Below are 56,441 nucleotides of genomic sequence, written 5' to 3'. Positions count from 1 at the left end.
CCGGCGCGAGATCGGTTTTATCCCGCTGCCGCTCAAAATGCCCGCCGAGAAGCTGTTATTGGAAGAAGGCATTTCGGTGCACCGCCTGATGGCGCGGACCGAGGCGATCGACGCCGAGATTGGCCTGCCCTTCGCCTGGTTCTTCCTGATGACCCACGGCTACTGGGTCGATCCGGACGTCGGCGAGGCGATCGCTGAAGGCCTGCGCCAAGGACGGGTGCGTTTGCCCCATCGAGACGCCGCAGTGCTGCTCGCCTGGGCCGACCGGCGCTATCTGTTCTGAGCGGTCGCCATGGATGCACGCCTGCCAAAGCCCGTACCCGACCCAAGAATCCGGCGTGCGGAGGCGCTCGCCGCGCTGGATTCGGTGCTGCCCTTCGACCGCCGCGACCGCTTGGCCGAGCTACTCTCCGACGACGATGTCGAGACGCTGCGCCACCTGGCGAAGGAAGGTTATCGGCGACAACTCTCTGCGCGCGCTTGCCTCCGACCTCGCCTATCTCGAGGCCTGGTGCCAGGCCGCCGTGGATTCTTCTCTGCCCTGGCCGGCGCCGGAGCCGCTTTTGATAAAATTCGTCGCGCATCACCTGTGGGATTTTTCCAAGCGCGAGACCGATCCGAGCCACGGCATGCCCGAAGACGTGTCGCAAAGCCTGCGCGCGCAAGACCTGTTGCGGAAAATTGGCCCGCACGCGCCGAACACGGTGCGCCGATGGCTGGCCAGCTGGTCGACGCTGACGCAATGGCGCGGCCTCAAGGCAAGTTCAACGCACCGGGTTTGCGCAGCGCCCTAAAACTCGCTGTCCGCGCCAGTCCGCGGCCGCGCGGTCGCAAGAGTCAGAAATCAGTGACAGCCGACATTCTGGGCGCGGTGCTCAAAACTTGCGTCGGCGAGCGCCTGCCAGACTTGCGCGACCGCGCCCTGCTGCTCGTCGCCTTCGCCTCGGGCGGCCGCCGCCGCAGCGAGGTTTCGTCCCTGCGCGTCGAGCAGATCGTTGCGCAGGATCCGGTCCCGGCCGATCCGAAGGATCCTGAAAGCCCAACATTGCCTTGCCTGAAAATCCAGCTCGGCCGAACGGCATTCCGCTGTCCGAAGCCATGCAGCAGTCGCAGCACCGCTCCGTGCAACAGGCATCGCGCCATTACCACGACGTCGAGCGCCAATTGGGACGCGCCGCGCGGCTGATCGTCTGATCGGCCTCGGGCTCACTGGTCCCAGCCGCGCTGTTCGGCTCAAAACGATCCCACTGCGCTGCACATGGCCGCTGAGCCGCGAAATCGCGCTTCCCGGGTGCCGGGGAACTTGCTCAGCGGGGCCCTGACGTTGCAAGGATCAAACGTGTCGTAGCGCGAACGCAGTACCCATCGCGCACCTTGATCTTAGCCCAAATAGGCTAAACAAATCCTTAAACCCGGGAGTGCGCATTGATGGAAACCAGGATCATCGACAGCCGGGATGATTTCGCGCAATGGGCGATCGATCGGGCCAATGCGATCCTGACGGATCAGGGTTCGGAACTCGCCACCGCCGTCCGCAACGGAAGCGAAGCCCAAATCAATGAGACAGCACAGGCGTTCGGCCAGGCGATTGTCGATGCGCTGCTTGAGGCGTTCGACGGCCTCGCAGGCGACGAATGAGCCGCAGGCCACATGACTGCTGGCGATGGAAACGGCGGCCGGCACGCGGGCTCACAGATCCATCCAGCCTCGGCCGGCAGAGGAGTAAAGGCCCTTTGCGGGCCAACCGCTGCGCTGGCCTGGCCTCCTCGGCCGAGATCGACGAGCTATGTTCAGAAGCAGCTTGGCCATCCCTCCAAGATGATCCGCAAATACCAACTTCGACGCGACCGGTTCCGGGTCAACTTCGGCGGCAGGGCTCTGAAAAGCCCTCCCCCTCCCCCGTTTGAAGTCGTAAGGTGGAAACTGCCGTTCGAGAGTTTTACTAGCGCATCAATTAAAATCGGAAAGTAATACCCAGCATCAGCGGATAGCTGCAATCCCTGTGTGCGTGGCGGCTTATTCCTTGCAAAACCGGAACTTTACTCCATGATTGCAATGATGATCGAGCGGCGCATCACGACTGAACTCACGGAGCTATTGGACAGCATGCCCGCCGTGGCGCTGCTTGGACCACGCCAGGTTGGCAAGACCACGCGCGCTCGAAATAGCCGAACGGCGACCTTCTATCTATCTCGACCTCGAATCCGACGCCGACCGCGCCCGGCTCACGGAGCCGGAACTATATCTGGCCGACCATGAAGATAAGCTGGTCATCTTGGATGAGGTCCACCGGCTACCGAACCTGTTCCAAAACCTGCGAGGACTAATCGACCGCGGCCGCCGCGTTGGGCGAAAAGCCGGCCGCTTCTTGCTCCTGGGATCGGCATCGATCCACCCTAAGCAATTTCTACCGAACAGCTGCGGGTGCGGAGATCGACTTGCTACTAACGCTGCCGGGCCAGCGCCTCTGGGCCATCGAAATCAAGCGTAGCCTGACGCCAAAGGTCGAAAAAGGGTTCCATCAGGCCTGCGAGGACCTTGCTCCGGAGCAGCGCTTCGTCGTCTTTCCAGGATCGGAGCGATTTCCGCTCCAGCATGGCATCGAAGCAGTGCCCCTGCAGGATATGGGCAGGGCGTTGCTTGACGAAGCATGATGCAGAAGTTCTGGCATTCCGGTCAGGGCGAGGCTCAAGCTCCCACCTTCACTGCGAAAGCTGCAGAGCGAAAACCCAGATCGCGGCGTGCTTCGGTCTACACAGTGGCACCCGCTGGCGCCTATTCGGCGCTTCTCTGTAGGCTCTTCTGCAAAACGGACCCGCTCACTCGCGCCGTCGTATGACCTGCTCATCTCGACGTCCGCGACCGTCCGTGTTGCTGACGGATTTCGCGTCGGCGGGCCGCCGTCACAGCGAAATTGCTGCTCTCCGGGTCGAACAGCTGGTCGAGAAAGAGTCCCGCTAAGGCACCCGACGGCGAAAAACTGCCCTGCCTGTCGATGAGGCACCGCACCAAGACGACACAGGCCGACAGCGACGCTTTGGTGCTGCTTGCCGGCCGGCTGGTGACTGCGCTGTAGTCGTCGCTCGAGCGCGCCGGGCATTGCCCAGCACAGGCGGCGACAACGCACTGGACTAAACTTATGGTTCAAGCCCGGGAGGCTGGGTTCGTGCAGAGAGTGCGGCGGTGCCGGTACGGGCGCCAGCGGTTTTAGTCACCTTTTCGTTGAAAGAACGGAGAGTTGGCCGCGGCCAACTTTGCATTCGACCACGACAGAGGCACTATTGGGGCCAAACGATTCGCACGAAAGAAGCAGTTGGCCGCGGCCAACTTTGACCGTGGTTCGCGGGAAACCGTTGAATCATAAGGGTTCTTGGCATGGTTACCGAATCATGCCATTTTCGATACGGTTTTTTAGCAATTCCTGCCTAAAAAGCGCATCGAAAGGGGAAATCGATGTTGCATAATCAAAACGTATCGACGGCCATGTCTTCCGACGCGCGGATTTCTCATCATGCGCGCCAGCTGTCTATGCAGCTGCAGTTACTACGAGAGCGCCTGTTTCCGCCGTCTTCCCAGAAAATGTTGAAGACGTTCACCTCTGGCGAAGCCGCTCATCTCGTCGGGGTGTCAGACGGCTACCTACGGCAGCTTTCAATAGATGGCAAAGGCCCTTCACCCGAGGTGTCCCAGACTGGACGACGGTCGTACTCTCTCGCCCAAATTCATGAGTTGCGGCAGTACATGGCTTCTATCAAGCCGAAGGATGCACTCGCTTACCTTCCGTGGCGGCGGAGCGGCGAAAAGCTTCAGACGATTGCCGTCGCCAATTTTAAGGGCGGCAGTGCGAAGACAACGACATCCATCTACCTGGCACAATATCTTGCCCTGCATGGGTATCGTGTTCTCGCGGTTGATCTCGACCCGCAGGCTTCGTTGTCGTCGATGCTCGGTGTTCAGCCGGAGTTCGATCTAGAGGAAGGCGAAACCCTCTATGGTGCGATCCGCTACGACGAGAAACGGCGGCCGCTGAAGGAAATAATCAGAAAAACGTACTTCGCTGGCCTCGACCTCGTTCCCGGAAACTTGGAACTGATGGAGTTCGAGCACGAAACCCCCACTGCGCTGATGGCGCGGAAGACAAGCAACTACGAGATATTCTTCCGACGGGTCGGCATGGCGTTGGCCGAAGTCGAAGCCGATTACGACGTTGTGGTGATCGACTGTCCGCCGCAGCTCGGATACCTGACGCTTGGTGCGGTTTGCGCGGCGACATCGCTTCTGATCACCGTCCATCCTCAGATGGTCGACGTGGCGTCAATGTCGCAGTTTCTGCTGATGACTTCCGACCTTCTGTCGGTCGTCCGGAATGCAGGCGGCGATCTGAACCATGATTTCATCCGCTATGTCATAACGCGCCATGAGCCGCACGACGGTCCGCAGGCACAGATCGTTGCCCTGCTGAGAAGTCTGTTCGGGGACGAGGTTTTGGCCGCGACAGTCCTGAAATCGACGGCGATCGCCGATGCCGGGCTCACGAAACAGACACTCTATGAAATCGAACGAGGACAAGTCCGCCGCTCGACATTCGACCGGGCAATCGAATCCCTTGATGCAGTCAACGGAGAAATCCTCGATGGCATTGAAAAGGCATGGGGGCGGTCATGAGCAGACGAGACGTTCTGAGCGGAATATTCGCCGATACGACGCGAGAGTTGGCCGCGGCCAACTTGTCCAAAGCGACGGACGGCGGTCGTGTTCTGGCAGGTCCCGTAAGGACGATGGGGCTTGCCCTCGACCGCATGGATCAGGAAGCCAGAGAACTTCAGGAAGCCTTGAAGTCCGGCGAGAGGGTCGTCGAACTTGATCCCGAACTCATTGACGGCTCATTCGTGCGTGACCGCCTCGACGGCGAGATAACCGCAACAGACGATATTGTGAGGTCGATCGAGGAAAACGGCCAGGAAGTGCCCATCCTCGTCCGGCAGCACCCCGATATCGAAGGACGATATCAGGTTGCCTATGGCCATAGGAGGCTTCGTGCTATCCGACTCCTGAGGCGGAAGGTAAGGGCGGTTGTCAGGCCATTATCGGACAATGAACTCGTCGTCGCTCAAGGCATCGAAAACACTGCGAGAAAGGACCTTTCTTACATCGAGAGAGCGGTCTTTGCCTCAAGCCTCGAAGCACGCGGCTTCGGCCGCGATCTGATCATGCAGGCGTTGAGCACTGACAAGACGGAACTGTCGAAACTGTTGTCTGTCGCCAAGAGCATTCCGGACAGCCTAGTCAAAGCCATCGGTACCGCACCCTCTATGGGCCGCCGCAGGTGGATGGATATCGCCGAAAAGATCACTGATCCCAAAGCGCTGGAAGCCGCTAGAAATGCCATCGACAGGCCCGAATTCGAGGCCTTGGGATCGGACGAACGCTTCATGATGGTTCTTGCGGAGGTTTCGAAAAAGCCGCAGCGAGAACAGACAGTCAGCCAGTGGAAACCGAACGGCGGCAAGGTCGCGGCAAAGATCAAGGACACCGGGGCGGCCTATACGCTCTCCCTCAAGACCTCCGGAGCCGATGAGGGCTTCGGCGCATATCTGACAGGACGGCTGGATGATCTCTATGCCGACTGGCAGACAAACAGGAAACGGAAACAGGAGTAAACCGCAAAAGAAAAAGGCCCCCGAACGTCACCGTCGCGGAAGCCCTTCTCATCCTTTAGCAAGCTGAGAATCACATTTTCGCGAATCACTGTCAAGAGTCTAGGCGTCGATTCGGCGAGCAAATTTCTTTTGCCTAATTGAAGGCGAAGGAAGAAATGGAAACGGGTATTGCAACGACGCCCTTTGGGCGGCGCCGGATGTCGCTTGCCTTGTTGGCAGCGCAAAACGACTCACGTGAAATCCCCAAGAACAGGGTCGTTGAGAAATGGCAGATCTACCGCGACCTGTGCGAGGGCAAGAGCATCGTCGGCATCGGCGATCGCGCCCTGGCCGTCCTGAATGCGCTGCTATCATTCTATCCTGACAGCGAGCTGAGTGAGGAAAACGGCCTCATCGTCTTTCCCTCGAACGCACAGCTGTCCCTCAGGGCGCACGGCATGCCCGAGCCCACAGTCAGGCGGCACCTGGCGGCCCTTGTGGACTGCGGGCTGATCATCCGTCGGGACAGCCCGAACGGCAAGCGTTACGCCCGCAAGGGCCGGGGAGGGGAGATTGAGGAAGCATTTGGCTTCTCCCTGGCGCCGCTGCTGGCCCGTGCCGACGAGTTCGAAGCGGCGGCTGAGCGTGTTCGCGCCGGCAACAGGGCGCTTAGGCTTATGCGCGAGCGGATCACCTTACACCGCCGTGACATCCACAAGCTGATCGAGGCGGCCGTTGACGAAGACGTGCCGGGCGACTGGGCAGGCCTGTGGAAGCGTTTCCGCGGCATTGTGGAGGCAATTCCGCGCCGAGCCTCCATCGTCGAGCTTGAGCCGATCGTGGGCGATCTGGCTGCATTGCGTGACGATGTGGATAAGCTGCTGGAAATTCATATGAAATCCACGAATCCGAGCGGCAATGACTCTCAAAATGAGCGGCAGCAAACTGATTCAAATACCGACTCTATATTTGAATTTGAACCTGCTTTAGAGAAAAGCGGGGCGGCGGCCGAGCCAAGGACGAGGACCGCAGAGGCGCCGAAAACCTACCCGCTGGGGATGGTGCTGAAGGCCTGCCCCGAAATTGCGGATTATGCCGTCGACGGGATCGGCAATTGGCGCGATCTCATGATAACCGCCGCCCAGGTGCGGGGATATCTGGGTGTTTCGCCGTCAGCGTATGAGGAAGCCTGCCATGCGATGGGTCAGGAGACCGCGGCGATGGTGATCGCCTGCATTCTGCAAAGGGCACAGCACATCAATTCCGCCGGCGGCTATCTTCGGGCGCTGACTGATAAGGCCAAGGCGGGGGCGTTTTCGGTCGGGCCGATGCTGATGGCGGCGCTCAAGGCCAACGGCGCCACAGCAAGGATGACGGGATGATGATCGCCAAATCCCGCAGCTTATCGCTTTGCGCCCAGCTCAAGCGCGAATTACGATGGCCGGCTGACACATGTGGAAAGCCCGGAAAACCCGTATATTCCGGAAGAAATGAGTTCAGCCGATGACCACCACCGTCACCGCCGTCTCGAAAAACTTCGGCGCCTATCAGGATGCCGCGGTTCACGACCCTGTCATCATCACCAATAACGGCCGGCCTCGCACCGTGCTGCTGGCTTACGAGGATTTTGTCCGGCTGTCGAAGCGCGACCGGCGGGTCGATCTGACCGCGGAACTCAGCGCCGAAATCGCCGCTGTCGAAGCCGTCGAAATGGAGCCGGGGCCTTGACCATCTCAACGGCGAGCTTCCTCCGGCAAAGGTCTGACGGATGGAAGGACGCCCTCCGGCTCTTTCCAGCGCTTGGCTGGTCTTGCCAAACCTGACGCGGTCCGCGCAGCGACACGGTGGCCAGCAATCCGGCGCTGCGCCCAATCATCCTTGCAATTGTGGAGTGCGACTCCTATTTTGCGAGGAAGAATCGAAGCTCACGCCGCCTCGGCTGCTGCGGTCGAGCGTTCCAGCATGGCGATCAGATTATCCGGCAGCACCGCCTCTTCTGAGGGCGGGTGCGGTATGGTTGTTTGCGCCTGCCGGCCATGACGGTTGCGATATGTTTGTTCTTGCCCAACGCGCATTTCCGGGTTTTGATCGACGCGGGAGAGCATCTCCTCTAGAAAGATCAAAACGAAAGGCGGTTTATCGTTCGTTTTTAACTATCGACGGGCACGGCGGCTTTCGGCCATTTTCGTTGCCAGAAGCGCCGCGATGATTCATGCTGTCGACGATGATTCTGCGCCCGAAACTGCTTCGACATACACCTGTGGCCGTCACCGGCGCAGCCCCGGCTGCGCTGGCCACTCCCGTGCCGACCTGGCTGCGCGCCGCGGCGGCCGGTCCGGACTCGGTTGAAGATGCTGCGTTTGCCGCGGCCGCGGCGCTGACCGCCCTCGACGCGGTGGTGCGCCGGCAGGAGCGATGGGCCGGCGCCTGGCGGCAGCGCCTGGCACTCGGCGCAGCGGCGGCAACGGCCAAACGCGCCGGCCGGGTCGAGGACGAGGCGGCGCTCCGCGACGCGCTGCTGCTCACCCGTCCCGGCGACGACGTTGGACCCGCCGGCCGTATGCTGCTTGCCTGGCGAACGCTGGCATCGCGTCCCGTCGCGGCGTTGGTCAGCGAGGGGGTATTGGTCGATGTCGCCGCGGATCTAGGGAGCGCGCTTGACGTGGGGGCGGCCGGCCAAATCGGTAACGAAATCCAGGCGACGGCTGGCGCGGTCGGTAATGCAGTCGCTGGCGCGATCGACGCGATCGCCGTGCTCGAGCGTCATCACAGTCGCGCCGCGCGTGAGCTTGGACCGTGGCTTGCCGACGCTGTTCTGGCCGACCGGCTAGGGTGGGCGCATGCGGTGCCCCTGTTCGGCTTGCACCCGGTGGCGGGCGGTCGTCGGTCACCCCATGCCGAACGGCAATCCGGTCGGCCGTCCCGGCAACGCATTTGGGCGGCTTATGCGCAGGCGGCGCTGCAGGCGATGGATCTTGCGGCCGAGCTCGGCCGCCGCGCCGACCGCCTGCTGGCTGTCGCCCCAAAACTGCGGGCGAAAGGGGCGGACACTGTCGTCGAGAAGCTGCTGTCCGACGACGCGATCGTCGCATCCTCAAAGATCGCCGGCATGAGCGACCGCGGCCTGCGCCGCCTGTTCGACCGGCTGATCGAACTTGGCGCCGTGCGCGAGCTGTCCGGCCGTCCGACCTTCCGCATCTACGGGCTGTGAGACCATGGAGCAGGCGAGGGGGAGAAGGGCGAAGGAGCGATCAGATGGTCACCTGTTTGACCGCGAACTGGATCACCTGCCGCCAGAAGTACGTTGGCGCGAATGGATGAACCGCGTCGAAGCAACCATCTTCGCCGCCAGCGAACCGGTCAGCCGCGAGGTGCTTACCCGCATCGTCGGCAAGACCTGCAGCATCGACCTTTTGATCGACGACATCCGGGAGGAGCTGCGGGGCCGGCCTTACGATCTGGTCGCGGTCGCCAGCGGCTGGAAGCACCTGACGCGGCCGGCCTATGCCGACGCCATCCGTACGGCCGTAGGCTCTGGCGAACGCGCCGTCGACCTCACGCAATCCGAAGTGCTGGTCTTGATGTGCATTGCCTTCTTTCAGCCGATCACGCGCGCCGAACTCTCGTCATTCTTCGGCAAGGAGATCAGCCGCGACCTGATCGGCAATTTGCGCTCCTTCGGCCTGATCGCCTCCGGCCCGCGAAGCCCGACGCCCGGCGCCCCCTATACCTATGTGACGACGAAACAGTTCCTGCTGGAATTCGGGCTTGAAACCTTGCGCGACCTTCCCGACTTCGAGGCTCTCGAGGATGCGGGGCTGCTGTCGAAGGAAAAGCTTCTGGCGGGCGACATCATGCCGGGGTTTTCCGCCCCCGGCGAGAGTGATGCCGACGCCGACGAATAGAACACCTGTGCCTGGCCGGACGACCGCCATCGTCACCGCAACTTCTCGAGCGATATGACGGCAAGATCGATTTTTCCCACGAGGTCCCTCAACGGCGCACAATCCGGATAGTGTTGCATCAGGATGGACTGTGCGAGGCGGAGGTCCTCGATGTGTTGTTCACCCGCTTTTGACGTTCCTCCGGCGGAATTCTCTCCGTAGTAGAGGTCGAAAAACACCGCATCGGGCATGGCCGCCCGATCGTGTTCGCATTGAACCCAGTCATCAAGCTCGCTTCGGACTGCATCAACGCGCTTGTAGACGCCCGCGCTCGCTCGCATGTCGGTCAGCACACCCTTCAGCAGGGTGCCTGTCTTGGCATGCGCGTCCACAGGCATCGCCGCCTTCGGACGCCGGCGCCGTTTGCCGCTGAGCGGCAGCCGGTACTCGACAGTGGTATTGGGACCGCGTGGCGCGGTAGCTTTTCGTTGGACGTTTCTCGCGAGCTTCGCCTCGGCCTCAGCCTTCTCTCCCGGAGTCACAAAAGGAGCGTGACCGTCGATGGCGACCCGGTCACAATTCGCGGGCACGATCGGTGAAGGGCCTTTGGAAAGCGCCTTGAGAAGCCCATCAAGCGAATATCCTTTCGACGCATCGGCATACAGGTAAAGGTCACAGCCTCCCGGATAGTACATCCCCGCCCATTCCGGCCTTGCGAGCGACCAGTTGTGTCGCCGCGCCCAGGCGTCACGCTCTTTCGACGCGACACTCCCTGCGTAAGGTTCGTCGACCCCGACGTGATGTTTTGCGACGGGATCGTACCAGGCACTTCCATGATCACGTCCAGGCAGGCGGGCCGAATATACCGCGCCGGCTTCCACGTCTGCCTTGGATGGCTGCAGGCCCGTGATGTCCATGAACTGCAGTACCCTCGCAGCCCCGCAAGCGATATCCAGAGCCGCGCGCGCCGAGTCTGGTCGATACTTATCGACCACATGGTCTGAGGCACGACGCCGGAAACGACCGAGTTGGTGAGCATATCGATACTGAGACGGCTTGATCAGTTCATCAAGCGGCTTTGAAATGAATACCCCGATCGTCTCACGGCCGGATGTTCTTGTTTGGCCATCTTCCCAGAAGGTGGAGATATAGACCACATTCCGCGCCAGGCTGGCTTCAGCTGAACGATCGCCCAACGATCGGCGTGCATGCTGAAAATTGCCAAAGCCCGATACTTGAGATGCCGTGTCGAGGGCTTTGCTGTGCGGGATTGAATCTCGCTTTGAGATCGCCTTGGCAAGGCGCTTTATGCCCTCAATCGAGGACGGCTGAATATCTGTCTTGGACATGCCAGTTCTCCTGGCTCGTTGGGAAGTGTCGCCCGTCAACCACCTCGCGAGCCCGAACATGACATGAACGGGAGCGTCAGTATCGGCAGGGCTGTCAACAGCTTCGCAACGACGGGCGGCGCGCTCCTGCCAGAAGCGCCGAATCGTAGAATACGATTGATTTCTTTTCGTGAGAAGTCTCTGGCCCACACCCCAATCGAGCAAAGTGCATGCGCCAGTTGTCGCCGACATTCGCTCGCCAAGGAGCCTGACAAGCCTATCGGCTTCGGCGCGCATCCGCTGCTTCAACAGGCTGGCGACGGGGCCTCTGGACTGGCTCGCCGGCAACGAGGACGATGCCGTCGCGCATTTCTTTCGAGCCGAAGCGGCCCCCTGCGAAATAGCCGGAAGTCTTCCGGGGCGCTGCATGGTGATGAACAGGCGGGCAGCTCGCCTGCGAACAGGAAAACGCCAAACGAATTCGATACAAAATGCCCGTTTAGATTGCGATCAATCCGCACCGCCATTAGAATCCGTGAAGATTGGGGAGGATCAAATGGCGCTGGCGCCCATCATCGTCGGATGCCTGACGATCGATGATGCGCTCACCGTCGTTCGGTCTTCATCTATAGTTCGGCCCGCATCGAAAGGAGCCGCTTCGCAGCTTCCCCTTCCTGGCTCGAACCGCTCGTCGCCGCTGTCATCGCCGCCGCCTATCTCGGCTATGAAGTCTGGCTCATGGGGTACTAATCGAAAGAATCCAATGCGCATCGTCGTCCGCAACAGCCCCGGCCATCCACTTGCCCCCATCACTGAGCGGGAAGCGATGGCGCTGCGCGCTTGGTACGGCAATTCCAGCAACAAAGACGATGATCGCATCGCCCTTACCGCCATCAAACGCGCCAAGACTATGGACGGCTGGATCGAATGCGACTGTGTTTCCAGCCAATTCAAGCCGCTGCTCGCGCCGATTCAGCAGGAAAAAACCTTCACGCTGCGCCGCCTCACACCAAAGGACGGAGATCCGCATCAACATGGAGATCGGCCAAACCATGCCGACACGTGTCCCTTCCATGTCGATCAGGATGATACCCCTGCCCTCTTCGACCAGGGATACAACATCAGACCACTGCCCAAAACCGAGCGCACCTATGTTGATGCTCTGCCTGCTATCCCCGACCGGCTTGCCGATCGCGACGCGTCGGCGCCGGGGCGGTCCGTTGAACGCAACGACAGGCCCTCTAAGCTCGGCGTCATCCTCTGGAGGCTGATTGGCAAAGCCGGCGTGAACGTGATCCCGCCTCTGCAGGATCGGCCGGAATTCGCTCTCAGCCCTCAGCTCTCCAAACTTCGCCATGCCGCACGCGAGCTCAAGGTCTTGCGCACCTGGACGCTCGGCGCGCTCATGTCCACTTGGGCGGCAGACTACTTTGACCCATACAGCCGCTGGCAGGCGCTGCTCGACAAATCACGCCCCGACTGGCCCGAAGCCTTGCGCCGCACCGGCTTCATGCTGCTCTTTTCGCCGACCGTCTCAGCCAAGGCCGTCTCGCCTGCCTCGAACGCGCGCAAGATCGAGATCCACTCCAAAGTGCGCCAGCCGCTGCGAGGCGATCCCGCAAGCCGCGGTCCGTTCCTCACCATCCTCAATGCCGATTTTCAGGAGAATGACCAAGGCCCGATCAGGGCAATTCAGGGCTATGCGCAGCCAGTCTACAACGGCGATACACTGTTTCCCGTCGAATCTGGCTTCGAACGCGACGTTTCACACATGCTGTTCTGGTTGCAGCGCTCCCTCTTTGAAGCCGCGCCGCAACTGCGCATCAGGATCACCAAACCGCTGTTTGCATGGGAAACGCCTTCGGGACTATGCCGCCCCGACTTCGTGCTGGAGACAGCCTATGGCAACTATGACCCAGTGAACCTTATCGTCGAGGCCTTCGGCATGGACACCGAAGAATACAAGGCCGCGAAGGAAAAAACGCTCCCTCGGATGCGCGAGATCGGGCCTGTCTTCGAAATCCGGCCGGCTGATATTTCGCAAGCGAACGCCGAAGAGACCGGCAAGAGGCTGCTATATTGGGTGCTCGAGCATTCCCGGCATTCGACGCGGGCGCCGCGTCAAATATCGACGGAACGAAATGCGACTACACACGGCTCTTGAATTCGCGAGGGCATCCCGCCGCTTAAGACGGAATACGTGGTGAAGGTGTAACGGCTACGTCATCCTCGCCATTTTTTGCCATAAAGCATCTTTGCGCGCATGAGCACCATAAACATATCCTTGCCCGATAACCTCAAAACCTTCGTCGACCAACAGGTCTCCGAACGAGGATACGGCACAAGCAGCGAGTACGTTCGAGAATTGATCCGGCGTGATCGGGATCGCGAACAGTTGCGCGACCTGCTCATGGACGGTGCATCATCGCCGCCGACCGAGCCAATCGACGACCGCTACTTCGAAAACCTGCGGGATCGCCGCTCCAAAGCGTGACGGCGAAGCTGGTTATTCCGCGCGAGCAAGCGCGCAAGGACGTTGCAGCGCCTTAGAGTACCGACACCTCGTGCCCGGTCAAATTGCGTACTTCACCCTCGAGCGACATAAGACAAAGCCTGAACCCCCCAACTCCGGGTCCGCACAAGAATGGATCCGCCTGCACGCCGACATTCTGTTCGTCTCAACAAACCCGAAATGTGGCAAAAAAATCCAGTTCGCGGGCGTAATTTGGAATCATCTTCGTCGCAACCGAGCGAAAACAGGGCCAAAACAGGTCTGTTCAGCGATCTCCTCCCAAGCCGCTGGACAGAGTTCCCTCCAAGGCTTTGACGCTTCCTTCGCCGGGCCGTATTCGAGTCCGGCTTTTTCTTCCCTGCCGCAGGCGGTGCACTCAAGCGTCGACGCTGGCGGCCATTACTAATGATACACGGCGGCCGTGCTGGAGGAAGCAGTTCGAGACGCGACGGGCCAGACGGCGTCGCCATCGAAGCCTTGATACGAAGACCATGCAAGAAAAAGACATTCCGGTGTTTGTACGATCAATTGTCGATCTCGGCTGCAACATCTGTGCAATCGGCCACTTCGGATATGTCTTCGGCGATGTTGATTTACCGCCAGCCCAACGCGAGGCCATCCAGCCACAGCTGCGACGGATTGCCGAAATCTGCGGCGAACGCGATTATCTCGTGGCAGAAGTAATCGCATACCTGTGGTCGATCGGACGCTATGTCGAGATTGGGCCGCAGACAGGGGCTAATGATGGCAGTCGATCGTCGTCGAACTGCTCCGGCTTCAGGTAACGATGCAGACGTTCGACGCGAACGCAGATCCCAGCGAGCCGTTCGCGCGCATCGAGCGGCGCGCAAAGCGCCGATACCCGGTTCCAGCGGAGAAGGTGCGCAGTTCGCCAGTTTCCCGGGATTGCGGCCGGGCCTTCGTTGTTGGAAGATCCCAGGTTTCCGCCAACTACCAAGCTGGCGCGAGTCGATCCCGGCACCCAAAATTGCACTGCGCTACAATTCGCCGTTCGACAATCGACGGTTCAGTGGCTATCCTGACAACGTCTTATTCGTTCAAGCTAAACAGGTGATGCAGTGTCAGACTGCTTCGATCCCAGGCGCCTGATGTTCGGTATTCCACTCGGCCTGTTCTACTTCATCTTCACCGCATCGTTCATCCCCTTCATCCTACACCCCACCGCCGCGATCGGCGTGTGGACCGTGACATTCCTGTTCCTCTACGCCTGCGTTCGCCACGCCATGGATAAGCATCCCAAAGAGGTCGCTCGCTTCGACGAAGACATCGCCAACGGCACGCCGCCTCTCTGAACGGACCTCGACACAGTCGACAACGCCCACACCGCAGTCATCTGAAGGGGAACGAGGTGCAGTTCCAATCCGATTTTCAAACCCTGCCGTCTCACAAGGCCGCAGCGCGGGAGATCATCGCCACAACGACAAAACAGGACGCCCTCTTTCCGGTCGGTCGTATGTTCTGCGGCAGCAATGAAGAGCGGCATCTGCAATTGGAAAGGCAGCTTTTCTCGATAACGGACGACTTTCTATACGCCTGCATTACGTATGGCGACGGCCTCGAGAACAAGCCATTCAGCGGTTTTACCCGGGTCAAGGGCTTGGGCTATGCGTTCCTGGCCTTTTTTGCTCAACGGGCTTTTGGTATCCATCGCTTCCCATTTTTTTCTGACCGGAATCTGTGCGACTATCTGACTGACAAACAAAAGAAAACGGTCATTGATGTCATCCAAATGCTCTCCCCCGAGCGGGTGAACGCAATTTGTGACGAGCTTCTCGACATCCATCAGCACGCGCAAAACCTGCTCAAAGAGAAAGGGATTGGCGAAGTTCATCTGACCCGGAAGATTATTGACCGCGGTGATTGCGCCACCTCCCGCGAAAACTATGCCCAGACAATCATGACCCTCAAAAAGGCAGCGCAGGCCGTGGGCGTTGACAAAGTCCAATTCGAGATGGATGTGCTGAATTCCTGGGGAGACGATAGCGGGTATTCCTTTTACCCGATCCTTCTGCGCCAACGCCTGCCGGCCCAGGACATCTTGTACTTCAGCAATATGATCGCCAGCCGCGACGCGTCAGCAGGGGATCATCGCATCGCCGTGGAAGAGGCAGAGTGGGTCGTTGTCAATCGCTCTCCCACCGGCGTCGTTGACTTTCACGTGGATGATATTGTTTTCGATGAGAGCGTGTACGAGGACTCGAGAAACTGGAGCCGAGAAAGGTATGCCAAGTTTCTCGAAAATTATTCGCCATTTCCCTTCCGATACGCCCACCGAATTGATGAGCGTCACGCTTCCCCTGGCTTCGGCTGGCGCCTCACAAGGAAGGGGCGCCTGGGATACCTTCTAAAAGCGCTTTCTCCATTGAATTAGTCGCCCTCTGGTGATCCAGGCCGGAAAGGGGCAAGCCGCTGCGCGGCCGCGCTCAGCTCCGCTAAGGCTCGGCATCCGCTTCGCGGATGCGCTTGCCCAGCTTCGTCGAGCCCCGAAACGGGTCTCGCCCCGTCCGGGCTACGATCGCTCTCGCGACGCCCAGGTTGCGCCCGGTCACAAACCTTATGCGCCAAGCATCGCCCCCGCCTGGCCGGCAGAAGGTGGCCGGGCGAGCTCCTCCTTTCAAGAGTAAGAGAAAGCACCGGCCCGGTCGAACGGGCCTGAGTGGGAGAGAGAGGCTTTCCCCGGTCCCGTGACCGGAGAAAGCGTCATGACCAGCAAATCCCGCAAGCGTCCCACCACCGTGCGCCGTCCGGACAAGGACGTCTATCAGCGCATCACCGACAAGATCGTCGAGCAGCTCGAGGCCGGCGTTCGGCCCTGGCACCAGCCATGGGGCGCCAACGGTACGCCGACACGGCCGCTGCGCCACAATGGCGTGCCCTATCGCGGCATCAACACCGTTCTGCTCTGGATGGAGGCGACGGCTAATGGGTACACCTCCCCCTACTGGATGACCTATCGCCAGGCCCAGGCAATGGGTGGACAGGTCAGAAAGGGAGAAACCTCAACACTCGTCGTCTATGCCGGTGCAATCGAAAAGACCGAGGAAGGCGAAAACGGCGAGGAAATCGAGCAACGCATCCCCTTCCTGAAAGGCTATTGCGTCTTCAACTGCGACCAGATCGACAACCTGCCGGCGCAGTTCACCCCCGCGCCAATCGAGCCGCTCTCGCCGATGGAGCGCTATATCAGCGCCGACGCCTTCTTCGCCAATACCGGCGCCAAGATCCGTCACGGCGGCAACAAGGCCTACTACAATCTTACTGACGACCTCATCGGAATGCCCGTCTTCGAGGCGTTCGAGTCGCCGGACTCTTACGTTTCGTGCGTCGCCCACGAGATCGCACATTGGACGCGCCACCCGACACGCCTCGACCGTGATTTCGGCCGCAAGACATGGGGTGACGAAGGCTACGCGATCGAAGAATGCGTCGCCGAAATTTCGAGTGCGATGATTTGCGCGGATCTCGGCGTCGAGGATGAACCGCGCGAGGATCACGCCGCCTACATTGGCGGCTGGATCAAAGTTTTAAAGAACGAGAAGCGGGTCATTTTCCAGGCCGCCGCTCACGCCGAACGCGCCGTCGCCTACCTGCACAGCCTGCAGCCCGACGCCGCCACCAAGGACGATGCGCCGCGCGCCGCGGCCGGCTGATCTCCACCCCCGCTTCACCTGCCGACACCGCGAAAGGTTATGATCATGGCCGAGACCATGCCGAGGAAATTCACCGTCTGCGCGGCCTTTTATGAGAGCGACTGCCGCGCCACAATCACCATCGCGGCCGAGGATTTCACGGAGGCCTGCGAAAAGGCGATCTCCGCGATCGACAACGGTGATATCGACACCGACCGCAAGACGTGGGAACCCACGCCGACCTTCGTCTATGGCGTAGTCGAGGGCGACGGTGACCCTTGGGACGGAATGCAAAACGTCCCCTTGCGCTTCACTGAGGACAACATCCACCTCCCTCAGCACCATGGCGATGCGATTGCCTTTGCGGAACAGATCGCTCGCCTCGAGACCTGGGGCGATTGGAGAGCCGCCAAGTGCTTTGGCAGCTGCTGACAGGGCAGGTGGCGGTCCGCGATCCCGCAGGTACCTTGAGTGCATGGGGCGAAGCGGGAATTCATGCCGTGCTCGCCTCGGATGGAGAGGCTCGAGCATTTCTCGTCGCCCTGGCCGTCCGTTTGCAAAAGGGTATGGAAGACGGGGACGACTGGGCGTTGGATTGGGAAGCAGGGGCACACAAGTTCCTCGACCTGGTAACGCGTTGGGAATGCCACATCGATCCGAGTACTGCCACAGGCATCCTGCCGGTTATCACTTCATGGGCCAAAGTCGATGACACCTCTGCCTACATGGTCCGCACGGCGGAAATTCTGATGCGTAAGGATGCTGACGCATGGAACGGGCTGTTGAAACAGATCACCAGCATGTCCTTTGCCGACCTACCATGGACCTCCCTGGAATATGTAGCTTCACACCTTGGCGAGGTGACTGAGGAGCATAAAGCGGCGCTGACAAGCCAAATGAACGCGATCATCAATGCCGATGCCGTCGATGCGGAGGCTGCGGAAAAATACTCAAGATTCATCGCCACCGCGAAAAGCTCTGAATGGGCAACCGCTCCTCTCCAGGGGCATGTAAAGGCGACGAGAACCCGCGTATTGGCGATGCACACCCGCCCTGATTACCTGTCGGCGATATACCCTGCCGCTCGAATGCTGCTGGAATATGCCCCCAAGGCCCAAGCTGGAGCGTTTCTTAAGCAGCTCTTTGAGCAGGCTGCAGGAGCCCCTGAAGCCTATCCAATTCTGCACCGCGAGATGGTGGGGTATTGGCCTGAGGAGAACGACCGTACTGGGGCGTATGAACCGGGGAATCTCGCCAGCCGTGCTATTCAATTTATCAGAGAGAACCCTGCAGTTTCTGGCTCCGGTGACGTACTCAGATCTATTGTGGACATGGAAGGGCGTGGCCTGCTTCCTGAAAGTTCGCGCGGGGATATATCCGGAGCGGTCGCAATTCTCTGGCGCCATTCACCCTCCTCCGTGGTGGCCTGCATCAAAGACATAGGAACGTTCATGACACCTGGGGACGTGCAGAAGCTGCTGATCGGGAAGCAGCCGGCCGATCCTAATGCCGACGGCCTTCAGGCGATCGTCGATGTTCTTGCTGAGGGCGCAGACGAACAACGATGTCTGTCTATCGGGAGGGAGATTCTTTCGGTTCCGGCGAAACAGATTGATGATAGACCAGACGGTGCTCTCACCTTCTGGCTGTCGTCGCTGGGCGGCAAGGAGGTGGGGGTTCTTAGGACCTTACTGGAGGATCAAGGCCTCAATGAAGACCAGAGGGAGCGGGTCCTAAACTTCTCGCTGACGGAGCGGGCACGGGTGGGCCTGGACTTCTTCATCGAGATCGTTCCGCTTGTCCTGGCGAAAGCGACGGAAGCAAAGCCGCTAGCCCTCATGGTCAAAGGGATCGATAATGTCGTCTCGCTAGCTCGTACCAGCGACCAGCGAAGCTCGCTCGGGTCGGCGCTTATCCCAACTTTGCCTAATCTTCCCAAAGAAACCCTGATCGTGGTCGCTCGGTCCATCAACCGTCTCGGAGGCAAGGGCTTGCTGGAACGAAATACAGATGTTCTGGGAAAGATGGATGCCGAGCAGTTGGAGATGCTGTCCAACGAATTCAAAGATTCGAAGCTTCTGACCCAATATGCACGTGATAGAGGAAATGAAGCGGCCGAATAGCCACTTCGCCGACATCGACTCGACAGAATCTACGCTGACCACCTTTCCGGACCGGATAATTGAGTTGTCGGCCAGCCGAGCCGAAGCGCCCGACGGATACTCCAGATAGGAAAGCATGCCTCGGGCCGTATTTTGGAACAGTCTACGGGGGTGTCATAGTTGATGCGTCCCGATGCCGTCCTTTTTATGAATGGCTCGCCAACTACCAGAGCTAACGGCCATTCGCCGGGAGCCCGAGGGCGTCGGCTAGCGGCAGCCGGCGATCGTGTCGTGCAGTTTTCCGTCAGACAGGTTCATCTCGAATCCGAAGAAGACTGGCGCATCGGGAATCTTCATTCGAGCGCCTACTCTTCGGGCCGAGGCGAAGCGGGCGAGTTGGGCAGCATCGAGGGAGAATTCGGCTTTAGCAAAACGCGCTGTTGGTGTCGGGACCGCGTGCCAGGCGGGCGTGAATTCCTGCCCGTCCGCGAGCACGGTGAGCTGGTGCTCGAGCCCTGCTACCAGCTTTAAGTCCGGTGGCTGCAGGAAGGCTACAAATACCATTCGCCCGTTATTGCAGGCGGCGACAATTTTGTTTTCCCCCCAATAGCTTTGCTGCCAGAGCAGGAGGTAATACACACCGTCTGCATTCTTGTACTCGGCACTCTGGTCATAGACGTTCTCATTCACCACCCGCAGCGCGTTTAGCTCGCTGTGGTCGATCCAGTGAATGTCTTCCGGAAAGGTCTGGGACATGACCGAGAACAGCGAGGGGTCGACCCGGACCTCACGGAGATATTCTGTTACGTCGGCAGCAAGTAGTTGCGCGACCGAGGCTGTCTCAGCCGAGTTCAGGTTGCTGTCGTCCCGGAAGGAAAACTGGTGGACGCCAATGTGGCTCGCTGGATCAAGGAAGCGATAGGTCGCGCCCAGGTAGATTAGAACGCAGGCGCTGGCGCAGTCTCCTGGCCCCGACAAAGGCTCACCCTCGATTCCGACTTGTGAGGTTATCGTGACTGGGAGGATCGTCGGCAACTTGTTGAGCAAGCGGCCAATCTTTAGAGCTTCGGCAACTGAGCCGCCCGGAGAACTGATGGTCACGTGGAGCGCAGCACTCGGGCTTTTGAGGTCGAGGACGCGGATCGCGTTCCAAAGCTTCTCTGCGTCGCCGGTCTCGACAGGCCCAGACAAATAGACGCTGCTACTTGCGCCAAACGGGCCCATGTCGCGGGTCTTGACCGAGACATCGAGAGCGTACGCCGGCGCCGCGGCAGTGATCCCGAAGGCCGCGAGCGCGGCCGCTATCAAACCCCTAACCATCCGACCCCGTCATTCGACACCCACGTACAGTCTCCTCTATACGGATTCCGATCGTGTAGGGAATGGGGCTTGGGCATCATTGGCATCTGGAAACGAGCGCGGCGCCGCAGGCGCAGCTTTCCCAGTTCGGCTTACGTGATTCCGGTTCAATGATCCATGTGGCAATGGAACCAGCGCGACCACCGCATATACCTTGAGTTGTGTTCTGACGGGGCTGCGGGACCTTGGTGAAGTCTCATGTGGCGATGGCTGCCCAGAATGGAACTTTATGTGGCGACGGTTGGAATGCCGTTGGCGACCGCTTGAAAATCACCAACGATTTCAATACAGGTGGGTGGAGGCTTACCAGGCAACGAAGAACCGGCGGCGAAAAGCCCGAAACGCTCGACCGCATGATGCTGTGCTCAGCGACTGGTCCTGGCCGGCAATCGTGGTGTGCCGCAAGATTCCTCTCGCCAGCACTGGCTATGCAGACTCTACGGCAACTGCATCGTCAACGAGACGCTGCCCTCCCTCGCCTGGGTGCTCAAAGGCGCGAAATCCGGTCCCAATGCGTCTCCACCGCACCCGGTCTGGATCGAGGCGCAGCACACCGGCCGGCGCATTGTCAAGCTGATCGGCTACGATTGCGGCCGCGCCGACCTACGGCGCTCCCGCAATCTTCCCGATTCCGACGCCGATTTCGACTATGTCTATCCGCTCCAGCTCCTCGGATGGGAACGCCACGACTGCGTTCGCGCGATCACCGAGATCCTCGGCGCCGACATGGTTCCCATCAAGTCGGCGTGCTTCTTCTGCCCGGCATCGAAGCAATGGGAACTCTATTGGCTCGCGCGTTGCTCCTCGAACGAAACGCACTCACCGGCCGACATAGCCGCTTTGACGCCGTGGAATTCGGTGCATCCTGGGACCAGCTCGTGCAAAGCGCCGAGCGCTTTCCAAGCTCATCCACAACTGTCGGTCTCGGCCGCAATTTCGCATGGAGCCAGTGGGCACGGGTCAATGGCGTCGTCGATGACGCTTTCCGGGTCAGACGCGACAATGCCGATCGAACGCGCTTCATCGCCCAGGCAGACCAGTTGCGCAACGCGGACAATGCCCTCGATGCTCGCTCCGCCGCCCGATCCGTGGCGTTTCGTCTTGCCCATCTTAGCTAACATCCCTAATATACAGAAAATCATTGTCAGGAGCATGTCACCATGCGCAGCTTTTCCCTCACCGATCTCAGCAACAAATCCGGCGAGGTGGTTGAAGCCGCCTACACCGGGCCTGTCGACATCACCCGCCGAGGCAAAAGGAAGTTTGTCCTCATGACCGCAGACCAATATGACCGTCTCCGCAAGGCCGAGGATCCTCGCAAGGTTTACGCCGCTGGCGAAACTCCTCCGGAAATAGCCGCTCTCTTCGAAGCCGAGGCAGGTCGCCTTTCGAGGGGGGAAGGATATGACGACTAAAGGGAACAAACTGCTCAAAGCCGGCAACGTTGTCGATTTCCCCTATCTCTGGAAATGGCAAGCTGAACTTGGCGAAGTTGACGGTCGCAAGGATCGGCCCATCTGTGTCCTGTTCGCAGCCCTCAACCTCAGGGACGGTTTGACCCACCTGGCCCTGATCGCCATTTCGAGCGAACCTCCCCGCCACGGACAGCAAGCCATCGAAATTCCAGAGACGGAATGCCGGCGAGCCAGGCTCGCCGATTGGAAGCAGGGTTGGGTGACCATCAGCGAGTACAACTACGATATTGCCGAGAAATCCTGCTGTTTCGACACGAACCAGGAGCCGATCGGCCGCTTCGGCAAGCGTTTTATGCAACGTCTCGCCACTGCCGCCGCACCGCTATTCCGACAGGGCGGCGCCAAAGTGGATCGCAGATAGCCCGCGATGAAACTCGCCGGCGAGCATCAGCCCGTATTCACAGGAGATGTCCTTCATGGCCTCGGTAAACGGGACAAGCTCGGGATGCTGGGGCCGACCACGTCCATGCCAAGCGCCTCCTCGACCCGAACTACCCCGCCCGAACCTTGAAGTGTGCATCAAGCGCAAGCCGCGGCGGCCCGTGCTGGCGAAGCAGCGGACCGCGTTCGTCTTCGACACCTACTGAAGCGTTCCTCTGCTCCAGCGCGAGGAGCATCGCTGATCAATCGCCGCAAGAAGTTGACTTCCTTCTTGCCGAATTACGTATGTTCTGTATAATGCGGATTTTACAGACTTGGAGGTCGAGATGAAGGAATTTTCGTTTTCGGATCTGAGCCGTCGGTCCGGCGACGTCCTGGACGCCGCCATGGCCGAGACAGTGTCCCTGGTGAAGCGCGGCAAGGCGAAGGTGGTGATGATGCCAACGGCGGAGTACGAGCGCCTGACGGCGGTGCGTAGGCGGGGCCAGAACGCGTTCACGCTCGCCACCGCCCCCAACGAAGACATCGATGACCTGATGACAGGGTTTCAGCAGATTCTCGACGACGCCAGAAAGCCCGGCGAATGAAGCGGGGAGAAGTCTACCGCTTCCACTACCTCTGGGGGCACGAGGCTGCCCGCGGCGAAGAGAGCGGCCGGAAAATACGGCGCGTCTGCCTGATGATGGAGGTCAACGGGTGGCTCTACCTGTTCCCGATCTCCGGGCAGGCGCCGCAGCCGCGGGAGCCGGGCGAGGAACGGCTCTACGAGATCATTCCGGAAACCGAGCGCCACAGGGTCGGCCTCGGGGCCGAAGCCGAGAAGGTGAGCCACCTGATCCTGGATGATTACAACAAGGTCAAGCTGGACGAGCTCTACGACTTCGAAAGCGTCACGCCTGTCGGTTCCTTTAGCCCGCGCTTTCTCGAAAAAGTCGCCCGGCGCTTCATCAACGCCATGCGCGATAGGCGGCCGATCGCCGGCCTCACGCGGCGCTGATCCATCCGGACACAGCAAAGGCGGGTCCAGGGATGACCCGCCTTTGCTGCAAGCGTCCCAACGGAAAATTAGATTGCTTTTATGCTTAGAACCATACGGCAGCCTGCCTCAAGCGGCAATCGCCCCGCCCGGTGTGGCCCGATAGAGTAAGAGGCAGGGGAGCCCGGGTGACCGGGCTCCGAAAGAGGAGAGAGTTTCTCCCGCCCGGCTCATCAGGACCCATGCCATGACCAATCCCACCATCGCCATGATCCCCCTCAACAAGCTATCCCTCAGCCCGCTCAATGTCCGCAAGACGGCTGCGAGCCAAGAGGAAGACAACGAGCTTTATGCCAGCATCAAAGCCAACGGCATCAAGCAGAACCTCCTCATTCACAAATCCGGTAACGCCTATCACGTCCATGCCGGCGGCCGCCGGCTCACCATGCTCGAGCGCTTGCTCGCCGAAGGGGAGATCAGCGCCGACAAGGAAATCCCCTGCATCATCGAGACCAAGAAGCAGGCCGAGGAAACCTCCCTCATCGAAAATTTCGTTCGGGCCGGCATGCACCCGGCCGACGAGGCCGAGGCGTTCAACGCCCTTGAGAAGAAGGGCTGGTCTCGCGAAGAAATCGCCAACCGCTTCGGCGTCACCCTCAACTTCATCGATCGCCGCATGAAGCTCGCTCGCGTCTCTCCCGTCATCATCGAGGCGTTTCGCGCCAACAAAATGACACTCGAATGCGTGCAGGCCTTCTCCATCACCGACGATCACGGCCGACAGAACGAAGTGTGGGAAGAATACACGAACAGCCCCTACGCGGCCTATCCGAGCAACATCAAGTCGGCCCTGACGCAGCGCACCTATCACGGCAATTCCAAACTTGCCCGCTTCGTCGGCGTCGAGGCCTACCAGGCCGCCGGCGGCACGGTGCTTCGTGACCTCTTCTCAGACAACAACAGCGTCCATCTCGCCGATAGCGATCTGCTCGAAAAACTTGCCGGCGAAAAGCTGCAGGCGACAGCCGACGAACTCGCCAAGGAATGGAAATGGGTCGCAGTTGAACTCGAAGTCACCTATGACGCCTTCCGCGCCTTCGGTCGCGTCTATCCGGAGCCGGTCGAACCGGATCCGGCACTTGTCAAGGAATTCGAGGACCTCGAAACTCGTCTCGAGGCGTTTTCGAACGAGTATAACGAGGGGACCTGGACGGACGAACTGCAGGCTGAGGAAGACGCCGCTTCCGAGCGCCTTGAAGAAATCCGGACGATCATTGCCAACAGCGCCACCTTCACGGCCGAACAGAAGGCGATCGCCGGTGTTGTCGTCACCGTTGATCATGGTGGTGATCTGCGCACCGAGGCCGGTCTTGTCCGCCCCGAAGACCTCCCAAAAAAGAAGTCTGTCTCGGATGAAGACGAAGGCGACAGCACCGGTCCGGACATTCAGCTGCCGGTCTCGACCCGCACGACCGATGCGAACAATGATCCGGCAACTGACGCCCGCAAGCAGCAAGGCGTCTCGCTGTCGCTTGCTGAGGAGCTGCGCGCCACGCGTCATCAGATTTTGCAGGCACATCTCGCCGCTGACTTCGCCACCGCCTTTGACGTTATGCTCTATTCGATGTGCTTCCGCACGCTGCGCAACTCGTCCTCCCGCTCGACGCCAGTCAATGTGTCGATCACGCACGCCGAAACTTGGCGCAACCGCGATGCCATCAAGGATACCGTCGCCGCCCGCATGCTTCAGGCGACCCGCGACGGGCTCAACGTCGAATGGCTATCACTCGCAAGCCCGCACGACTTCGAAGCCATGTGCGCCCTGCCCGACGCCGACAAACAGGCTCTTTTCGCCTGGTGCTCGGCACATGGCGTCATCCAGCAGCTCGCAACCGACACCGACGCCAATCCGGTCATCGAGGTTATCGGTCACCGCATGGCAATTGATGCCGCCGCTTGCTGGAGGCCCACGGCTGCAAACTATTGGGGCAAGACCAAGAAGGACCACGCCATCAAGGTCGCACGCGAGCTCATTGATGACCGGTGGGCAGACGACAAGGCCAAGGACAAGAAGCCGGTGATCGCCGCCAGCATGGAGCAGGCTTTCAGCGAGGATCCGCGCGCCGCAGCCGGCCTCACCCCTGACACGGCCGCGAAAACCTCCACCTGGCTGCCCGACGGCATGGCCTTCACCGGCTCCTTCACCGAGCGGGCTCCGGCTCCGGATTATTCGTCGCACGATTACGATGACGATGATCTCGACACGAAAGACAACGAAGACCGGGCAACCGACGTCGATAAAGCTGGCGACGCCGATCCCGAGGACGAGCTTCAGGAACACGAGCAGGATTTCGACGAAGACGGCGATATTCCCGCTTTCCTGAAAGAAAACGCGGCCTGACCGCTTGCCTCCGACCCAATCGACACCACGGCCCGGCTCACACCGGGCCGTTTTCGCATCAACATCAACGGAGCAATATCATGCGACTGACTTTCCCCGCGGACAAATTGCGCGACCTGCTCGCGGCAGCCGAATCCCGCTGGCCTTTGGGCCTGCGTCCTCGATGGGGCGTCGAGGATCCCGCCGGCTTCTGGCTGGTCGGCGATCAGGGCGTCTACCTCATGCATAACGGTAAGGCGACCGATGGCAAGCAGATCATCGTCTACGCCCGGGAGTGCAATCCCGACTCCATGCCCTTCGATCAGTGGTGGGCTGCCAAACAGGCCTCCTTCGGCGGTGATGACGGTTGCGAATTCATCGACGCCGCTGTCGTGCGCGATGCCATTGCCGCCAATAGTCCGCTTGTCTTCGAGTTCACCGAAACCACGATTTCAGTTTTCACCGAACAACCCCGGCATTGACCGGCTTCCTCGTTGGAGCATGACCATGAACGCAAATTCACTGTCGTCGAGAACGCCGGATATATCGGCGAGACAGACATAACATCCTTCCCGACATTGCGCGAAGCCATCGGTTGGCGGGATCGGCACTATGAGCCCGACGAGTTGGAAACGCTTCACGTCCAGATCGCTTGCGATCTGCCCGACGGGTCCCGAACCTACGAATACTAGAGATTGGAGAGAGAGCATCAGCCGACATAATGCTACTGTCACCAAGGGCGGAAAGTCCGATCCCGAAGCCGTCATCGGCTACGATCCGCCCTTGCGGACCTTTTTCCTGCAGGCGTTTCCCGACGAGGAAACGGACATGTGCGAACTATGGCTTGGAACACTCCTCGAAGAGTTTCCATCGCTAGAAGACATTGTCACCGCTGCGCGCGCACAAGGCTATGACCTTTCCGGTCTCTCGCGCGAAGCCATCGTTTCCATGATCAAGGAATCAAGCAAACCGACACCGCCGAGCATCGGCGAACAACTCGGCATAGTCCGATAAACCTCATGGGTTCCTGCCGTCGGTTCCACAGGGCCGCCCTTCTGGTCAAAGGGCGGCCCTTTTGTCCGTGACGGGTTCTTTAGACCGCGTGACAGGCACGCGGCCGCTCGTCGCGGAGCACGCACCCATGACCGACTATACCCCTTACATTGAAAAAGCCCTTGCCACCGAAGGCGGACACTTGTCGATCGGCCGCGGCGGCTTCTCCCTGCACTACGGCCACGGCTGGCTCAGCGGCTATGATTGCGAAACCGTCAAGGCGGAAGCCATCGCCGCAGGGTTGCCCGTCTACGACAGCCGCAAACTCGATTTCGGCGTCGTTGCGAAACTTGCCTGCAGCGGGCCAATGATCGCCGTCGGTCGCGCGCCCGATTCCCCGCCCTGGAACAGCCTCTCTTTCGTTCCGCTCTATCACGTTATGGATGCCTACCGGCGCGAAGGCGCTGAAATCCATCACATGCCGCCCACACCGCTCGATTCCGGCCCAGATGGCTGATGGAGCGCTGCGATGAGAGCCATCCGGACGCCAAGAGCGAACCTCCTGCGCACGGAGGAGGCTGCCGTATCAACTGCCGGCATCTGAAGATCATCGATCGCCAGATTCTCCGCGCCGCCGAACGCATGACAATCAGGGACCGGAAAAAGGTCCGTCAGTGCGGTCGCCATGCTTCCACCTGGACCCCGGCCGATGAGCGCCACTATCGCGACTGCATCGACACGATGTTCGAAAGCAGACGTACCGAAGTCCTCGATCGCTCGATTGGCCGGAGGCGGGTGGCGGGGCGTGTATTTAGCCTGCTATTCCTCCTCGTCCCGCAAGGCCGCCTCGTAGTCCTGGCCGCCATAATAAACGCCGAGGATATTCAGGTCGTCCGCTACCTCAAACAGAACCGTCACACGCCGGCGAAACCCAAACGTTCGCATGCCCGGCCGAAGATCGTCGCGTCGCGTGCCTCGGTGCGGAAAGGTTTGCAGGTTTTCGCAATAGTCCACGATGGAATCGACACATCGCGCCGCCACAGTGGGCGACCCTACCTCAGCGATTTGGTTTCCATCTCGTCAAGCTGTTGCAGGGCTTCTGGGGTGAAATGAATCTTATGGGTCACGCGGAGGCGGGCCGCTTGCGCTTGTCGGCGAGGTGCTGGCGCACCTGGCTCACGCTGAGCGCCCGGCTCGGATCGGCCTTCAGCTTGTCGTAGGCGGCAACGCCTTCCGTGCGCATCCAGTTCTCGAGGGCCTTGTCGCGCGCCTGCAAGGCGCGCAGACCGTCGCGGATAACCTCGCTCTCGCTGGCATACTCGCCCGACGAAACCATTGTTTTGACCATCTGCGCCATTTCGTTCGGCAACGTGACGCTGAACTGTTGTGTGCTGCGCATGGGAAATCTCCCATCATCAATCGCGCTCAATAGGATTGAACACTATCCTACAAGGAGGCGATCGGAAACCGCGCTACCCCTCGTCATCGATAAGTGCGCTCATCGCCCGCTCGATCTCTCCGGCAAGCGTGATCTCGTGGCGGTCGGCATAGACGTATTAGCGTATCAACGTGAATACGGCTCGATCGGCGGCAAGCCATGCTCGCCAAGCAGGCCTAATCGGCCCGAAGCTGCGAAAAGGGCCAACTCTGCGAGCCCACTAAACTTTACCTTGGCCCGCCTTCTGTCGGAGCGATCACGCAGGCGGCCATCATGGTCGCTTCGCTTGAAGCCACCTATTCCAGACCAGGCGTTACGCCCGACGAAACGGGCGCCTGACGGCGCCCTCCTCCCCACGCGATATCGAGAGCAAGAGGCAGGCCGGAAAGAGGTCGGACCGGCGCGGTCGAAAAGAGAGCGCCCGCCGGTTCCCCTTCATCCCGCTCTCCGGAGGCCTGCCCCATGTCAGCGATAGCCCTGCTACCGCGCGCGCCGGCGCGTGACGCCGCGTTGGACGAAGCGCTTGCCAGATACGATGCAAATTTGGCCGCGTATCGTGTCCTCTCCGCCAAGATGCGTTCCCCAAACCGCGCCGCGCTATTCGAAGCGCTCGCCGCAGCGCGCATCTCTCTCATTATCGTCGCCGTCGACCCAGACGACGATGACGGCCGCATCGAGCAATTAGCGCTCATTTCCGACGATCGATCAACGCGGCTCCCCCAGGGACCCATCACCCTCTCAATTCCGCAATGGGGATTGCCGGACCCTATCCCCCTCGAGCTGTCAATCCCTCATGCGATCGAGCGCATGGCCTATGACTGCCTGGAGCAGGCTTACGGCACTTGCGAGGTCGATCCCTCCAGCCCGGACAAACTCGTTTTCAACGTTGCGGCCCGTTCGATCGTGCTCGTGCCCCGCCATGGAGGAAAAGCCAATGCCTGATGTCATCGAGACCACAGTGTATCGCCTCGACGAACTGTCCGACGCGGCCAAGGAAATCGCGCGCGCCTGGTACAGGGAGAACGGCTTCGATTATGACTGGTTCGAATTCGTCTATGATGATTTCGAGACCATCTGCGCCATCCTCGGCATTCGCCTCAAGACCCGTCCCGTTCAACTGATGAGCGGACAATCGCGATCGGATCCCCGTATCTGGTTCTCTGGCTTCTGGAGCCAGGGCGACGGCGCCTGTTTCGAGGCGTACTACGCCTATGCCAAGGACTGCGTCCACAAAATCCGCGCTCACGCGCCGCTCGACGAAAGACTGCACCGCATCGCCGACACCCTGCAACGCGTGCAGCGTCGAAATTTCTATCAGCTCAAAGCGGAAACTGTGCATCGTGGCCACTATTACCACGAATATTGCATGTCCGTTTCGGTCGAGCGCGACAGCCCGACCTATCAGGACGTCGCCGGCGATGCAGAGGATGTGATTATCGAAGCGTTGCGGGACCTGGCGCGCTGGCTCTACCGCCAGCTCGAGCAGGAATACGACAACATCTCGTCTGATGAAGCCGTGGACGAGACCATCATCGCCAACGGCTACACCTTCACTGCGACAGGCCGACGCTTCGGCTGAGAGTTAGAGGCAGGCCGGGAAGGGCAAGCCTTCCCGCGGCCAAAGAGAGCCGCCGGGAGCTTTCCCTGAAACCCGGAGGCCTTCATGAACGTCCCCTTCAGCCATATCGGCTCCATTCCCCTCAACGCTCAGCTCGCTGCCGCCCCGCTCCTCGCGGCGGCGCGCGCCCTTCTTCCCTTTCTCGAAACCGGCAAGGCCATCACGACGGACATGCTGCGCAATGCCGTCGAATCCGCCTATGGCGACACAGACGCCAATGGTGCATGGGTCTGGAAGGACGCCTACGAAGCGCTCGAATGCGCGCAGATCCTCTTCATGCTCAAATACGGCTCGCGCATTCGCCGTCAGGCAGCCGATCCGGCCGCCGAACTGGCGATGGTTGAGCGGATCTCCGCGCTTGTTCCCACTCAAACCCGCCGTTCCGAGGAATCGCAGCGCCTGCAGCAATTCTCGACGCCGCTGCCCCTTGCCTTCGTCGCTGCCCATGCCGCCGGTCTCTCGGCCGATGATCTCGTCCTCGAGCCGTCCGCCGGCACGGGCACGCTCGCCTGCTTCGCACGCATCGCAGGCTCCGATCTTGCTCTCAACGAACTTGCTGACGATCGCGCGCAGCTCCTCGGCGACATTTTCGAGGCAGATGTCACCCGTCACGACGCCGCCACCATCCATGACCGGCTCGATGCCTCGCTTTCCCCCACAATCGTGCTGATGAACCCGCCGTTTTCGGCCGCGCCGAACGTCGAAGGCCGATTCCGTGCCGCGACCATGCAGCACGTCCGCTCCGCGCTCGCTCGCCTTTCCGTTGGCGGGCGCCTTGTCATGATCTCAGGTTCGAACTTCGCCCCTGGCTCCAGCCAATGGGGTGATTTCTTCCGGTCGATCGAGGACCGCGCCACCATTCACTTCAGCTCTGCGATCTCAGGCCGGGTCTACGCCAGTCACGGCACCACCTTCGAAACCCGTCTCACCGTGATCGACAAGGGGGCCAACTCCGGAGCGGCTGCCGCGCTGCATACGCAGCCAGCCGTTTCGTGCGCTGAGCTGCTGACGCGCGTCGCCAACGGCGTTCCCGCCCGCAGCCTCGCCATCACCCCATCCGCTGTATCGCTCCGGACGACAAAGCCGGCTGTGACCATCATGGCCTTGCGCGACAAGGCACGCGCCCAGGCCCGTGCGGCGGCAGCAGAAGCAGCTCGACACCCTCTCGACAAGGCCGAAGTCGGAGACGTCGTCTATGAGCCTCGCGCCGACAGTTCCGACACACCGACGCAGCCGGCCGGCCTCTACGAGCCCTATCGCGTTCAGGCTATAAATATTGTCGGCGCCGTCGCACATCCGACCGCTCTCGTTCAATCGGCCGCAATGGCGTCGATTGCGCCTCCTCTCCCCTATTATCGGCCGACCTTGCCGAAATCCCTCATTGCAACCGGGGCTCTTTCCGATGCCCAGATCGAGAGCGTGGTCTATGCCGGCGAGGCGCACAGCGCGCACCTGTCGGGCACCTACACAGTCAATGACACATATGACCAGCTGAAGGCCGCGCCCGAAGACGCCGACAACGCCTTCAGGGTCCGCCGTGGCTGGTATCTCGGGGACGGAACCGGGTGCGGCAAGGGTCGCCAGGTCGCCGGCGTGATCATGGACAACTTTCTCAAGGGTCGCCGGCGTGCCGTGTGGATCTCCAAATCCGACAAGCTGATCGAGGATGCCGTCCGCGACTGGACCGCTATTGGCGGCGCTGCATCCGACATCGTGCCGCTCGCCCGCTTTCGCCAGGGCGCGCCCATCAAGCTCGAGCAGGGCATTCTCTTTGTCACCTACGCCACAATGCGGACTGCCGAACGTCAGGACGGCGACGGCAACTTGAAGGCAAGCCGCCTCCAGCAGCTGATCGACTGGCTTGGCCAGGATTTCGACGGCGTGATCGCATTCGATGAAGCCCATGCAATGGCCAATGCCGCCGGCGACAAGGGCGAACGCGGCGAAAAGAAACCCTCCGAGCAGGGCCTTGCCGGCCTTCGCCTACAGAACGCCGTCCCCGACGCTCGCGTCTTTTACGTCTCAGCCACCGGAGCGACAACCGTTTCCAACCTGGCCTATGCCAGCCGCCTCGGCCTTTGGGCCACTGGCGACTTTCCCTTCGCATCCCGTGCCGATTTCGTCGGCGCCATGGAATCTGGCGGTATCGCCGCCATGGAGGTGATCTCGCGCGATCTCAAGGCCCTTGGCCTCTACATCGCCCGCTCAATCTCCTTCGAAGGCGTCGAATATGAAATGCTCGTCCACGAGCTCACGGATGCGCAGCGTGCGATCTATGACGACTATGCCGGTGTATTCCAGGTCATCCACCAGAATCTGGAACAGGCGCTTCTTGCCTCCGGCATCACATCGGATGAAGGCACCCTTAACAGGCAGGCGAAATCAGCGGCTCGCAGCGCCTTCGAAAGCAACAAGCAGCGCTTCTTCAATCATCTTATCACGGCCATGAAGTGCCCGTCACTGATCAAGGCTATCGAAGAGGACCTTGCCTCCGGTCACTCGGCTGTGATCCAGATCGTCTCGACAAGCGAAGCCCTGCTCGATCGTCGGCTTGCAGAAATCCCGGCCTCGGAATGGAACGATTTGTCGCTCGACATCACGCCCCGCGAGTATGTCATCGACTACCTCGCCCATTCCTTCCCGACGCAGCTTTTCGAGCCTTACACTGACGAGGACGGAAATCTCCGCTCAAAGCCTGCTCTCGATGCAGACGGCAACCCCATCCAGTGCCGCGAAGCTCTCGAACGACGCGACCGCCTGATTGAACATCTTTGCGCTCTCCCCCCAGTACACGGCGCGCTCGACCAGGTTCTCTGGCATTTCGGAAAAGACCGCGTCGCCGAGGTAACCGGCCGCACGCGCCGCATCGTCCGGACATCTGATGGTCGTCTCGCCGTCGAACGCCGCCCAGGGTCCGCAAATCTCAGCGAGGCGCGGGTCTTCATGGATGATGCCAAGCGTATCCTCGTCTTCTCCGACGCCGGCGGTACCGGCCGCTCCTATCATGCGGACCTCACCGTAAAAAATCAGCGGTTGCGCGTACACTACCTTCTCGAACCCGGCTGGCGCGCTGACAACGCCATCCAGGGCCTCGGGCGCACTCACCGGACCAATCAGGCGCAACCGCCGCTCTTCCGGCCCTGCGCCACCAACGTCAAGGGTGAGAAGCGCTTCCTTTCCACCATTGCCCGTCGGCTCGATACCCTCGGTGCGATCACCAAGGGTCAGCGCCAGACTGGGGGGCAAGGCATGTTCCGGCCCGAAGACAATCTGGAAAGCCCCTATGCGCGCGCAGCGCTGCGGCAGTTCTTCTCCAATCTCGTTCGCGGCAAGGTCGATGCCTGCTCATTGACCTACTTCATCGACATGACCGCCCTGAACATCGTCGATTCTGCAGGTTGCCTGCTCGACGAGTTGCCGCCGATCTCGCAATTCCTCAATCGTTGCCTCGCGCTCACGATCGACATGCAGAATGCCATCTTTGAGACATTCGAAATGCTGCTCGACAAGATCATCGATGACGCGCTGCGCGCTGGCACTCTCGATGTCGGCCTCGAAACACTCACCGCGGAGCGCTTCGATGTCATCGAACGCCGAGTCATCCATCAGCATGTGGCCAGCGGCGCGACCACACTGGCGCTGAGCATCAACGAGACGACCCGGAACAAGCCGTTCTTGCTCGACACGGTTCGTCAGATCGCCGCTTCGGATCGTTCGGCCAGTTTGCTGGTCAATGCGAAGTCCGGTCGCGCCGCATTGATGCAATCGGCCCCGAGCGTCATGGATGAAGATGGAACGCCAATCCGTCGCGTGCAGCTCACTCGGCCCATGCATCGCGAAAAGCTTTTCGAGGCGGAACTAGAGCTTTCACACTGGAATCCGGCGACCGACGCCGAATTCGAGCACGCCTGGTCGGACGAGGTGTCGCAGATACCTCAGTTTTCGACGCGTCGCCTCACGCTGATCTCCGGCCTTCTGTTGCCAATCTGGAACAGGATTCCCGACGAAAACTGCCGTGTCTATCGCCTCGAAACCAATGAAGGCGAACGCATCCTCGGCCGACTGGTGACGACGGACCAGCTTTCATCGGTCTACCGCTCACTTGGCATCGACGCCACCGTGGATATGACGCCGGCCGAAATGCTCGAAGCCGTCATGGAACGCGGTGCTACGGTCGATATTTCCGGCGGTCTCACCCTGAAACGCTCCCGCGTCATGGGTGAGCTTCGCCTTGAAATCACCGGCCATTCCGCTTCGGCGCTGCCCGCGCTCAAGGCTCTCGGTTGCTTCACTGAGATCATTTCATGGTCAACCCGGCTGTTCATACCCGCCAACAATCCGGGCGTGCTCGACAGACTGCTTGAGCGCTACCGGATGGTCGACCATTCGGAGGTAGCATGATGAACAATGCCTCCGAAATCTCACGCGCCCTCGCCGAGCACGCCGAAGAATTCTGCCGGTCCTGGCTCCCTGCCGGTCGAAAGATCGGCAATTACTGGATCGTCGGCAACAAGCATGGCGATCCCGGGCAAAGCCTTGCCGTGCGACTGAATCAATCGGCCGGCCGCCGCCCCGGCCTTTGGACGGACCACGCCACCGGCGAGTATGGCGATCTTCTCGATATCATCGGGGAGCAACTGCCCTTGCCTACATGGGGAGCCGTCTTTTGCGAAGCCCGGCGCTTTCTCGGACGGCCCGATATCGGTTCAGTGCAGCGCGCCGTTGCGCACAACGGCAACACATCGGACTCGGATCGTTCCCTCGCAGCACGCAAGCTGTTTGCCATCGGGCGCCCGGTGCAAGACACGCTTGCGGAGCGTTATTTGCGCTACCGTGGTATCGCCCGCTTCGGACCGGCACTGCGGTATCATCACGCCGTCTACTTCCGCGACGAAACCGGACAAAGCCGTCAGCTTCCTGCCCTGCTTGCCGCGATCACCGACAATGCAGGCCTGGTCACTGGTTGCTCTCGAACATGGCTGGACCCATTGCAGCCGCGCCTCGCATCGATCGCAGCGCCCAAGCGCGTGATCGGCAACCTTGCAGGCCATGCCGTGCGGTTTCAGCACGGCTCCGGGTCCGTCGATCTCATTGCCGGCGAAGGCATGGAGACGGTGCTTTCCATAGGCACGGCCTTTCCACTCCTTCCCCTCGCTTCCTGCCTGACGGCAACGCATCTCGGCCAGTTCATGCCACCAGCGCACATCAAACGTCTCTGGATCGCCCGCGATAATGATAACGCCGGCGTGCAGGCCGCGCAGCTGCTTCGTCAGCGTTCCGAAGATCTCGGGATCGCTGTTTTCGACCTATTGCCGGTGCGCAACGACTTCAACGACGATCTTCGCGAAGACGGTCTCATCGCACTTCGAGCCCGGCTGCAAGCCGCCTTCGACAATGCCCGTATCCTCGATCTGGCGAAGGTCTGAAAGGAAACAGGCGCGGCGGGAACCGGCCCGGTAAAGCAGTGGGCCGCACGGCCTGGATGAGTTCGCGACATAACCCTCCGGGTCGGGCGCAGAGGCGCCCTCGACCGCCCCGCAACGCCGCCACCTGCAAAAAATTCCCCGCCGGGCAAGCCCGGCTCCTCGCGCAACAATTTTTTGCGTGACGGCGTCCTTCGCTGCGCTGCGGCCCTTCGGGTGCGCGGCGGTCTCCTGAGGGTTGATATCGCCTCATCCCAGGCCGAGCTGGCCACAACAAAAGGACCGAACCATGTCGCAGCACCTTGCTCCCACGTCCAGCCCAACCGCCGCCCTCCTCGACGAACTCGCGCTCTACGGCGTCCGCCCCCACTCCGACGAACCCGACTTCCGTCCCCTCCCCGATGCAGACGCCGTTGAAGGAGGCGTCGCGACCATGGTCGACGCGATCCAGTCGATCTTCTCCGGAACCCGCCTCGAGGACGAAGCCGAAGAAGTGCTCTGGTCCGTCGTCAACCTCTTTCATCGCCGCCTCTCCCACACGCAGAAGCGCCTTGACGACAACGAAGGCCGTCAACGCACCGCGCTTGCCGAACAGGACGGCTCCGAGGTGAAGAGCGTCGAACTGGAAAGGCTGGTCGCGGAAGGCTTCTCGCTCACCGAATGCCGCAACGCCTTCGAGGCGATGCGCGATGTCGCCGCCGAACACTACCGCGTTGAAACCGGTTCCGCTTGGCTGCCTCGCACTGGTTCCAAGGTCTCGCACCGCGCCCTGACCGCCGCCGTCATCGATAGCCGCAACTTCATTTCCGCCAAGCGCCGTTCCGAGATCGAAACCCATTGCCCGGCCGGAACGCGCATTGCCTTCACTGGCGGCGACTATCAGGACTATGACGCCATCTGGCAGGTGCTCGACCAGACCCGCGAAAAGTACCCGGACATGATCCTGCTGCACGGCGGCACACCGTCCGGCGCTGAACTCATCGCCGCCAAATGGGCCGACGCCCGTAGCGTCACTCAGGTGGCCTTCAAGCCCGATTGGAAGGCGAATCGCAAGGCTGCCCCCTTCAAGCGCAACGATGCCCTGCTCGACACGATGCCGATCGGCGTCATCGCCTGCCCGGGCACTGGCATCACCGAGAACCTGGTCGACAAGGCTCGCGCCCTCGGTATCCCGGTTAAGCGCATCGGCAACAGGAAGGCGTCGTGATCGACGCCCTCCTACAATCGCCGGGGCTATCAATGCCCCGGCTAAGCCACAGCCAAGCCGTCGATCTCCTGGCCGATGGCCATATCGCCCTCCGGCTCCTCTTTGTCATCGGCGTCTTCATCGGGCGGTGGAGGTTCAAGGTCAAGAACGCATTCCGCACACATCAGCCGGACATTGGGCTTCGCCCACGCATTCAGACCGCATGACGGACAGGTATAGCATGTCTTGCTCGCCGCCTTCTTGCGACGCGCCGCCTGCTTTTTCGCGTCGTCCCACAACTCGACATAGAGCGCGTCGAAGCCTTCCTTCTCCAGCTTGGCAAAAACGGTCCGGAAAGGTCCTCCCTGTGCAATGTAGTGCGTGACACGCTGCCAGGTCTTTTTGCCGCCAGGCTCTCCGGTCGATGACGGAGCGAGCCCCACGGAATGCATTTTCTCCGCCCATTCGCGGTTGTGATAGCCGCCGCGCGACGGCTTGCCGAAATGGTGCTGCCACAGATGCACCATCTCATGCGCGAGTCGAAAGGCTCTGTTCTGTCGTGCGAACGCTGAACTGCGAGGGGTTCAGCGCGATTCAGTCGGTCACGAGCGCGCCGTCCTTCGAGCCGAAACGACCGCCGGCGAAATAGCCGTAGGCCTTTTTCACCCGCGGCATGGTTATGAGGCACGACGGCACGTCCCCGAAATTCCGCATTGAACACCGCATAGGCATGCTCGAGCCCGTTATAGGTTTTCTTCGTCGGATTGATCTTCATCATGAGGCCAAATTGTTTCGTACGATACAATTCGGGCGTTTGAGGTCCCAGCAAGCCCCGCGCTTTCGGCCATATGGTTCAAGCGGACTCCAGTCGCAAGGATCCCAGATCGGGGAGACATCGCCATGCTTCAGGCCATGGCCGTCGCAACGATGCTGGCGAGGCTGATTCACGGGAAACACGGAATGAGCAGGATTCTGCGAACCGGCGCAGGGGCGGAAGGCAGACACAGTCGCGCAGATCGATCGCCAGCGAAATGCGACCCCCTTTGAACCGTGACCTGTGCCCGGACAGCATGGTGCTTCGGCCACACACCGGCCGCTAGCTGAGATCGGCGAAAGCCGGGCCCGTCCTACGGCCCTTCCGTTGAGAGGCAAACACGAGGAGCGGAGACAACGTTCTCCGTGTCTAATCCGAATTCATCCCCAGTGACGCCCCTTATTCGAACCGCCGCCGTCGGCCGGGTCAACCCACGCCTGACCCTAAAGGGCAAGCCAGCGGGGGGTTCCCCATAATCGCTGCGCGATCACGGCGCGCAGGCGCGCCGCCCTTCGGGTGGGTGATCCCCCTCCCCCGCTGGCACAGGCATGGGTCAAGCTCCGGGATAAATCCCGTCGTGACCAGTCCGCCGTCTGGCGCTTTGTCATGGGGCGTTCACGGGAATGATCCCGATCAGCTAAGGAGAACCGCAATGTCCGCCACCATCGCTCGCCTCACCGCCAACGAAAAAGGCTTCACCGGCACCCTCGCCACCCTCGCGATCCGCTGCCCGATTTCGATCGTCGAAAACGCCAAGCGCAGCGACGAAAGCCAGGAACCCGACTACCGCGTGGTCGCATCCCGCAACGGCTTCGAACTCGGCGCAGCCTGGGTCCGCACCTCGCAGCGCACCGGAGCCGAATACATCTCCGTCTCGCTTCGCGCCCCCGAGTTCGGCACCCTCTACGCCAACATCGCACCGGCCCCCGGTGGCAAGGAAGGCGAATACGTCATGATCTGGAACCCGCCGGCGAACTAATCGGCCCGCTCTGTAAAAACCCCCGCCCGCAAGGGCGGGGGTTTCTGCGTCGGTGCCCCTCAAACAACCGAAAGGAGTGCTCGCAATGCCCGTCAACAGGCTGCAAAACGTTGAAAATCATGGCAGAAATGTCTATATTGAGCGCCGAAAGAGAGGCGCCATGCTCGACAATGTTCCCGACATCATCACCACGCGCGAACAAGCCGACGCGGTGATCAATGCCTTCTTCCAGACCGGCGACCTCGACGTGTTTTCGCGTCATCGTCAGGCAATGCTCGATGACGACGATCGCGGCAGCCTCGCCATCATGCGCGGCTCTGGCAACGAACTCGGCCCGTTCGAGGAATTCCTCTCCGCGCTCGAGGAGCACGGCGTCCTGACCTTGGACGACGCCTTCGCCGTCGGCGATCGCTACCTCGCCTACAAACGCTCAAAAGCGGCCTGATCGGCCGCTTTTTCTTTCACGACCAGAATTTCGAGGACGATCCCCACGGCAATATTGACCGCGGGACGTGAAGCGATTCAGATCGCATCTGATTGTTCTAGTTCGATTATTCGGTGACCATGTCCTCTCAAGACCCCTATTGCTATCCCGGCACATCGGTACTGATCAACAAATTCGGCGCGCGCGATCAGGATTCGCTTGATCTGCGTGAGCAGATCACCACGAAGAAAGCTCTCCGCGATCTTGCGAGGAACCCGGTGAAGGGCAATTTCGATACCGAACACCTCATGGAAATTCATCGCCGAATCTTCGCTGATGTCTATCCCTGGGCCGGCCAACAGCGCATTTACAACATGTCAAAGCCAGAAGCGGTACTCGGCGGCCATTCGGTCTCCTATGGTGATCACAAGGACATGAAGCAGCTGCTCGATCGCGATACAAAGGATCTCGGCAGGTTCCGCTGGGACGACAACAACAAGGCTCAATCCGCGGCTCACTTTACCAAGCTGATCAGCAACGTCTGGCAGGCTCACGCCTTTCGAGAAGGCAATACCCGCACGATCGGCGTATTCATGCACCAGTTCGCCAAGGAGCGCGGTTTCGAGCTCGACCGCGAAACGATGTGGCCGGCTGCAAGCGAAACGCGTGATTTCTTGGCCAAGGCGACCGTTGGCGATGGCAAGGACTTCGCGAAACGTCTGCTGCAGGCTCACCAGATCAACAAAGATCGCAATCACCCCGCACTCGGCCGTATCACCAGCATGACCGCGCAGGCGCTCCGGATGCTGGGCAAGCCGGAAATCCAGTTCCCCAAGCAAGGCGACGAAATCAAGGGGCAAGTCCTGACCGTCAGCTACAACACCGCGCTTGTCGCCAATGCTCGCGGTATTCACGCCGTTGACGCGAAAAACTTTCCGAAGACGCCGCAATCCAATGATCGCGTGAACGTGTGGATCGAACATGCGATCCCCGCCAAAAGCAAATCAGACTGTGGCAAAAATCCTAGCGATGACAAAACGCAACGCGTTCAGGAGGACGCACCTGCCAAGACTTTCAAACTCGCTCCTCCGAAATCTTCCGACCGCGACCGCTCGCGCTGATCGATATAGATAAGCCCGGTATTGACGGGGCTACCGGTCATTGCGGCTTGTTGTCGTTGTCGGCCGTCAAAACGATCATAGCTTCATTCACGTCCGCTACAGCAACAGGTCGACGGAGATCGGCCTGGCGGCCAATGGCGATTTGCCGATTGATGTAGCGGCAGGCCACCTCGGGCTACGAAGCCCGCGTTTCCCCGGCATCTCCAAAGTGGCTGTTCGCAATCCTAACGCTGCGCACGATACCCTTGGCCCGTCCAAGCGCAACCCTTCGGGTTCTCCTCTCCGCCGCGCTTCGTTCCGACCGCTGCGCGGTGCTGCTTGGCCGTTCCATCGGTCTTCGAGCTACGCGATTGCGCACAACCACTTTGGAGGATCTACCTCATAAAAACGCTCGTAAGCTTCTGCCAGAAAACCGGTCGCCGTCTTCGCCGCTACATCAATCGGCAAATCGCCAAACTGTCCCGTAAGGGCCAGCTGAAGATTTCCGCCGCACTGTCGCTTCCGTTCATCGCCAAGCTGGAGATCAGCTACCAGCTGGGGTTTGATCGCAAGGCCGACAACGACAACAAGCCGCAATGACCGGCGATGCCTCGCCCTGCACAGGGCGAGGCTTCTTCCTTTCCACCCGCATCAACTGGCTGATCGCTCGCTATGACCGGCCTGCCGGCCGGATATGCACACGCCCGCTTGTCGCGGGCGTGCTTCCCCTCTCTCCATGATGTTCCAGTGTACTTCCCTCTCCTTGCGCCTCAAGGATGAGCGGTTCCCCCGATTTTCCGCCGCCTGCCCTCGCCTCGGCTCGGGCCGCTTCGCGAAGGCGCCAGAAAATCGGCTCCCTCGCTCCCCGCACAGCGGGAACCGCAGATACATTCGCAGGGAGCCGCACATCTGCTGGGCGCCGACGCGCGACACGGATTTCAGCTTCTCAAGCATCACCCGGTTGATCAGCGCCGCATCGTAGCCTGCGGGATCGTTGCCGAGTTGCTGCCGCAGTCGGGTGACTGCCCGGACATGGTCAAGGATAGTGCTTTCTCCGATGCCACGGTGCCGACGCAGCCAACCACGAAAGTCCCGCAGATCATCGGCTCCGGCGGCATTCTTGGATGCCACGCTCGAGAGCACGCCATTCGTGATGAGGAAGCGCACGAAGCGCTCGATCCGGAACTGGTAGTCGCGATTGCGTTCCGCTTTGTGCACGAACGTGCCGGGACAGATGCACTCGTGCGTGGCGAACCGCCGAAGGACCGTTTCGTCGATGGCGGCGAGCGGTATTCGATGCTGATGAAGCCAGATCACGAAGTGGCGGCAGCCATATTCATATGTCCTGAGGGTTGTCGATCCGGCCGCTTACTTCCAGAAACTGCACGAAGTGGAAGATGCGGCCGTTGAACGCCGGCTTGTGCAAATGGCGCGTTTGATAATGCTCGCCGGCCGGTCGCGGACCTTCGCAGCTATGTGTCAGGAACCGGCGCACCACGTCGCCGTCGATCGCTTCGAGACCTATATCGTTATTGTCGAGCCAGATCAGCAAGTGCTTTACCGGCCCGGGGAACTCCTGAAGGTAGCCTTCAGCAACGCCCGTCTTGCGCAAATGGTCCAAGAACTCCGTGACCAGCGGCCAGGATCGCCTGTTGCCGCTGTCTTCCGTAGAATCCGTAGAACATGTGTATGAGCCCGCTCAACCATTGTCATGCTCCTTTTGTGGTGAGGCGGTAGGAGCATTGTGGATTTGGGCCATGAAGGGAAACGGAGGCGCTGCTTTGCGCTGTTGAGATCAGCAATCAGACGGAACGATTTTCAACAGACATCTCTGCGGTCAGGAATCAACCAAGTTGACCGCAAGCCGGTTCCCAGCTAGCAATATCGCCATGAACATTCAGACGGTTGTTGTCGTGGTAGGAAGGCGCATGGGCAGGGCGGCATAGCTGCCCGGCGAAAGCACCCATGCGCGGTAAGCAGGCTCCTGACGGGGCCTTTTTTTATGCCCGCGTTGCGGCGTCCCCCGTCAGTCTCCCAAATTCTTACCGACCAAGGACCGACGATGACCCGCGACGAGCGCTCCCTGTCTTCAAAGCCACAAACAACCCAAGAAGACCCAGCCTGCAGGACTACCTCATCGCGCTTTGCCATTCTGGTCGCGCTGTCGGCGCTCTCAGTGCTTCCTGTGAACGTCATCTCGCCCTCGCTGCCGAACATCGCAGGCGAATTCAAAGCCGATCCCGCGCTGATCAATCTCGCTGTCGCTGGCTATGCTATCGTCACCGCTCTGGTCGAACTTATCTCCGGCGCCATTTCGGATCGCTTTCGGCGCAGGCCTGTTGCGCTGGTCTCGATCGTCCTGTTCATCGTCGCTTCGGTCGGATGCGCGCTTGCGCCCAATATCACGGTCTTTCTTGTCTTCCGCGCAGCGCAAGCTGGAATCGCCGCCTGCTTTTCGGTTGCGCTCGTGGCGATCAAGGAAACATCCGCCGACCATGAAGGCGCAAGCAGAATGGGGTATGCAGCGATGGCATGGGCACTCGCGCCGATGCTCGGCCCGACCTTTGGCGGAGTTGTGGATGAGCTACTCGGCTGGCGAATGATCTTCGTCGTTCTCGCGCTCCTTGGCGTAGCCGTCCTGTTTCATTCGATGCGGGAGCTGAAAGAAACTGGGTCGCTATCGTCCAAGCCGACCGGGACATATCTCAGTGCGTACCGACAACTTCTAGGGTCGATCCGCTTTTGGGCCTACGTCCTTTGCATGGGGTTCTCGACCGGAACACTGTACATATTGGCTGGCGCGCCTATCGCCATTGGCGGGCCAAACGCAATACTTGGTCTCTATATGGGTATGGTTCCCGCAGGCTTCATTTGCGGAAGCTACCTTACCGGCCGCATCGGGTCCAAAATACCACGCGGCGCGCTCTTGATATCGGCTCGCCTCCTGACTTGCGCCGGATTGTCGGTTGGCCTCATTCTGGCGACAACGGGCGTCACGCATGCGCTCGCATTCTTTGGTCCCTGCATGTTCATCGGCATCGGCAACGGCTTGACCATGCCTGCCGCAAACATGGGCGCGATGTCGGTGCGCGAGCGTCTTGCCGGCACTGCCGCCGGACTCGCCGCCGCCATGTCCATTGGCGGCGGCGCGGTGATTGTGTCGGTTGCAGGCCTGTTTCTGGACGGGGCGGACGCGGTCGAAACGCTCTTAAGCGTGATGCTCGGGGCCGCGCTGCTTGCATTGTTGACCGCGATACTTGCCGCCGTCACCGAGCGGCGCTCCAAGTCAGGTATATAGCAACGCTTGAAGGCCATCGATATCGAAGTGGAGACGACGATGACCCGCAAAAATGCCATCTTGGCGGCGAGCGCCGTGGTCCTTGATGAAGACACGCGCTTCCTGCTGGTCCAGCGCGCTCATCCACCCGACCAGGGGTGCTGGACACTCCCCGGCGGCCGCGTGGAGCCCGGGGAGACCCTGGACAAGCCGTCATACGCGAAGTCCCTGAAGAGACAGGACTGGCTGTCCGCGTTGTGAGGGAGTTGGAGCAACTTGATGTGCCGGACGGCGACGGTGGCGTCTATGAGATCCATGATTTCCTTGCCGAGAGGATCGGCGGCGAGGCGATCGCTGGCGACGATGCCGCAGACATTGGCTGGTTCGCTCAGGAGCAGCTTGGGAACCTTGTTCTTACACCGGACTTGCTGCTCTATCTGAGGCGGTATGGCGTTTATCCTTAGCGCTCGCCTCGCTACAGCCCGTCAGTGACGATCATCGACGGGGCTAACTATACCGTCGGCTTTCCACACCCCTCGTCGATTTTGCCGCAGGCTCTCTGCACATTTGAAAAATGCATGCGACCAGGCCGGATTGGCAGGACGAATGCATTGCCGATCCAATCGCCGTCCTGGCGCGACTCGGCCTGACCCCGGAGGATTATCTTGCGGCGTCATTATTACAGGGCTTCTGCTCGCCCCGAGCAGAGGCCCTTTTTCTTATGTCGCCTCCTCGAGACGGGTCTTCCCTCGTCATTGCCGGCCTGCCGGCCATTTCTTTCCTTTCGCTTCGCTCAAGTAAAAGGGGGGCGGGCTCGCGGACCCCGCGCCTCCGGCGCGGCCTCCCCTCAGCCACGCAGCCCGCCCCCCTGACCGGCCTACCGGCCGGATACGGACACGCCCGCTTGGCGCGGGCGTGGTTCTCTCTCTATGACGGCCTATTCTACTGGCCCTCCTCCCGCCTCAAGGACATCGCGGTTCCCCCGATTTTCAGCCGCCTGCCCTCGCTTTGCTCGGGCCGCTTCGCGCCGGCGTCAGAAAATCGGCTCCCCCGCTCGCCGGCTCCGCCGGTCGCTGCGCGATCCTTGACCCGCTCGTCGGTTCTGCGTCGACGACTTGCGTCATAGACAAAGAAGGAGATCATCATGACTAGAGTGTACGGCGGCTGCATCGAGCCTGGTGGCATCGACCTCGACGATGACGTGGAGGTCATCGAATGCCCGCATTGCGGTGGAGATGCCTTCGAGCGCTACTGGGAGACTTGCGAGGCAGGCTCCATCGATCGCAACCACACAATCATCTGCACTGCTTGCGATCACGCCGAGGGCGATCTTCCCGACAGCTACTTCGAGCCTCACGAGGCTGAACGGTCGCCCGAAATCGAAGCGCTTCTTGATGAGTTGGGTCTGTAAGGAGTCATCAGGTGAGAGGGCAATGTCCTCTCACCATCTTTTGCGTCCCTTCTATCGCCCCTTGCCATCGAGGCTGCGGGACGATTTGAGAGGAGAGACTAGCCGCCTCTCCCCTCAAACTCCCCTCTCCTATCGGGTGCGGGTAAACACCCGCCCGGCCTTTCGGGCCGTTAGATTGACGCTGCCGCGACTTCCCAAAACAATACGGAGAGCGAGCCTGAGCCTCCGCTTCGCCCTCATTTTTCGGGCTACGCTTCGTCGGCTCTTGCTCTCCTGCGGTGTGCTCGCCGTCTCATCCTTCGTGCGCTCCATCGGTGTCCTTTCCCTCCGGTTCAGGTCCACCTCAACGCACTCACGAGGACGGCTCGCTTCAGCATTATAGGCCGTGCGGAACGATCCGACGTGCTGTTCCTGCGCCCCGGATCACAGGCTGCGCCGTGTGATCGCTATTGCTATGTCCGAGGACTCGCAACAGCATTGGGGGCTTGGGCACGACGGATCGTTCCGCACGGCCTATAATGGCAGGATAGGCTGGCGGTATACCGCCAGCCGTTTCGCCCGAGGGGCGAGTGCGCTTCGCTGTTTTGAGTTAGCTGGAAATCGGAATGGCCTCTCATTCGGGCCAGACCGCTGAGGCACGTCGCGCGGCCTGCTCCTTCCGCGCTGTACGGGCGTTTATTGGCCGGTAAGGGAAAGGTGGAGTGCGGTGCTAAAACTAGCCGAAGTCGGAGCCAAAACAGCCGGCACTACTGGCAGACGTAGCGTCGTCCATAATGCACATCGCTACGTCGCTACGACTGCCATTCTGCCTCCTTGTCATACTGTCATAATGCCACTCTGACATATTGCCACAATGCCACTCTGACATATTGGCACAATGGACAACGCTACGACGCGATAACTGCCAGAATGGCAGTCGCCACAACGCTACAACGCCGCGATTGCACAACTGGCATACGTGCATTATGGACGACGCTACGCCTTTACGACTGCCATCCTGCCACAATGGCAGTCGCTACGACGCGACATCTGGCAATCGTCGCGACTGCCACTTTGCCACTTGTTAATCGTTGAGGGGTAGGGTGAAGCTAGGCTCATTATCCATGAGCGGGATCAAACCAGAGCGTGAACACAAGGATCAGCGATGCAACCTCTTTCACTCGCCATATCGACTTTCAAGGGTGGAGCCGGCAAGACAACGTTGTGCATCAACCTGGCCGCTGAATTTGCCCAGCAGGGACACCGCACTCAACTGGTTGATTGCGACGACCAGCAGACGGCGACCCGTTGGTACGAAGTGTCAAAAAAGCGGAAGATGCTTCCTGATGATGGACGGATCTCACATGTGCAGATTTCGTCCGAGGATGACTTCCATGTGAAAATGAAATCGGCCCCGACCGCCGACATTCGTGTGTTTGACGTTGGTGGCTACGTGCACGGCCGCGCCGTCGACGTCTATGAAGAATGCGACGCCGTCATCATCCCGATCATTCTGGAGCCCACCTCAGCGACCCAGGCGATCAACGTGGCAAATATCCTTGAAGAGATATCAAAGAAACGAGGCGGTCGCCGCATCCCGTATGCGGCAATGTGGAACAACGTCGACATGATCGCCCTAAAATCGAATCGGTCGTTAGGGGAGGTGATCAAAATCCTGAACTACGGCAAGATTCCGATAGTCAAGTCAATGGTCAAGAAGAGCAACCATTATAGTGACGTCGTGGCTGGGTATGGTTCGCTCTATACCAAGCTGGAAACTATCCAGAACAATCCTAAACTCACACCTTCGGCACGTATCCGCGCGTCGGAAAGCGTTCTGGACTCAATCGACTCGATCAAAATGGTCAACAACGAATTCATCAACCTTCTTGCTTCCGAGGAACCGGACCAGAAGAAAGCGAGTAACGCCTGATGTCCAAAGCACCCAAGGAACGCGAACCCGTTGTAGGCAACATCGTTAGCATGGCTTCATCAAGGTTTCAGGCGGCAGAACCCGTTGCCGACGATGACGCCGCTGTCGCTTTCATGCCGACCGATGTCACGATCGAAAAGGCGAGGCGCGCTACGCCGGCGCCTGCGCCCGCCGAAAAAGCTGAGCCCACCGATCAGGCTATGAGTTCGCCAGATGGGTCATCGAAAACGACGCCGAAACCAAAAGCCGCAAGCACGCCGCCGCCACGAAAGACGCAGTCGCCGACGCCCAAGTCCAAAGCCGTAACGCGCCGCGTTTCATTATTCTTTGATGATGAAATGATGCTCCGCGTTTTCAAATACGCTGTCGATGCGGGGAAGGATCCCAATAAGGCACTCCACCGCCTGATCGATGAAGCCTTGTCGGAGAGGGGGTTCTGACTTCATGCGGCAGCCAGCCGTTATGTTTCGGCTGCCAGAGCATGTGTTGGCAAATGTCGACGCATTGGCGAGCCGACTGAATTTGTCCATCAACTTGGTCGCAAAGTTGATCGTGATCAGAGAGATCATGAATGTACCAGCCATGCTTGACGAACACGACAAGCAATTGGCGAACATGCATCAGTTTCTGCGTGAGTTGGCATTTCACAATGAAGACTTTTTAGCCGAGAATGAAGATAGGCAGGATGAAGCGGCGAAAGCCATAATGGCGAAACTCAATGAAGTGATGAGCGCACTCGACTCTATTCGTGACACCGCTTTTGTGAGACCATCGACGTATATCGAGGAACTAATTCGACAGCACGATGAACGACCTGTTCAAGAGTCGCCAGGGGTCTAGACCGGAAGAGCGACGGCTACCGACATATTTCGAGCTGATAGACGACGAGCTCCGCCGCCGCGGTGGCGGGGGAGGGGGCGGAGCGCGCCGCGCTCCCAAGGCACCGAACGCGCACAGCGCCGCCGCTACCGCCCTCAGCCGAGCAACTGGCAACAATGCCGTCGTCGTCAAGGTTCTGTCCTACGGTGCTGGCTCTGGATCGGCCCGGAACGTTCTTGCCTATCAAAGCAAAGAAGAACGTGCCCACGACCAGGACGGCCGTGAAGTTTCGGATCTGAACCGAGCTGTCAGGGAGTGGGAGCGAGAATTCGGCAACCGAAAAGGCAGCAAGGATATCGTCCGCTTCAGCTATGAGCTTGAAAACACGGATTGCGAAAGTGTCGCTCGAGCCCTGGACTCATTGGCAGGGGAGGGGTTCCGTCACGCCGGCGACACCGATCGAACATACGCATTCAGTGTGAGCGCCGGCGTCAACGGACAGACCCGGCTCCACCTGGCCCTTGTCATCGCTCATGAAAAGAAAAGCCGAGCCGACCGGACCAGCGACAATCGGATCCCGGCCGAGCTCAACGACATTCACGCCATCGATGCCCGTCTAGACAGTGCCTTGCGCAAGAAGGGCATCAATCCGATTTCCCGTTATCCCGTCGACTTTGCATCAGGTCCCAAAGGACTGACGGCAACCTTGCATGCCATGCAGCGCGACGGCGCAGAAGTCACCCTGTCGACCAAAACCCATATCCAGCGGCGCGTGGGAAAAAGCGGGACCTATGAGCGATCAAACGAGCGTCGCCAAATCACGACCAAGGATCACAAGGAAATCACGACCGAAGGGAAAACTGTTGCCGCGCTCATGCAAACGCGCCAGCCTCGTGATTTCATGCACTTGTTGCTGTCCGGCCCCGCCAATGTCGATCGGGATCAATTCATCCTGGCCGGCCGGGATTTCTTGAAAGAGCAATTCGCAGGGCACCGATACGCCTATGCCGTTCACAACCGGCACGACATGCAAAAGCACCCGCACCTCCATGTCATCGTCTCATTGCGCAACGCCGGCGGGAAGATGCTCAACCCTAACATCCGAGATTTTACCGAATGGCGGCTCCGTTTTGCTGACAAGGCCCGCGATCGGGGAATTGCGATCGACAGACAAAAGCGCATCGAGAGGGCAGGGCCTCCTCCCGTCAAAAGATGGGAATGGGAAATGTTCCGGCGGATGGGTGCGACTGCACCGGGCAACGTTATTGAAAAGGTCATGTCAAAGGTCCGCGACACGCCGACAGCCCCAAAACTGGAAATGGCGAGAGAAAAATTCGACCAGACTAAAAGATCTATCACCCGGGTTATTGATATGCTCGAGGGGCTGGCGAAGGACAAAACAGCGCCGAGTACAGCCCGGGAGCTTAGCCAAGACCTGTCCGTCGCACTTCGACGGGAGTATAATCGGCTAGAAGTTGCAATTCGCGAGGGCAGGGATCCCACTCAAGAGAAAGGTCAAGACCACATGTTGCGATCCACACCCATCAACACTGGACAGGCAAAGGCCGCCAAGGAGGCTTTGGCGCAAACGGCGATCAGCGTTGCCGCAAAAATCGCGAACCCTGCCGATCGGATCATCTTTGAGCAGGCCACCAAGGTTATTGGCAAAGTTGTCGGCCTGCAGCTGGATGCGCGCGTGGCGAAGGAGAAGGATCGCGGCCAGGACAATCGGAAATCAACGGCCCTCGAGACAAAGTCCGCTGCCGGCCGCGACCACGTTGCGGAGCAGGGGACCCTCAACAAAACCTCGAACAATCGAACCATCGACGCAGCGCGCGTAGCCAGCGCCAACACCGGCCGCGATGTTGGCGAGAACGACCGCGAGGAACGCGGCCGCGATCGGCAGAAAGAGCAGCAGCGCGATCGCGAAGTCGCGAAAACCATTAAGCTTCGCCCGCCACAGGAAAAGGATCGCGACCGGAGCCGGTGAGGGGAGGGCGGTGGCGTTGAACTTAGCATGTGGGGTAGCCTGGCCCACTTCGCCATCACGTTCGTCATAGCGTTCCTGCTCTCTTTCTCAGAAGCTCTGTTTAATCCGCAATTCTCCATACCCTGCTGGCTCGATATGACCATTGACCCAATTTGAGGTCGCCGGCGCAATTGCGGTGGCACTGCTTTTCTACCGCCGCGACAGATCACGCGCAGAAGAAGAGTGTAGTAGATCAGGAGAAAACTAGAATGACTGGAATCCACCGACGGGAAGCTTCGTCATGCTTCCTTCAAAGGCGTAAAAGAGCGAGCTGACGACGTAACGGTGTATTCTCTGCTCTGAGAGGGTAGCGCGTACCTGACGCGGTAGCCGGGAGACTTCCAATCGGCTTTGGGTGCTATAAAGGCACTCAGGAGAGGACAGCTAATGCCTGAGCTAGACTCGGATGTCGCTGACGAAGTGCCGTGGTCCGACAGGATCACCCCTTACGATGAACAGCACTATGTCACCTATATGCGCCTTCCCGATGCCGAGGCGGAGGGCGCTGACTGGCAGGAAGTCGCTCGGATTGTCCTTCACCGTGACCCCGTGGCCGAACCTGAGCGCACCCGCCATTGTTGGGAAGATCATCTGAGGCGAGCAAAGTGGATGACGGAAACCGGCTACCGAAAAATCCTCACCGGTGACCACGACATCCTGCTGTGAAACCTCTGACCATCGAAACTAGGACCGGCCGACAGCCAAACTACTCAAAGCGTGGCCGGTCGGTCTGCGCAACGGTCTAGCTGGTCGCGATGGAGCCCCCTGGACTTGTGGCGTTGCCATCTGGCGGAGAAGGGTGACGATTATCTCAGGCAGGTAGGGTTGGTGATGAAGGCTGCGGTTTCCGGCAGATCATCTTGCCCTTGGGGTATCGGCCGGACGTGATAAGCACAGCAATATGGCCAGAGAGAACAAAAGCAGGCATGCACCGGCCGCGGTGAGGATTGCGGCAGTGACACCTTGCAAGCGTTCGGCAACCGAGCGGCGTGCTGCCAGACACTCCCCCTTAGACGATAACTTTTGGATATGGCTCCAATAACGCATAACATTTAGACATGCCCCCTGCAATAAATCTACCTGCGAGGGCATTGGTGTCTGGTTACAAGGGTGGCTGGCTCAGAAATACTTCGTCTCGACTTACAAGGCCGCCATACAGGAGGGGCTCAGCGATACCGGTTGACTCGATCAGCAAGTAGTCGAAACGGTCCTGCTCGGCGAGCGCCCGCACTTCCTTCAAGAGATCGTCGCGAAGCGTGCAACAGATGCAGCCATTGGTCATTTCGACAAGCTGCTCTGGCGTATGAGAGAGGTTGGCATCGCCGTCGCCGATTGCCCCAGTCCCGCAAATACGCCTTGGCCGCGTGGAAATAATCGAACGTGTTCTCCGACCCCGCAAAGCGCAGATGCAGGAGCTTGCCGGTCGCATCCTCGATAAAAACGAGCAGGGCGCATTTGGGACCGCGGTTCTCGAACCACCAGTGATGCGAGTCGTCGATCTGCACCATCTCGCCGAGACAGTCGCGCCGACCGCGCGGCGGTGCAATCGGCGCTTGCGCTCACGACGCGACCGTCCAGATCCCGGCCTCCGTCATCCACTTGCGCAGTGTCTCCTTGCTGACCGCAAGCTGATGCCGTTCGAGCAGCTTCTCGCGGGCCAAGGTCGGCACAAGGTCGATGTAGTGTTCGCGGATCAGTTCCAAGGCGAAGTCGCGGACGCCATCGATGATGCGATTGTTGGAGCGGCGGCCACGCGCCTTGTGCCTGAGAGCCGCCGAGCCGTATGCCTGGAACGTCTTCAATAGCCGCTGGACTTGACGGGCTGTAACGCCGAGCACGCTTGCAGCCTCAGCGCTGGCCATTGTGCTGCGTAGACCTCGCAATTCGTTTACGGAGTTCAACCGCGAGTGTTCGGCTACACGCTTTAGGCGCTTTGGGCGCGTTGACGGCCAACATTCAATCGACTATAGAGCCTCCGCCAGCTAATCATGACTTAAATAGTCAAGAAAGCCAGCCCGTCCCTTTTTTCGTGAAGCAGGCTGGCCAAGATGCAATATTGCCTCCTCTCTCCAACATGTTTGATTCCCACGGAAGAGGTCGACCCGGACAGGGTTGCGGAGCTGCAGGCCCAGATCCTGCAGGCCGGTTGCTGGACTGTTCCGATCGCCGCAGAGAGGGGCGCCCGCTTCGTGATGGACGGCCATCACCGGCTCACCGTTGCTCATCGTCTGCAACTCGCGTTGGTACCGGTGATCCCGCTGGATTACAGCACCGTAAGGGTGGAGAGCTGGCGTCCGGCCGAGACGATCACGCCCGCGTGCATTTTCGCGATGGCCCGCAGCGGCCGAAAATTTCCCTGCAAGACGACGCGGCATATTTTTGAGCAAAGCCTGCCCACCTGCACCCTGCCTCTGGAAAGCTTGCGCCACCCGGCTCCGGCAGCGCGCCCGGCAACAGATATGCAAGGGGCATGGGCATGACCCTTCACTGCCACAAGCTTGGCGCGGGTCTGCCCCCGGTTCTGCGGCCGTCGACGGCTGAACTGTTGGCCCGCGATGCACAGCGTCTTGCGGAATGGGTCGCGCGACATGGCTCGACGCTTAATCTGATCTGGCCCGATGAGCTGCGGAAGAATCTCGCGGCACTGAGGGGCGTGTTGACAGAAAGCGATGTGGCGCACGCAGTCTATTACGGGGCGAAAGTCAACAAGTCGCCGGGGTTGATGGAGGCGGCGCTCCGCGCCGGCGCCGGTATTGACGTCTCGAGCCTTTACGAATTGCGCGACGCCAGGCGGCTTGGCGCCGATGGTGCACGGCTTGTGGCGACAGGCCCGGCAAAGACGACGGGATTCCATAGCGAACTCGTTGGCTGCAACGCTCTGATATCGGTGGACTCGCCGGAAGAGCTTGAGGATCTTGTGAGCTGCTTGCCAGGGGGCCAAGTGGTCCAACCGATCCTGCTCCGCTTGCGCCCGACGGAACAGGGCATGAGCCGCTTCGGCATGCCAGCGGACGCTATACAGCATTGTCTGTCGCGCATTGCCGGCGAAGGCAGGCTGCGCTTCGACGGATTGCATTTCCACGTAAGCGGCTATCGCTGGGAGTCCCGCGCGGCAGCGTTGAGGGAAGCCGCCAGCTTGATTGCCGAAAGCCGGGCAAGGGGATTTGCTCCGCGCATGATCGACATCGGCGGCGGGCTGCCAGTCCAGTATGTCGATCAGCTGGCCTATCAGGCGCATCTGAAGGCACAGGTCCCCGAGGACTACCGGACCGGAAAGGTGCCGGGCTCCTTCTACCCCTATGGCGGCGCGCTTTCGGCGACTGACTGGCTGCGCCAGTTCTTGCATGCGCCGATGCCCAAAGGCCGCAGCATCGCCGGGTATTTTGCGGATGAGGGATTGGTGTTGGGAATGGAGCCGGGGCGTGCATTGGCAGATCAGACGGCCATTTCCATCTTCCGGGTCTCAAGAGTGAAGGCCCTCAGTTCCGACACTTGCGTCATTTTTGTCGAAGGCAGCAGTTTTAGCGCCTGCGAAACCTGGTTCGCATCCGAATTCCTGGTCGACCCAATCCTGGTGCCCGCCACACCGCCGTCCGCCCTGTCAAAATCCGTGCGAGGCTATCTGGCCGGTCATAGCTGCCTGGACGAAGACGTCCTTTGTAACCGGTGGCTCACCTTCCCCATCGCGCCGCGGGCAGGTGACCTTCTGGTATATGCCAACACCGGCGGCTACCAGATGGACCTCCTTGAAAACGAATTCCACCGCCACCCGATGCCGAGCCGCCTCTGCGTGGTTCAGGACGCAAATGGGCAGCCAACTCTCGTCCCCGACACACTTGGAGAGGCATGAATGCTCTGCACGACCGTAACTCAGATGATCGGTCAGACGCCGGTGATGTCGATCACCGTCCCCAACCACGATGCCATGCTGGTGCTGAAAATCGAGAAGAACAATCCCGGCGGCTCCATGAAGGACCGCATGGCACGCAGCATGGTGCTTGCCGCGCTCGAGGACGGGCGGCTCGCACCGGGCGGCACAATCGTCGAATCATCGTCCGGCAACACCGGCATAGGGCTGGCGCTGGCCGCGCTGGAGTTCGGCCTGCGCTTCATCGCCGTAGTCGATCATCATGCCGCGCCGGACAAGATCCGCATGATGCGCGCGCTCGGTGCCGAAATCCGCTATGTCGAAGGCGATTTCCGCGAGGACGAAGTGGCCGTGGTCGAACGGCAGCGGCTGGGCGCGCAGCTTGGTGCCCAACTTCCCGGCGCGCTTTTCATGAACCAGTCCGACAATCCGGCAAATCCGGAAGGCTATGCCGGTTTTGTCGACGAGCTTCTGGCGCAGCTCCCGAACGGCATCGACGCCTTTGTCGGCTGTGTCGGGACCGGCGGTTCGATGACGGGGATCGCTCAGCGGCTCAAGCGCCATAATCCTACCGTGCGCACGATCGCGGTGGAGCCGGCCGGTTCGATCGTCTTCGGCAAGCCCGGACATCCCTATTACCAGTCGGGAACGGGAACACCGGCCGGTGATGAAGTCGGCAAGGTGCTCGACTATGCATGCATCGACGAAGGTGTGCAGGTCACCGACACCCAGGCCTTTGAGACAGCGCGCTATTTCGCCCGGCGCAAGGGCTTGCTGGTGGGTGGCTCCACCGGCGGCACCATTTACAAGGCGCTGGAGTTCATTGCCGCAGGCAAGTTGTACGGCACGGTCGTCACGCCGGTGGCCGACGGCGGCGAAAAATATCTCGGTTCGGTTTTCGACGATGAATGGATGGCAAAGCGCGGCTTGCTGGATCCGATAATTGCCGACCAGCTGGATGCGTGGCTGGCCGCAAGGGCATGCGCGGCATGAAGGTGACGATCTGCGGCGCGGGCCGCACCGGGCATTTGAACGCAGTGCTCTTCAAGCAGCGTCCGGGCATCGCGGTTTCCGTCCTTACCGCCTCCGCCGCGGTCGCCGAAACATGGGCAGATAGCAACAGCGGCTGGCACGCACACACGCCTGACGGTAACGTCCTGAGCGCGCGGCCCGACCATGTCGGCACCGATCCGGGCAACGCGCTGGACGACGCGGACATGGTTATCATGACGCAGCCGGCCCAGGCGCGGCCCGCGCTTCTTCGCCAGATCGCTCCCCACCTTCCACAGAACAAAAAGGTGTTTCTCGGCGCGATCCCCGGCTTTTGCGGTTTTGACTGGCTCGCAGCCAAGGCCCTTTCGGGGCGCGACAATGTGGTGATCTGGGGCATGAAAGACGTGCCCCATACGGCCTTTGACCTGGTTCCGGGCAGGCGCGTGCGTATGGGTGGCGCCAAGGCGCAGCTCTTTGCCGCACTTCATCAGCGCGAAAGCAGCGCCGACCGCGCTGTGCTCGCCGAGATGCTCGCCCGGCTTTTCGACGCGCCCGTCGCTATGCTGCAGAATTATCTCGAAATCACGCTGACGCCGGGCAACGCTCTGATGCACCCAGCCGTGCTCTACGGCCTGATTGGCCCGGGCGCACGTTGGCAGGACAAGCCCTTTGACGAACCCATATGTTGGTGGAGCGACTGCCCGCGCGTGGGCGCCGAATTGCTGGAGGCGTGTGACGCGGAAAACCAGGCGATCCGTGGTGCGATCGAGGCGCGTCTCGGCATTGATCTAAGCACTGTAAAGGCTCTCCGGCAGGAACTGATCGAGGCTTATGGCAGCCAGATCGAGGACGACCGCACCATGTATACGCTTCTGCGGACGAATCGCGCCTATGCCGGCATTCGCGCGCCGCTCGTACCCAATCCGCACGGGCCCGGTCTTCTCATCGATCGCGAGAGCCGCGCCTTCCACGAAGATATCGCCGTTGGTCAGGCGTTGCTCGTGGAGATGGCCGCGCGGCTGAATGTGGCAATCCCAGCCATTGCGAAAACCTATCACTGGGCGCGCCACTATCACGGCGGACTGACGGAAGGCGCGCCGGCCTATATACCCGCCGGCTGGCCGGAGGCTGCCTGATGGACCAGAGGATTTCTTCAGCGACAGATGCCGAAACCCAGGCACGCGATACGCAGCTTTGGAAGAACGCATCGCGCAATGCACTCAGCCGGCTGGTTCGCTGCCTGTTCGCCGAGCGTCTTCTTGAACCGAATGCATTGCTGTGGGCGCCGGATGGCAGCCAGGCATGGTTTCCTCTCTGGTCCTCGCGCCGGGTCCTGCACTTTACCAACATGCGCCGTGCGCCTGCCGGAACATTGCAAAATCGCGGGCACATTGAAGTGCTGGACGAAACCGGCGCCCGGCGCCGGCTCGATGATCCGTCCGCCCTGATAACGGAGGTTTCGCCCGCACTGGCGGTTTCGCCCGCACCGGACGGCTTTGAGCATCTGTTGCGCGACGTCGACAACAGCATGCAAAACGAAGTCCTCGCGCGACATCACAGGGAAGGCTGGAGTGCCGAACTGCGCCAGAAGATAGCCGAAACAGGCGCGCCCGGCTTCCTCGCCTATCTCGAACAGAGTTTGCCGCCGCATTTGGCGGCCATGACCCTCGATCAATGGGGTGCGCTCGAAGGCCATCCCTTCTATCCGACATGGAAGGCCAAACCTGGCCTGCCGCCACAAGAGGTGACCGCGTTATCGCCCGAATTCGGCGCCCGCGTGCGCCTGCGCATCACGGCGCTGCGCAAGGAATGGGCCTATGTCGAGAAGATGCCGCATGTCGGCAGCTATTCGGAATGGTTTTCGCAAAACTTTCCTGACCTCTGGCGCGACTGGGCCGAAGGTTTGAAAGAGCGCGGAAAGTCGCCCGGGGACTGGCTTCCTCTCCCCGTCCACGGGTGGCATCTGGACAATTTCGTGCGCCGGCAATTCGAGTCCGAGATTACTTCCGGCGTTTTGGACCCAGAAGGCCCCGAGATCGTGACGCTGCCGTCGATGTCGTTCCGCACGATGCTGCCGGACACACAGGAGCCCAGACCCTTCATTAAACTGCCGGTGGCGATCTGGCTGACCAGTGAGCAGCGCACCCTCCAGGCCAAGTCGATCCATATGGGGCCCCGCCTCAGCACCCTCATTTCCGACATTCTGGCAAAGGAGGAGGATCTCCGCGACACGCTGGAGATTTTCACCGAAGAGTTAGGTGCAATCCTGCGCCATCCCGACACCGGTGACGAGCATCCGGGCCGTTTTCTGTCGGTGGTCTTCCGCAATACGGGCGCTCTGGCACGCAGCGACGGACTGTTGCCGGTGACTGTCGCGGCGCTTCTGACGGCAAGTCCGCTCGATGAGCGCCCGCTCATTTGCGAATTGATCGCCAGAAACGGCCAAGAGAGCGAGGCGGCGGTAGCGGCAT

57 protein-coding genes and 5 pseudogenes (2 of these 62 running past the window's edge) are annotated in these 56,441 nt (G+C 60.3%); 52 read left to right on the top strand and 10 right to left on the bottom strand.

Annotated features, from left to right (window positions below):
- The 10 genes and pseudogenes from NKH89_RS13690 to NKH89_RS13645 form a co-directional block, all read left to right on the top strand.
- Window positions 1-283: the end of a hypothetical protein gene (locus NKH89_RS13690; protein ID WP_023803915.1), read on the top strand. The gene continues 812 nt to the left of window position 1, outside the view; 283 of the gene's 1,095 nt are visible here — the last part of the coding sequence; the start codon falls outside the window, past its left edge; its stop codon occupies window positions 281-283.
- 9 nt (window positions 284-292) lie between these two features.
- Window positions 293-1,078: pseudogene (locus tag NKH89_RS13685) on the top strand (site-specific integrase); the annotation flags it as partial.
- A 350-nt stretch (window positions 1,079-1,428) separates the two neighbouring features.
- Window positions 1,429-1,638: a hypothetical protein gene (locus NKH89_RS13680; protein WP_023803918.1), complete on the top strand. Its 210-nt coding sequence runs from the start codon at window positions 1,429-1,431 to the stop codon at window positions 1,636-1,638.
- A gap of 113 nt (window positions 1,639-1,751) precedes the next feature.
- Window positions 1,752-1,863, top strand: a pseudogene (locus tag NKH89_RS13675) (integrase); the annotation flags it as partial.
- 262 nt (window positions 1,864-2,125) lie between these two features.
- Window positions 2,126-2,491 carry an AAA family ATPase gene (locus tag NKH89_RS13670; RefSeq protein WP_352909087.1) on the top strand — a complete coding sequence of 122 codons (366 nt, stop codon included), beginning with the start codon at window positions 2,126-2,128 and terminating at the stop codon, window positions 2,489-2,491.
- Window positions 2,439-2,654, top strand: a complete 216-nt coding sequence (locus NKH89_RS13665) for a DUF4143 domain-containing protein (protein ID WP_023803919.1) — start codon at window positions 2,439-2,441, stop codon at window positions 2,652-2,654. Before NKH89_RS13670 ends, NKH89_RS13665 begins: the two co-directional genes overlap by 53 nt.
- Window positions 2,655-3,456: 802 nt before the next feature.
- Window positions 3,457-4,665 (top strand): plasmid partitioning protein RepA, encoded by a 1,209-nt coding sequence (repA, locus tag NKH89_RS13660; RefSeq protein ID WP_031257063.1) that lies wholly within the window; start codon window positions 3,457-3,459, stop codon window positions 4,663-4,665.
- A complete protein-coding gene (gene repB / locus NKH89_RS13655) occupies window positions 4,662-5,660 on the top strand; it encodes a plasmid partitioning protein RepB (RefSeq protein ID WP_031257064.1) in 999 nt (332 codons plus the stop codon). The genes repA and repB overlap by 4 nt, the downstream gene beginning before the upstream one ends.
- Window positions 5,661-5,815: 155 nt before the next feature.
- Window positions 5,816-7,021, top strand: coding sequence for a plasmid replication protein RepC (repC, locus tag NKH89_RS13650; RefSeq protein WP_031257065.1), 1,206 nt, complete (start codon window positions 5,816-5,818; stop codon window positions 7,019-7,021).
- 121 nt (window positions 7,022-7,142) lie between these two features.
- A pseudogene (locus tag NKH89_RS13645) lies at window positions 7,143-7,404 on the top strand (type II toxin-antitoxin system Phd/YefM family antitoxin).
- Between the two features lie 160 nt (window positions 7,405-7,564).
- On the opposite strand, the gene NKH89_RS13640 reads toward NKH89_RS13645, so the two are convergent.
- Entirely contained in the window at window positions 7,565-7,744 is a 180-nt protein-coding gene (locus NKH89_RS13640) for a hypothetical protein (RefSeq protein ID WP_031257066.1), read from the bottom strand.
- A gap of 107 nt (window positions 7,745-7,851) precedes the next feature.
- Here NKH89_RS13640 and NKH89_RS13635 point away from each other — a divergent pair, with 107 nt between their 5' ends.
- Both NKH89_RS13635 and scpB read left to right on the top strand, forming a co-directional pair.
- Window positions 7,852-8,850: a DUF1403 family protein gene (locus NKH89_RS13635; RefSeq protein WP_352909085.1), complete on the top strand. Its 999-nt coding sequence runs from the start codon at window positions 7,852-7,854 to the stop codon at window positions 8,848-8,850.
- A 4-nt stretch (window positions 8,851-8,854) separates the two neighbouring features.
- Window positions 8,855-9,544 (top strand): SMC-Scp complex subunit ScpB, encoded by a 690-nt coding sequence (scpB, locus tag NKH89_RS13630; protein WP_031257032.1) that lies wholly within the window; start codon window positions 8,855-8,857, stop codon window positions 9,542-9,544.
- Between the two features lie 32 nt (window positions 9,545-9,576).
- Here scpB and NKH89_RS13625 read toward each other — a convergent pair whose 3' ends face one another.
- Window positions 9,577-10,872, bottom strand: coding sequence for a DUF5623 domain-containing protein (locus NKH89_RS13625; RefSeq protein ID WP_023803817.1), 1,296 nt, complete (start codon window positions 10,870-10,872; stop codon window positions 9,577-9,579).
- A 742-nt stretch (window positions 10,873-11,614) separates the two neighbouring features.
- Between NKH89_RS13625 and NKH89_RS13620 the strand changes: the two genes are divergently transcribed.
- From NKH89_RS13620 to NKH89_RS13585, 8 genes are all read left to right on the top strand, one after another.
- A complete protein-coding gene (locus NKH89_RS13620) occupies window positions 11,615-13,015 on the top strand; it encodes a DUF8535 domain-containing protein (protein WP_023803819.1) in 1,401 nt (466 codons plus the stop codon).
- A 99-nt stretch (window positions 13,016-13,114) separates the two neighbouring features.
- A complete protein-coding gene (locus NKH89_RS13615) occupies window positions 13,115-13,345 on the top strand; it encodes a type II toxin-antitoxin system ParD family antitoxin (RefSeq protein ID WP_031257035.1) in 231 nt (76 codons plus the stop codon).
- A gap of 509 nt (window positions 13,346-13,854) precedes the next feature.
- Entirely contained in the window at window positions 13,855-14,148 is a 294-nt protein-coding gene (locus NKH89_RS13610; protein WP_023803821.1) for a Y4lK-related protein, read from the top strand.
- Between the two features lie 294 nt (window positions 14,149-14,442).
- The gene (locus NKH89_RS13605; protein ID WP_156942754.1) at window positions 14,443-14,676 is read left to right on the top strand and encodes a hypothetical protein; all 234 of its coding nucleotides are present in this window, start codon (window positions 14,443-14,445) and stop codon (window positions 14,674-14,676) included.
- A 56-nt stretch (window positions 14,677-14,732) separates the two neighbouring features.
- The gene (locus tag NKH89_RS13600; RefSeq protein ID WP_352909083.1) at window positions 14,733-15,755 is read left to right on the top strand and encodes a hypothetical protein; all 1,023 of its coding nucleotides are present in this window, start codon (window positions 14,733-14,735) and stop codon (window positions 15,753-15,755) included.
- Between the two features lie 331 nt (window positions 15,756-16,086).
- Window positions 16,087-17,034, top strand: coding sequence for an ArdC family protein (locus NKH89_RS13595; protein WP_023803824.1), 948 nt, complete (start codon window positions 16,087-16,089; stop codon window positions 17,032-17,034).
- A 45-nt stretch (window positions 17,035-17,079) separates the two neighbouring features.
- A complete protein-coding gene (locus NKH89_RS13590) occupies window positions 17,080-17,445 on the top strand; it encodes a hypothetical protein (protein WP_156942755.1) in 366 nt (121 codons plus the stop codon).
- Window positions 17,427-19,136 carry a hypothetical protein gene (locus NKH89_RS13585; protein ID WP_352909082.1) on the top strand — a complete coding sequence of 570 codons (1,710 nt, stop codon included), beginning with the start codon at window positions 17,427-17,429 and terminating at the stop codon, window positions 19,134-19,136. Before NKH89_RS13590 ends, NKH89_RS13585 begins: the two co-directional genes overlap by 19 nt.
- A 246-nt stretch (window positions 19,137-19,382) precedes the next feature.
- Here the strand turns inward: NKH89_RS13585 and NKH89_RS13580 are convergent, their stop codons facing one another.
- Entirely contained in the window at window positions 19,383-20,423 is a 1,041-nt protein-coding gene (locus tag NKH89_RS13580; RefSeq protein ID WP_198032948.1) for a COG3904 family protein, read from the bottom strand.
- 956 nt (window positions 20,424-21,379) lie between these two features.
- A complete protein-coding gene (locus NKH89_RS13575; protein WP_023803828.1) occupies window positions 21,380-21,628 on the bottom strand; it encodes a hypothetical protein in 249 nt (82 codons plus the stop codon).
- Between the two features lie 6 nt (window positions 21,629-21,634).
- On the opposite strand from NKH89_RS13575, the gene NKH89_RS13570 reads away from it, so the two are divergent.
- From NKH89_RS13570 to NKH89_RS35830, 9 genes are all read left to right on the top strand, one after another.
- The gene (locus NKH89_RS13570) at window positions 21,635-21,889 is read left to right on the top strand and encodes a type II toxin-antitoxin system Phd/YefM family antitoxin (RefSeq protein ID WP_023803829.1); all 255 of its coding nucleotides are present in this window, start codon (window positions 21,635-21,637) and stop codon (window positions 21,887-21,889) included.
- Window positions 21,879-22,310: a hypothetical protein gene (locus NKH89_RS13565; RefSeq protein ID WP_023803830.1), complete on the top strand. Its 432-nt coding sequence runs from the start codon at window positions 21,879-21,881 to the stop codon at window positions 22,308-22,310. The genes NKH89_RS13570 and NKH89_RS13565 overlap by 11 nt, the downstream gene beginning before the upstream one ends.
- Before the next feature lie 334 nt (window positions 22,311-22,644).
- The gene (locus tag NKH89_RS13560) at window positions 22,645-22,917 is read left to right on the top strand and encodes a type II toxin-antitoxin system prevent-host-death family antitoxin (RefSeq protein WP_051408005.1); all 273 of its coding nucleotides are present in this window, start codon (window positions 22,645-22,647) and stop codon (window positions 22,915-22,917) included.
- Window positions 22,914-23,327 carry a hypothetical protein gene (locus tag NKH89_RS13555; protein WP_051408006.1) on the top strand — a complete coding sequence of 138 codons (414 nt, stop codon included), beginning with the start codon at window positions 22,914-22,916 and terminating at the stop codon, window positions 23,325-23,327. Before NKH89_RS13560 ends, NKH89_RS13555 begins: the two co-directional genes overlap by 4 nt.
- A 226-nt stretch (window positions 23,328-23,553) precedes the next feature.
- The gene (locus NKH89_RS13550) at window positions 23,554-25,707 is read left to right on the top strand and encodes a ParB/RepB/Spo0J family partition protein (RefSeq protein WP_352909078.1); all 2,154 of its coding nucleotides are present in this window, start codon (window positions 23,554-23,556) and stop codon (window positions 25,705-25,707) included.
- Window positions 25,708-25,787: 80 nt separating this feature from the next.
- On the top strand, window positions 25,788-26,168 hold the full coding sequence (locus tag NKH89_RS13545; RefSeq protein WP_352909075.1) for a DUF3085 domain-containing protein: 381 nt from the start codon (window positions 25,788-25,790) through the stop codon (window positions 26,166-26,168).
- A gap of 130 nt (window positions 26,169-26,298) precedes the next feature.
- Window positions 26,299-26,700, top strand: coding sequence for a carbohydrate kinase family protein (locus NKH89_RS13540; RefSeq protein WP_245277868.1), 402 nt, complete (start codon window positions 26,299-26,301; stop codon window positions 26,698-26,700).
- Window positions 26,701-26,827: 127 nt separating this feature from the next.
- A complete protein-coding gene (locus NKH89_RS13535; protein WP_023803837.1) occupies window positions 26,828-27,196 on the top strand; it encodes a hypothetical protein in 369 nt (122 codons plus the stop codon).
- Window positions 27,196-27,792 (top strand): hypothetical protein, encoded by a 597-nt coding sequence (locus tag NKH89_RS35830; RefSeq protein WP_023803838.1) that lies wholly within the window; start codon window positions 27,196-27,198, stop codon window positions 27,790-27,792. Before NKH89_RS13535 ends, NKH89_RS35830 begins: the two co-directional genes overlap by 1 nt.
- 10 nt (window positions 27,793-27,802) lie before the next feature.
- On the opposite strand, the gene NKH89_RS13525 is transcribed toward NKH89_RS35830, so the two are convergent.
- Window positions 27,803-28,078, bottom strand: a complete 276-nt coding sequence (locus NKH89_RS13525; RefSeq protein WP_023803839.1) for a type II toxin-antitoxin system ParD family antitoxin — start codon at window positions 28,076-28,078, stop codon at window positions 27,803-27,805.
- 501 nt (window positions 28,079-28,579) lie between these two features.
- On the opposite strand from NKH89_RS13525, the gene NKH89_RS13520 reads away from it, so the two are divergent.
- The 5 genes from NKH89_RS13520 (at window position 28,580) to NKH89_RS13500 (ending at window position 36,365) form a co-directional block, all read left to right on the top strand.
- Window positions 28,580-29,059 carry a DUF6878 family protein gene (locus NKH89_RS13520; RefSeq protein ID WP_023802419.1) on the top strand — a complete coding sequence of 160 codons (480 nt, stop codon included), beginning with the start codon at window positions 28,580-28,582 and terminating at the stop codon, window positions 29,057-29,059.
- The gene (locus NKH89_RS13515) at window positions 29,052-29,696 is read left to right on the top strand and encodes a DUF8835 domain-containing pootine (protein ID WP_023802420.1); all 645 of its coding nucleotides are present in this window, start codon (window positions 29,052-29,054) and stop codon (window positions 29,694-29,696) included. The genes NKH89_RS13520 and NKH89_RS13515 overlap by 8 nt, the downstream gene beginning before the upstream one ends.
- Before the next feature lie 84 nt (window positions 29,697-29,780).
- Complete coding sequence (locus tag NKH89_RS13510) at window positions 29,781-34,136, top strand: strawberry notch-like NTP hydrolase domain-containing protein (RefSeq protein WP_352909071.1); 4,356 nt, start codon at window positions 29,781-29,783, stop codon at window positions 34,134-34,136.
- On the top strand, window positions 34,133-35,161 hold the full coding sequence (locus tag NKH89_RS13505; protein ID WP_031256304.1) for a DUF7146 domain-containing protein: 1,029 nt from the start codon (window positions 34,133-34,135) through the stop codon (window positions 35,159-35,161). The genes NKH89_RS13510 and NKH89_RS13505 overlap by 4 nt, the downstream gene beginning before the upstream one ends.
- Window positions 35,162-35,447: 286 nt before the next feature.
- Window positions 35,448-36,365 (top strand): DUF2493 domain-containing protein, encoded by a 918-nt coding sequence (locus NKH89_RS13500; protein ID WP_352909069.1) that lies wholly within the window; start codon window positions 35,448-35,450, stop codon window positions 36,363-36,365.
- A 41-nt stretch (window positions 36,366-36,406) separates the two neighbouring features.
- Here NKH89_RS13500 and NKH89_RS13495 read toward each other — a convergent pair whose 3' ends face one another.
- On the bottom strand, window positions 36,407-36,871 hold the full coding sequence (locus NKH89_RS13495; RefSeq protein ID WP_023802424.1) for a hypothetical protein: 465 nt from the start codon (window positions 36,869-36,871) through the stop codon (window positions 36,407-36,409).
- 939 nt (window positions 36,872-37,810) lie between these two features.
- On the opposite strand from NKH89_RS13495, the gene NKH89_RS13490 reads away from it, so the two are divergent.
- From NKH89_RS13490 to NKH89_RS13475, 4 genes are all read left to right on the top strand, one after another.
- On the top strand, window positions 37,811-38,137 hold the full coding sequence (locus tag NKH89_RS13490) for a DUF736 domain-containing protein (protein WP_023802426.1): 327 nt from the start codon (window positions 37,811-37,813) through the stop codon (window positions 38,135-38,137).
- A gap of 160 nt (window positions 38,138-38,297) precedes the next feature.
- Window positions 38,298-38,582 (top strand): hypothetical protein, encoded by a 285-nt coding sequence (locus NKH89_RS13485; protein ID WP_156942693.1) that lies wholly within the window; start codon window positions 38,298-38,300, stop codon window positions 38,580-38,582.
- 119 nt (window positions 38,583-38,701) lie between these two features.
- Window positions 38,702-39,682 (top strand): Fic/DOC family protein, encoded by a 981-nt coding sequence (locus NKH89_RS13480; protein ID WP_031256311.1) that lies wholly within the window; start codon window positions 38,702-38,704, stop codon window positions 39,680-39,682.
- A 318-nt stretch (window positions 39,683-40,000) separates the two neighbouring features.
- Entirely contained in the window at window positions 40,001-40,261 is a 261-nt protein-coding gene (locus NKH89_RS13475) for a hypothetical protein (protein ID WP_023802430.1), read from the top strand.
- 51 nt (window positions 40,262-40,312) lie between these two features.
- Here the strand turns inward: NKH89_RS13475 and NKH89_RS13470 are convergent, their stop codons facing one another.
- Together NKH89_RS13470 and NKH89_RS13465 are read right to left on the bottom strand one after the other, a co-directional pair.
- Window positions 40,313-40,978 (bottom strand): hypothetical protein, encoded by a 666-nt coding sequence (locus NKH89_RS13470; protein ID WP_023802431.1) that lies wholly within the window; start codon window positions 40,976-40,978, stop codon window positions 40,313-40,315.
- A 19-nt stretch (window positions 40,979-40,997) separates the two neighbouring features.
- Window positions 40,998-41,273 carry a hypothetical protein gene (locus NKH89_RS13465; RefSeq protein ID WP_198032892.1) on the bottom strand — a complete coding sequence of 92 codons (276 nt, stop codon included), beginning with the start codon at window positions 41,271-41,273 and terminating at the stop codon, window positions 40,998-41,000.
- A 450-nt stretch (window positions 41,274-41,723) separates the two neighbouring features.
- Between NKH89_RS13465 and NKH89_RS13460 the strand changes: the two genes are divergently transcribed.
- From NKH89_RS13460 to NKH89_RS13425, 9 genes are all read left to right on the top strand, one after another.
- Window positions 41,724-42,959: an MFS transporter gene (locus NKH89_RS13460; protein ID WP_031256312.1), complete on the top strand. Its 1,236-nt coding sequence runs from the start codon at window positions 41,724-41,726 to the stop codon at window positions 42,957-42,959.
- 6 nt (window positions 42,960-42,965) lie between these two features.
- Entirely contained in the window at window positions 42,966-43,199 is a 234-nt protein-coding gene (locus NKH89_RS35825; RefSeq protein WP_502896890.1) for an NUDIX domain-containing protein, read from the top strand.
- 20 nt (window positions 43,200-43,219) lie between these two features.
- Entirely contained in the window at window positions 43,220-43,402 is a 183-nt protein-coding gene (locus NKH89_RS35820; RefSeq protein WP_023802435.1) for an NUDIX hydrolase, read from the top strand.
- Window positions 43,403-44,082: 680 nt separating this feature from the next.
- Window positions 44,083-44,349 carry a hypothetical protein gene (locus NKH89_RS13450; RefSeq protein ID WP_156942694.1) on the top strand — a complete coding sequence of 89 codons (267 nt, stop codon included), beginning with the start codon at window positions 44,083-44,085 and terminating at the stop codon, window positions 44,347-44,349.
- Window positions 44,350-45,493: 1,144 nt separating this feature from the next.
- Window positions 45,494-46,261 carry a ParA family protein gene (locus NKH89_RS13445; RefSeq protein ID WP_352909064.1) on the top strand — a complete coding sequence of 256 codons (768 nt, stop codon included), beginning with the start codon at window positions 45,494-45,496 and terminating at the stop codon, window positions 46,259-46,261.
- Window positions 46,261-46,701: a hypothetical protein gene (locus NKH89_RS13440; RefSeq protein WP_023802439.1), complete on the top strand. Its 441-nt coding sequence runs from the start codon at window positions 46,261-46,263 to the stop codon at window positions 46,699-46,701. Before NKH89_RS13445 ends, NKH89_RS13440 begins: the two co-directional genes overlap by 1 nt.
- 4 nt (window positions 46,702-46,705) lie before the next feature.
- Complete coding sequence (locus tag NKH89_RS13435; RefSeq protein WP_023802440.1) at window positions 46,706-47,101, top strand: hypothetical protein; 396 nt, start codon at window positions 46,706-46,708, stop codon at window positions 47,099-47,101.
- Window positions 47,067-49,070, top strand: coding sequence for a relaxase/mobilization nuclease domain-containing protein (locus tag NKH89_RS13430; RefSeq protein ID WP_023802441.1), 2,004 nt, complete (start codon window positions 47,067-47,069; stop codon window positions 49,068-49,070). Before NKH89_RS13435 ends, NKH89_RS13430 begins: the two co-directional genes overlap by 35 nt.
- A 426-nt stretch (window positions 49,071-49,496) precedes the next feature.
- Entirely contained in the window at window positions 49,497-49,775 is a 279-nt protein-coding gene (locus tag NKH89_RS13425; RefSeq protein ID WP_023802443.1) for a DNA -binding domain-containing protein, read from the top strand.
- Window positions 49,776-50,268: 493 nt separating this feature from the next.
- On the opposite strand, the pseudogene NKH89_RS13420 reads toward NKH89_RS13425, so the two are convergent.
- Window positions 50,269-50,436, bottom strand: a pseudogene (locus NKH89_RS13420) (GTP-binding protein); the annotation flags it as partial.
- 7 nt (window positions 50,437-50,443) lie between these two features.
- Window positions 50,444-51,070: pseudogene (locus tag NKH89_RS13415) on the bottom strand (helix-turn-helix domain-containing protein); the annotation flags it as partial.
- A gap of 87 nt (window positions 51,071-51,157) precedes the next feature.
- On the opposite strand from NKH89_RS13415, the gene NKH89_RS13410 reads away from it, so the two are divergent.
- The 5 genes in view from NKH89_RS13410 to NKH89_RS13390 are tightly spaced (each overlapping or abutting the next) and all read left to right on the top strand, a layout consistent with a single transcriptional unit that may run on beyond the window.
- A complete protein-coding gene (locus tag NKH89_RS13410; protein ID WP_036270231.1) occupies window positions 51,158-51,589 on the top strand; it encodes a ParB N-terminal domain-containing protein in 432 nt (143 codons plus the stop codon).
- On the top strand, window positions 51,586-52,959 hold the full coding sequence (locus NKH89_RS13405) for a Y4yA family PLP-dependent enzyme (RefSeq protein ID WP_031256317.1): 1,374 nt from the start codon (window positions 51,586-51,588) through the stop codon (window positions 52,957-52,959). Before NKH89_RS13410 ends, NKH89_RS13405 begins: the two co-directional genes overlap by 4 nt.
- A complete protein-coding gene (locus NKH89_RS13400; protein ID WP_023802448.1) occupies window positions 52,960-53,970 on the top strand; it encodes a cysteine synthase family protein in 1,011 nt (336 codons plus the stop codon). It abuts the gene before it with no gap.
- Window positions 53,967-55,106: an NAD/NADP octopine/nopaline dehydrogenase family protein gene (locus NKH89_RS13395; RefSeq protein WP_031256318.1), complete on the top strand. Its 1,140-nt coding sequence runs from the start codon at window positions 53,967-53,969 to the stop codon at window positions 55,104-55,106. The genes NKH89_RS13400 and NKH89_RS13395 overlap by 4 nt, the downstream gene beginning before the upstream one ends.
- Window positions 55,106-56,441, top strand: the 5' portion of a protein-coding gene (locus NKH89_RS13390; protein ID WP_023802450.1) for an IucA/IucC family protein. It continues 554 nt past the right edge of the window; 1,336 of the gene's 1,890 nt are visible here — the first part of the coding sequence; it begins with the start codon at window positions 55,106-55,108; the stop codon falls past the right edge of the window. The genes NKH89_RS13395 and NKH89_RS13390 overlap by 1 nt, the downstream gene beginning before the upstream one ends.

The organism is Mesorhizobium sp. M0923 (assembly GCF_040319365.1).
Classification (GTDB): Bacteria; Pseudomonadota; Alphaproteobacteria; order Rhizobiales; family Rhizobiaceae; genus Mesorhizobium.
This window is presented reverse-complemented; position numbering and strand designations above follow the sequence as displayed.

What these genes read in the sequence shown, in the direction of transcription:
- NKH89_RS13680 (WP_023803918.1), top strand. Translation starts at nt 1,429, where the DNA reads ATGGAAACCAGGATCATCGACAGCCGGGATGATTTCGCGCAATGGGCG.
- repB (WP_031257064.1), top strand. Translation starts at nt 4,662, where the DNA reads ATGAGCAGACGAGACGTTCTGAGCGGAATATTCGCCGATACGACGCGA.
- repC (WP_031257065.1), top strand. Translation starts at nt 5,816, where the DNA reads ATGGAAACGGGTATTGCAACGACGCCCTTTGGGCGGCGCCGGATGTCG.
- NKH89_RS13640 (WP_031257066.1), bottom strand. Translation starts at nt 7,744, where the DNA reads ATGCTCTCCCGCGTCGATCAAAACCCGGAAATGCGCGTTGGGCAAGAA.
- NKH89_RS13635 (WP_352909085.1), top strand. Translation starts at nt 7,852, where the DNA reads ATGCTGTCGACGATGATTCTGCGCCCGAAACTGCTTCGACATACACCT.
- scpB (WP_031257032.1), top strand. Translation starts at nt 8,855, where the DNA reads ATGGAGCAGGCGAGGGGGAGAAGGGCGAAGGAGCGATCAGATGGTCAC.
- NKH89_RS13625 (WP_023803817.1), bottom strand. Translation starts at nt 10,872, where the DNA reads ATGTCCAAGACAGATATTCAGCCGTCCTCGATTGAGGGCATAAAGCGC.
- NKH89_RS13620 (WP_023803819.1), top strand. Translation starts at nt 11,615, where the DNA reads ATGCGCATCGTCGTCCGCAACAGCCCCGGCCATCCACTTGCCCCCATC.
- NKH89_RS13615 (WP_031257035.1), top strand. Translation starts at nt 13,115, where the DNA reads ATGAGCACCATAAACATATCCTTGCCCGATAACCTCAAAACCTTCGTC.
- NKH89_RS13610 (WP_023803821.1), top strand. Translation starts at nt 13,855, where the DNA reads ATGCAAGAAAAAGACATTCCGGTGTTTGTACGATCAATTGTCGATCTC.
- NKH89_RS13595 (WP_023803824.1), top strand. Translation starts at nt 16,087, where the DNA reads ATGACCAGCAAATCCCGCAAGCGTCCCACCACCGTGCGCCGTCCGGAC.
- NKH89_RS13590 (WP_156942755.1), top strand. Translation starts at nt 17,080, where the DNA reads ATGGCCGAGACCATGCCGAGGAAATTCACCGTCTGCGCGGCCTTTTAT.
- NKH89_RS13575 (WP_023803828.1), bottom strand. Translation starts at nt 21,628, where the DNA reads ATGCTCCTGACAATGATTTTCTGTATATTAGGGATGTTAGCTAAGATG.
- NKH89_RS13570 (WP_023803829.1), top strand. Translation starts at nt 21,635, where the DNA reads ATGCGCAGCTTTTCCCTCACCGATCTCAGCAACAAATCCGGCGAGGTG.
- NKH89_RS13565 (WP_023803830.1), top strand. Translation starts at nt 21,879, where the DNA reads ATGACGACTAAAGGGAACAAACTGCTCAAAGCCGGCAACGTTGTCGAT.
- NKH89_RS13555 (WP_051408006.1), top strand. Translation starts at nt 22,914, where the DNA reads ATGAAGCGGGGAGAAGTCTACCGCTTCCACTACCTCTGGGGGCACGAG.
- NKH89_RS13550 (WP_352909078.1), top strand. Translation starts at nt 23,554, where the DNA reads ATGACCAATCCCACCATCGCCATGATCCCCCTCAACAAGCTATCCCTC.
- NKH89_RS13545 (WP_352909075.1), top strand. Translation starts at nt 25,788, where the DNA reads ATGCGACTGACTTTCCCCGCGGACAAATTGCGCGACCTGCTCGCGGCA.
- NKH89_RS13540 (WP_245277868.1), top strand. Translation starts at nt 26,299, where the DNA reads ATGAGCCCGACGAGTTGGAAACGCTTCACGTCCAGATCGCTTGCGATC.
- NKH89_RS13535 (WP_023803837.1), top strand. Translation starts at nt 26,828, where the DNA reads ATGACCGACTATACCCCTTACATTGAAAAAGCCCTTGCCACCGAAGGC.
- NKH89_RS35830 (WP_023803838.1), top strand. Translation starts at nt 27,196, where the DNA reads ATGGAGCGCTGCGATGAGAGCCATCCGGACGCCAAGAGCGAACCTCCT.
- NKH89_RS13525 (WP_023803839.1), bottom strand. Translation starts at nt 28,078, where the DNA reads ATGCGCAGCACACAACAGTTCAGCGTCACGTTGCCGAACGAAATGGCG.
- NKH89_RS13520 (WP_023802419.1), top strand. Translation starts at nt 28,580, where the DNA reads ATGTCAGCGATAGCCCTGCTACCGCGCGCGCCGGCGCGTGACGCCGCG.
- NKH89_RS13515 (WP_023802420.1), top strand. Translation starts at nt 29,052, where the DNA reads ATGCCTGATGTCATCGAGACCACAGTGTATCGCCTCGACGAACTGTCC.
- NKH89_RS13510 (WP_352909071.1), top strand. Translation starts at nt 29,781, where the DNA reads ATGAACGTCCCCTTCAGCCATATCGGCTCCATTCCCCTCAACGCTCAG.
- NKH89_RS13505 (WP_031256304.1), top strand. Translation starts at nt 34,133, where the DNA reads ATGATGAACAATGCCTCCGAAATCTCACGCGCCCTCGCCGAGCACGCC.
- NKH89_RS13500 (WP_352909069.1), top strand. Translation starts at nt 35,448, where the DNA reads ATGTCGCAGCACCTTGCTCCCACGTCCAGCCCAACCGCCGCCCTCCTC.
- NKH89_RS13495 (WP_023802424.1), bottom strand. Translation starts at nt 36,871, where the DNA reads ATGGTGCATCTGTGGCAGCACCATTTCGGCAAGCCGTCGCGCGGCGGC.
- NKH89_RS13490 (WP_023802426.1), top strand. Translation starts at nt 37,811, where the DNA reads ATGTCCGCCACCATCGCTCGCCTCACCGCCAACGAAAAAGGCTTCACC.
- NKH89_RS13485 (WP_156942693.1), top strand. Translation starts at nt 38,298, where the DNA reads ATGCTCGACAATGTTCCCGACATCATCACCACGCGCGAACAAGCCGAC.
- NKH89_RS13480 (WP_031256311.1), top strand. Translation starts at nt 38,702, where the DNA reads ATGTCCTCTCAAGACCCCTATTGCTATCCCGGCACATCGGTACTGATC.
- NKH89_RS13460 (WP_031256312.1), top strand. Translation starts at nt 41,724, where the DNA reads ATGACCCGCGACGAGCGCTCCCTGTCTTCAAAGCCACAAACAACCCAA.
- NKH89_RS13450 (WP_156942694.1), top strand. Translation starts at nt 44,083, where the DNA reads ATGACTAGAGTGTACGGCGGCTGCATCGAGCCTGGTGGCATCGACCTC.
- NKH89_RS13445 (WP_352909064.1), top strand. Translation starts at nt 45,494, where the DNA reads ATGCAACCTCTTTCACTCGCCATATCGACTTTCAAGGGTGGAGCCGGC.
- NKH89_RS13440 (WP_023802439.1), top strand. Translation starts at nt 46,261, where the DNA reads ATGTCCAAAGCACCCAAGGAACGCGAACCCGTTGTAGGCAACATCGTT.
- NKH89_RS13435 (WP_023802440.1), top strand. Translation starts at nt 46,706, where the DNA reads ATGCGGCAGCCAGCCGTTATGTTTCGGCTGCCAGAGCATGTGTTGGCA.
- NKH89_RS13430 (WP_023802441.1), top strand. Translation starts at nt 47,067, where the DNA reads ATGAACGACCTGTTCAAGAGTCGCCAGGGGTCTAGACCGGAAGAGCGA.
- NKH89_RS13425 (WP_023802443.1), top strand. Translation starts at nt 49,497, where the DNA reads ATGCCTGAGCTAGACTCGGATGTCGCTGACGAAGTGCCGTGGTCCGAC.
- NKH89_RS13410 (WP_036270231.1), top strand. Translation starts at nt 51,158, where the DNA reads ATGCAATATTGCCTCCTCTCTCCAACATGTTTGATTCCCACGGAAGAG.
- NKH89_RS13405 (WP_031256317.1), top strand. Translation starts at nt 51,586, where the DNA reads ATGACCCTTCACTGCCACAAGCTTGGCGCGGGTCTGCCCCCGGTTCTG.
- NKH89_RS13400 (WP_023802448.1), top strand. Translation starts at nt 52,960, where the DNA reads ATGCTCTGCACGACCGTAACTCAGATGATCGGTCAGACGCCGGTGATG.
- NKH89_RS13395 (WP_031256318.1), top strand. Translation starts at nt 53,967, where the DNA reads ATGAAGGTGACGATCTGCGGCGCGGGCCGCACCGGGCATTTGAACGCA.